The 55,885-nt window shown below is 67.7% G+C and carries 51 protein-coding genes and 2 rRNA genes (2 of these 53 only partly in view); 17 read left to right on the top strand and 36 right to left on the bottom strand.

Going from position 1 to position 55,885, the window contains the following annotated elements; translation table 11 throughout:
• Positions 1–246 carry the end of a dienelactone hydrolase family protein gene (locus tag JTE92_RS00935; RefSeq protein WP_063241043.1) on the top strand. 411 nt of this gene lie to the left of the window's left edge, so only the last 246 of its 657 coding nucleotides appear in the window; the start codon falls outside the window, past its left edge; the stop codon is at positions 244–246.
• Positions 247–296: 50 nt separating this feature from the next.
• On the opposite strand, the gene JTE92_RS00930 is transcribed toward JTE92_RS00935, so the two are convergent.
• The 4 genes from JTE92_RS00930 to JTE92_RS00915 all read right to left on the bottom strand — a co-directional run bounded on the left by JTE92_RS00930 (position 297) and on the right by JTE92_RS00915 (position 4,394).
• Positions 297–1,274, bottom strand: a complete 978-nt coding sequence (locus tag JTE92_RS00930; protein WP_084254765.1) for a LysR family transcriptional regulator — start codon at positions 1,272–1,274, stop codon at positions 297–299.
• Between the two features lie 405 nt (positions 1,275–1,679).
• Positions 1,680–2,933, bottom strand: a complete 1,254-nt coding sequence (locus JTE92_RS00925) for an MFS transporter (RefSeq protein ID WP_063241044.1) — start codon at positions 2,931–2,933, stop codon at positions 1,680–1,682.
• Positions 2,934–2,935: 2 nt separating this feature from the next.
• Positions 2,936–4,192 carry a radical SAM protein gene (locus tag JTE92_RS00920; RefSeq protein ID WP_232353395.1) on the bottom strand — a complete coding sequence of 419 codons (1,257 nt, stop codon included), beginning with the start codon at positions 4,190–4,192 and terminating at the stop codon, positions 2,936–2,938.
• A gap of 61 nt (positions 4,193–4,253) precedes the next feature.
• Complete coding sequence (locus tag JTE92_RS00915) at positions 4,254–4,394, bottom strand: hypothetical protein (RefSeq protein ID WP_169834848.1); 141 nt, start codon at positions 4,392–4,394, stop codon at positions 4,254–4,256.
• Positions 4,395–4,756: 362 nt separating this feature from the next.
• On the opposite strand from JTE92_RS00915, the gene JTE92_RS00910 reads away from it, so the two are divergent.
• Positions 4,757–5,815 (top strand): phytoene/squalene synthase family protein, encoded by a 1,059-nt coding sequence (locus tag JTE92_RS00910; protein ID WP_063241046.1) that lies wholly within the window; start codon positions 4,757–4,759, stop codon positions 5,813–5,815.
• 37 nt (positions 5,816–5,852) lie between these two features.
• Here JTE92_RS00910 and JTE92_RS00905 read toward each other — a convergent pair whose 3' ends face one another.
• The 6 genes from JTE92_RS00905 to JTE92_RS00880 form a co-directional block, all read right to left on the bottom strand.
• On the bottom strand, positions 5,853–7,031 hold the full coding sequence (locus tag JTE92_RS00905) for an FIST signal transduction protein (RefSeq protein ID WP_063241047.1): 1,179 nt from the start codon (positions 7,029–7,031) through the stop codon (positions 5,853–5,855).
• A gap of 151 nt (positions 7,032–7,182) precedes the next feature.
• Positions 7,183–8,190 (bottom strand): Bug family tripartite tricarboxylate transporter substrate binding protein, encoded by a 1,008-nt coding sequence (locus JTE92_RS00900; protein WP_063241048.1) that lies wholly within the window; start codon positions 8,188–8,190, stop codon positions 7,183–7,185.
• Positions 8,191–8,389: 199 nt separating this feature from the next.
• Positions 8,390–9,121 carry an SDR family NAD(P)-dependent oxidoreductase gene (locus JTE92_RS00895; protein WP_063241049.1) on the bottom strand — a complete coding sequence of 244 codons (732 nt, stop codon included), beginning with the start codon at positions 9,119–9,121 and terminating at the stop codon, positions 8,390–8,392.
• 192 nt (positions 9,122–9,313) lie between these two features.
• Entirely contained in the window at positions 9,314–10,516 is a 1,203-nt protein-coding gene (gene pcaF, locus JTE92_RS00890; protein ID WP_063241050.1) for a 3-oxoadipyl-CoA thiolase, read from the bottom strand.
• Positions 10,517–10,556: 40 nt separating this feature from the next.
• Positions 10,557–11,195: a 3-oxoacid CoA-transferase subunit B gene (locus JTE92_RS00885; RefSeq protein ID WP_063241051.1), complete on the bottom strand. Its 639-nt coding sequence runs from the start codon at positions 11,193–11,195 to the stop codon at positions 10,557–10,559.
• Positions 11,196–11,219: 24 nt separating this feature from the next.
• Complete coding sequence (locus JTE92_RS00880) at positions 11,220–11,882, bottom strand: 3-oxoacid CoA-transferase subunit A (RefSeq protein ID WP_174544880.1); 663 nt, start codon at positions 11,880–11,882, stop codon at positions 11,220–11,222.
• A gap of 516 nt (positions 11,883–12,398) precedes the next feature.
• Between JTE92_RS00880 and JTE92_RS00875 the strand changes: the two genes are divergently transcribed.
• A complete protein-coding gene (locus JTE92_RS00875) occupies positions 12,399–12,650 on the top strand; it encodes a hypothetical protein (RefSeq protein WP_063241053.1) in 252 nt (83 codons plus the stop codon).
• 47 nt (positions 12,651–12,697) lie between these two features.
• Here the strand turns inward: JTE92_RS00875 and JTE92_RS00870 are convergent, their stop codons facing one another.
• Both JTE92_RS00870 and JTE92_RS00865 read right to left on the bottom strand, forming a co-directional pair.
• A complete protein-coding gene (locus JTE92_RS00870; protein WP_063241054.1) occupies positions 12,698–15,760 on the bottom strand; it encodes an AAA family ATPase in 3,063 nt (1,020 codons plus the stop codon).
• Positions 15,757–16,905 carry an exonuclease SbcCD subunit D gene (locus JTE92_RS00865; RefSeq protein ID WP_063241055.1) on the bottom strand — a complete coding sequence of 383 codons (1,149 nt, stop codon included), beginning with the start codon at positions 16,903–16,905 and terminating at the stop codon, positions 15,757–15,759. The genes JTE92_RS00870 and JTE92_RS00865 overlap by 4 nt, the downstream gene beginning before the upstream one ends.
• A 163-nt stretch (positions 16,906–17,068) precedes the next feature.
• On the opposite strand from JTE92_RS00865, the gene JTE92_RS00860 reads away from it, so the two are divergent.
• Positions 17,069–17,425 carry a YgiW/YdeI family stress tolerance OB fold protein gene (locus tag JTE92_RS00860; protein WP_063241056.1) on the top strand — a complete coding sequence of 119 codons (357 nt, stop codon included), beginning with the start codon at positions 17,069–17,071 and terminating at the stop codon, positions 17,423–17,425.
• Between the two features lie 28 nt (positions 17,426–17,453).
• On the opposite strand, the gene JTE92_RS00855 is transcribed toward JTE92_RS00860, so the two are convergent.
• The 14 genes from JTE92_RS00855 to JTE92_RS00790 all read right to left on the bottom strand — a co-directional run bounded on the left by JTE92_RS00855 (position 17,454) and on the right by JTE92_RS00790 (position 31,855).
• The gene (locus JTE92_RS00855) at positions 17,454–18,818 is read right to left on the bottom strand and encodes a sigma 54-interacting transcriptional regulator (RefSeq protein ID WP_063241057.1); all 1,365 of its coding nucleotides are present in this window, start codon (positions 18,816–18,818) and stop codon (positions 17,454–17,456) included.
• 41 nt (positions 18,819–18,859) lie between these two features.
• Positions 18,860–20,566: a TadG family pilus assembly protein gene (locus JTE92_RS00850; protein WP_063241058.1), complete on the bottom strand. Its 1,707-nt coding sequence runs from the start codon at positions 20,564–20,566 to the stop codon at positions 18,860–18,862.
• Positions 20,563–20,940 (bottom strand): DUF3613 domain-containing protein, encoded by a 378-nt coding sequence (locus JTE92_RS00845; RefSeq protein ID WP_063241059.1) that lies wholly within the window; start codon positions 20,938–20,940, stop codon positions 20,563–20,565. Before JTE92_RS00845 ends, JTE92_RS00850 begins: the two co-directional genes overlap by 4 nt.
• Positions 20,937–21,806: a tetratricopeptide repeat protein gene (locus tag JTE92_RS00840; RefSeq protein ID WP_063241060.1), complete on the bottom strand. Its 870-nt coding sequence runs from the start codon at positions 21,804–21,806 to the stop codon at positions 20,937–20,939. The genes JTE92_RS00845 and JTE92_RS00840 overlap by 4 nt, the downstream gene beginning before the upstream one ends.
• The gene (locus JTE92_RS00835) at positions 21,803–22,852 is read right to left on the bottom strand and encodes a type II secretion system F family protein (RefSeq protein WP_063241061.1); all 1,050 of its coding nucleotides are present in this window, start codon (positions 22,850–22,852) and stop codon (positions 21,803–21,805) included. Before JTE92_RS00835 ends, JTE92_RS00840 begins: the two co-directional genes overlap by 4 nt.
• A 75-nt stretch (positions 22,853–22,927) precedes the next feature.
• Positions 22,928–23,854, bottom strand: a complete 927-nt coding sequence (locus JTE92_RS00830; protein ID WP_063241062.1) for a type II secretion system F family protein — start codon at positions 23,852–23,854, stop codon at positions 22,928–22,930.
• Entirely contained in the window at positions 23,847–25,163 is a 1,317-nt protein-coding gene (locus JTE92_RS00825; RefSeq protein WP_063241063.1) for a TadA family conjugal transfer-associated ATPase, read from the bottom strand. The genes JTE92_RS00830 and JTE92_RS00825 overlap by 8 nt, the downstream gene beginning before the upstream one ends.
• 20 nt (positions 25,164–25,183) lie before the next feature.
• Entirely contained in the window at positions 25,184–26,425 is a 1,242-nt protein-coding gene (locus tag JTE92_RS00820; RefSeq protein WP_063241064.1) for a CpaE/TadZ family protein, read from the bottom strand.
• A gap of 35 nt (positions 26,426–26,460) precedes the next feature.
• Complete coding sequence (locus JTE92_RS00815; RefSeq protein ID WP_084254766.1) at positions 26,461–27,891, bottom strand: type II and III secretion system protein family protein; 1,431 nt, start codon at positions 27,889–27,891, stop codon at positions 26,461–26,463.
• A 19-nt stretch (positions 27,892–27,910) separates the two neighbouring features.
• Positions 27,911–28,900, bottom strand: coding sequence for a Flp pilus assembly protein CpaB (gene cpaB, locus JTE92_RS00810; protein ID WP_063241065.1), 990 nt, complete (start codon positions 28,898–28,900; stop codon positions 27,911–27,913).
• A 64-nt stretch (positions 28,901–28,964) separates the two neighbouring features.
• Entirely contained in the window at positions 28,965–29,477 is a 513-nt protein-coding gene (locus JTE92_RS00805) for a TadE/TadG family type IV pilus assembly protein (protein WP_084254767.1), read from the bottom strand.
• A 70-nt stretch (positions 29,478–29,547) separates the two neighbouring features.
• Positions 29,548–30,078, bottom strand: coding sequence for an A24 family peptidase (locus tag JTE92_RS00800; RefSeq protein WP_063241066.1), 531 nt, complete (start codon positions 30,076–30,078; stop codon positions 29,548–29,550).
• A gap of 15 nt (positions 30,079–30,093) precedes the next feature.
• The gene (locus JTE92_RS00795; RefSeq protein ID WP_063241067.1) at positions 30,094–30,276 is read right to left on the bottom strand and encodes a Flp family type IVb pilin; all 183 of its coding nucleotides are present in this window, start codon (positions 30,274–30,276) and stop codon (positions 30,094–30,096) included.
• A gap of 373 nt (positions 30,277–30,649) precedes the next feature.
• Positions 30,650–31,855, bottom strand: a complete 1,206-nt coding sequence (locus tag JTE92_RS00790) for a collagen-like triple helix repeat-containing protein (RefSeq protein WP_063241068.1) — start codon at positions 31,853–31,855, stop codon at positions 30,650–30,652.
• Positions 31,856–32,620: 765 nt separating this feature from the next.
• Between JTE92_RS00790 and JTE92_RS00785 the strand changes: the two genes are divergently transcribed.
• Complete coding sequence (locus JTE92_RS00785; protein WP_063241069.1) at positions 32,621–33,988, top strand: collagen-like triple helix repeat-containing protein; 1,368 nt, start codon at positions 32,621–32,623, stop codon at positions 33,986–33,988.
• Between the two features lie 179 nt (positions 33,989–34,167).
• Positions 34,168–35,835: a ShlB/FhaC/HecB family hemolysin secretion/activation protein gene (locus tag JTE92_RS00780; protein WP_063241070.1), complete on the top strand. Its 1,668-nt coding sequence runs from the start codon at positions 34,168–34,170 to the stop codon at positions 35,833–35,835.
• 126 nt (positions 35,836–35,961) lie between these two features.
• On the opposite strand, the gene JTE92_RS00775 is transcribed toward JTE92_RS00780, so the two are convergent.
• Complete coding sequence (locus tag JTE92_RS00775) at positions 35,962–36,168, bottom strand: dodecin (RefSeq protein WP_029048440.1); 207 nt, start codon at positions 36,166–36,168, stop codon at positions 35,962–35,964.
• A gap of 175 nt (positions 36,169–36,343) precedes the next feature.
• Between JTE92_RS00775 and JTE92_RS00770 the strand changes: the two genes are divergently transcribed.
• Positions 36,344–37,039, top strand: coding sequence for a phospholipase D family nuclease (locus tag JTE92_RS00770; protein WP_063241071.1), 696 nt, complete (start codon positions 36,344–36,346; stop codon positions 37,037–37,039).
• A gap of 128 nt (positions 37,040–37,167) precedes the next feature.
• On the top strand, positions 37,168–37,878 hold the full coding sequence (locus tag JTE92_RS00765; RefSeq protein WP_063241072.1) for a dienelactone hydrolase family protein: 711 nt from the start codon (positions 37,168–37,170) through the stop codon (positions 37,876–37,878).
• A 69-nt stretch (positions 37,879–37,947) separates the two neighbouring features.
• On the opposite strand, the gene JTE92_RS00760 is transcribed toward JTE92_RS00765, so the two are convergent.
• Positions 37,948–38,688 carry a glycine zipper 2TM domain-containing protein gene (locus JTE92_RS00760; protein WP_063241073.1) on the bottom strand — a complete coding sequence of 247 codons (741 nt, stop codon included), beginning with the start codon at positions 38,686–38,688 and terminating at the stop codon, positions 37,948–37,950.
• Positions 38,689–38,831: 143 nt separating this feature from the next.
• Positions 38,832–39,290, bottom strand: coding sequence for a MarR family winged helix-turn-helix transcriptional regulator (locus tag JTE92_RS00755; protein WP_063241074.1), 459 nt, complete (start codon positions 39,288–39,290; stop codon positions 38,832–38,834).
• A 219-nt stretch (positions 39,291–39,509) separates the two neighbouring features.
• Between JTE92_RS00755 and JTE92_RS00750 the strand changes: the two genes are divergently transcribed.
• Positions 39,510–40,073, top strand: a complete 564-nt coding sequence (locus JTE92_RS00750; protein ID WP_063241075.1) for a YggT family protein — start codon at positions 39,510–39,512, stop codon at positions 40,071–40,073.
• A gap of 87 nt (positions 40,074–40,160) precedes the next feature.
• Here JTE92_RS00750 and JTE92_RS00745 read toward each other — a convergent pair whose 3' ends face one another.
• Positions 40,161–41,189 (bottom strand): LysR family transcriptional regulator, encoded by a 1,029-nt coding sequence (locus JTE92_RS00745; protein WP_063241076.1) that lies wholly within the window; start codon positions 41,187–41,189, stop codon positions 40,161–40,163.
• A 60-nt stretch (positions 41,190–41,249) separates the two neighbouring features.
• Here JTE92_RS00745 and JTE92_RS00740 point away from each other — a divergent pair, with 60 nt between their 5' ends.
• Positions 41,250–42,872 carry an MFS transporter gene (locus JTE92_RS00740; protein WP_063241077.1) on the top strand — a complete coding sequence of 541 codons (1,623 nt, stop codon included), beginning with the start codon at positions 41,250–41,252 and terminating at the stop codon, positions 42,870–42,872.
• Between the two features lie 106 nt (positions 42,873–42,978).
• Entirely contained in the window at positions 42,979–43,815 is an 837-nt protein-coding gene (locus JTE92_RS00735; protein WP_063241078.1) for an IclR family transcriptional regulator, read from the top strand.
• A gap of 31 nt (positions 43,816–43,846) precedes the next feature.
• Here the strand turns inward: JTE92_RS00735 and JTE92_RS00730 are convergent, their stop codons facing one another.
• The gene (locus tag JTE92_RS00730; protein WP_063241079.1) at positions 43,847–44,695 is read right to left on the bottom strand and encodes a phytanoyl-CoA dioxygenase family protein; all 849 of its coding nucleotides are present in this window, start codon (positions 44,693–44,695) and stop codon (positions 43,847–43,849) included.
• A gap of 265 nt (positions 44,696–44,960) precedes the next feature.
• Between JTE92_RS00730 and JTE92_RS00725 the strand changes: the two genes are divergently transcribed.
• The 4 genes from JTE92_RS00725 to JTE92_RS00710 are packed head-to-tail and all read left to right on the top strand — an operon-like array spanning position 44,961 to position 49,106.
• Positions 44,961–45,887 carry an AAA family ATPase gene (locus JTE92_RS00725; RefSeq protein WP_063241080.1) on the top strand — a complete coding sequence of 309 codons (927 nt, stop codon included), beginning with the start codon at positions 44,961–44,963 and terminating at the stop codon, positions 45,885–45,887.
• Positions 45,888–45,892: 5 nt separating this feature from the next.
• The gene (locus JTE92_RS00720) at positions 45,893–46,960 is read left to right on the top strand and encodes a DUF58 domain-containing protein (RefSeq protein WP_084254768.1); all 1,068 of its coding nucleotides are present in this window, start codon (positions 45,893–45,895) and stop codon (positions 46,958–46,960) included.
• A complete protein-coding gene (locus JTE92_RS00715; RefSeq protein ID WP_063241081.1) occupies positions 46,957–48,945 on the top strand; it encodes a transglutaminase TgpA family protein in 1,989 nt (662 codons plus the stop codon). Before JTE92_RS00720 ends, JTE92_RS00715 begins: the two co-directional genes overlap by 4 nt.
• Before the next feature lie 11 nt (positions 48,946–48,956).
• Entirely contained in the window at positions 48,957–49,106 is a 150-nt protein-coding gene (locus JTE92_RS00710; RefSeq protein ID WP_157096936.1) for a hypothetical protein, read from the top strand.
• A gap of 146 nt (positions 49,107–49,252) precedes the next feature.
• Here JTE92_RS00710 and JTE92_RS00705 read toward each other — a convergent pair whose 3' ends face one another.
• Positions 49,253–49,585: a hypothetical protein gene (locus tag JTE92_RS00705; protein WP_029049823.1), complete on the bottom strand. Its 333-nt coding sequence runs from the start codon at positions 49,583–49,585 to the stop codon at positions 49,253–49,255.
• Between the two features lie 234 nt (positions 49,586–49,819).
• Complete coding sequence (locus JTE92_RS00700; protein ID WP_063241082.1) at positions 49,820–51,289, bottom strand: DegQ family serine endoprotease; 1,470 nt, start codon at positions 51,287–51,289, stop codon at positions 49,820–49,822.
• A gap of 167 nt (positions 51,290–51,456) precedes the next feature.
• Here JTE92_RS00700 and JTE92_RS00695 point away from each other — a divergent pair, with 167 nt between their 5' ends.
• Both JTE92_RS00695 and JTE92_RS00690 read left to right on the top strand, forming a co-directional pair.
• A complete protein-coding gene (locus JTE92_RS00695; protein ID WP_063241083.1) occupies positions 51,457–51,945 on the top strand; it encodes a MarR family winged helix-turn-helix transcriptional regulator in 489 nt (162 codons plus the stop codon).
• A 34-nt stretch (positions 51,946–51,979) separates the two neighbouring features.
• Positions 51,980–52,402 (top strand): organic hydroperoxide resistance protein, encoded by a 423-nt coding sequence (locus JTE92_RS00690; RefSeq protein WP_063241084.1) that lies wholly within the window; start codon positions 51,980–51,982, stop codon positions 52,400–52,402.
• 52 nt (positions 52,403–52,454) lie between these two features.
• On the opposite strand, the gene JTE92_RS00685 is transcribed toward JTE92_RS00690, so the two are convergent.
• From JTE92_RS00685 to JTE92_RS00675, 3 genes are all read right to left on the bottom strand, one after another.
• Positions 52,455–52,724, bottom strand: coding sequence for a GIY-YIG nuclease family protein (locus JTE92_RS00685; protein WP_063241085.1), 270 nt, complete (start codon positions 52,722–52,724; stop codon positions 52,455–52,457).
• Positions 52,725–52,829: 105 nt separating this feature from the next.
• Positions 52,830–52,942: ribosomal RNA gene (rrf, locus tag JTE92_RS00680) — 5S ribosomal RNA — on the bottom strand.
• A 113-nt stretch (positions 52,943–53,055) separates the two neighbouring features.
• A 23S ribosomal RNA gene (locus tag JTE92_RS00675) occupies positions 53,056–55,885 on the bottom strand; it runs 49 nt beyond the window's last position.

Below are 55,885 nucleotides of genomic sequence, written 5' to 3'. Positions count from 1 at the left end.
AGGGTCGACCTGGCCGGCCCCGACGCCCTTGCCAGCCTGCGCACGCCGACCATGCTGATCATCGGCGGGCTGGATATCAGCGTGCTGGAACGGAACGAGGCGGTGTTTGCCGAACTGTCCTGTCCGAAGAAGCTGGTGATCGTGCCCGGGGCTTCCCATCTGTTCGAAGAGCCCGGCGCGCTGGAATCGGTCGCTCGCCTCGCGGCGCAATGGTTCGAGCGCTATCTGTGCAAGGCAGCGTCCTGAGCAGCGCCTGCGGGTTCTTATCGCAGCCCCGAATCGGCTATTTCGGAAATTCACTCGCTGACACGGCATCCATGTGGCCCCTCCTGCATAGCGAGTCCGCAAGCAGACGTTTCCCGCCTGGCAATCGCCAGAAGCCGTTGCACGAGATCGGGAACCTGTTCCGTAACATGCACCGCGCCAAGAGGAGCGAGCCGGGCCGGCAGTTCTACCTGCAATCGGCACACTCGCCCGCCAGCCAACACGCCTGCCGATATGCTCCGCGGTATCAAAGCCACGGAGCCAGGCAACTGCAGGAAGGTCTCCAGCACAGGTAGGGACACCGCTGCAAGCGGCAGCAACTTCGCGTCGGGTAATGCGTTCAGCACGATGCTATCAAACACGTCCCGCAGGTGGACACCAGCCGGGGGCAATACCCAGTTCGCCCCCTGAAGTGCTTGAATGGGAATCGAGGCCCGCTTTCGCAACGGGTGCGTGGACGAAGCGACAATCATGGCGTCATCGTCCAGAATCGACTCGAATTGCAGCGCTTTGGGCAATAGCGGTGGCATCCTGCAAAACACAACATCCAGGCAGCCCGCACCCAGCAGCGGAATCAGACGCACGCCACGATCTTCGTGCAATTCGATTCGCACTTCTGGGTGGGCCTGATGGAAGGTACTCAGTACCGGGGCCGTCAACGCGTAGGAAGCGGCGGGAATGGAGCCGATACGCAGAACCATCGTATTGCCCTGCCGGCTCGCGGCCAGAAATTCCGCGGATTCCTGAAGCCGCGCCATGACTTCGCGCACGTGGGAAATGAAGCCTCGGCCGCCCTCTGTCGGCCGTATCCCACGCGCATGGCGCTCGAATAGCTTAATGCCCAATAACAACTCTAGCTGAGCAAGCGCCTGGGTTGCGGCCGACTGGCTCATGCAAGCTTCCTTTGCGGCGCGGGCAATACAGCCGCAATCGGCGACCATGACCAGCAGCTGCAGTTGGCGCAGACGGCCCTGCCTGATCAGGCGCCCAGCGAGTACTCGTGCGAGCATGGGCACTGTGGCGCCCGCAAGTCCAGACGTTGCTATGGCAACCGGCAAGTTTTTATTTGACCGTTTCACGTGTGAAAGAACTCGCGGTGCCGCGCTTGCCAAGGAAGGGGGCTGGAATCGGCACGGCCATATTCCAACCTTTGTCCAACACAAGCGTTACCAAGAAGATGACCGTCCAATTCCAACAAGTTCGACGCCATCGGAGTGAGCAAGGCGTGCAGGGAACGGCGGGAAGCCGTTACAGTTCCAGCATGCGGTGCCTTCTGCAATGATCCACCTCAATCTTGCGCACCATTCAGACTAGGACAGTGCGCCAGGCCTGCCCGCGCCGCACCGGGCAGAGTCAACGGCCACACGCATGCGTTGGCCACGGACTCACGACACGCCGGTTTGAGTTGTGTCGTTTCAGCTATGGTTGCACCAATCAGGCGAATTAGGCTGGACACCAGATTTCTTCAGTTTCAGATGAAGCAGCAAAGCCACGGCAACGCAAAGGCCCGCGTTGTATGTTGCAATGGCTTGAAAGGCATCGGTGAACTGGAGTAGCACGCCAGCCGCAAATAATCCCGCCGGAAAGGCAGCCCCCACGATCAATGCTTGCACCCCCAATGTGCGGCCATATGCATCCCGCGGCACCTGCCTCATCAGCAGCGCGTCCGCCGCGCTCCCGGAGAACGCGACGCTGGCTCCGATGAAGATCAACGCAACGTTGAAAACCGGATATCGCCAGGCGCTCGCCAACTCCGCTGATACACAGACCAGCATGAACCCGCAACCGGTCATCGTCGCCATTGCTGGAAGATGGCATCGTCTCAGCTTTGCATAACTTAAGGCACCTCCAACTGCCCCCGCACCCAGACAGGACTCCGAAATTCCGAGATAAGTGCTGTTAGAACCATCGATACTCGCAATAAAGAGCGGCATGATGACGACCAACGGTGATAGTACAAAATTAAGGACCGCGGTAAAACCGAGCGTGCACATTAGCGTGTGTTCGCCTTTGTAGAACGCAACCGCAATCGCAATGCGCTCGGCCAAGGGCAACGGCTTTTGAGTCGCAGAACAGGAAGATGCCGATTCTATATCCAAGGACCAGATTACCCATGTACTAACCAGCAGAATGCCGCAGCACGCCAGCGTAGCGTATGCAGCCTCGAACGCTATCAGCAGTAGACCACCAAACAGAGGGACCACCAGCTTACCCAGATAGCCTGCACTGCGAGACAGACCCGCGGCCACACCCTCGCTCTCGCCATGAAGTGCCTCCTTGATCAGAACCTGCCGGGAAATTGAAAAACCGGTGGCCGCCATCCCCAACCCAATCTCAGAGGGGATCAATAGCCAGAGCGGCACCCACCGTACCAACACTGCGATCGTCCCGAGCAAAATTGCAGTACCTGCCAGCAGCGATACCATGCAGGCATTCCGTGCCCCTATTCTTTGAATCAGGCTATTTAATGGGATACCGCTGAAAATTCGCGCTATGGCACCGCCGCCTATGGCCAGCGGCAGCAGCGCGGTGAATTCCGTGAGTTGCGAGAGGAACCACGTGATCGTAAAGGTCTGCAGAATTGTGGCACTCGGTACGAGAAACCCCACGGCGGCCAGCCCTATGAATGATTTCGGCAGACCCTGCCTTTCTGTCCTCTGCAACGTCATATTTACTGTCCCAGGATGGTCCGCGTCAATGCAGCCCCACGCTGGCCCAGTGACATCAAGTAGAAGACATTGTCGCGAATATCGCTACAAACAGAGAATTCCTTTGTGGAATCAAGGCCTCCTGCCACCAGATCAGCATAATCTGCGCGAGGGCAATAGTGAGAGACCGGACATGCTTCGCACACCGCCGGTTCTTCCAGAAGTGCCTGGTATTCGCATAACTTATCGAATCCATAGTCGCCCGTCACGATGTCCCCGAAGTGGTACTCAGGAAACTCAAAGAGATTGTCCTGCGGGCATACACGGCCATCATGATTGATATGGAATTGCACGCGAGGCAGAATTCCTGCATCTCGTGTATAGATTAGCTTGAGATAGCGGGCGATTGGCGACGATTGCAAAAAAATCCCCAGCGTGGCGTCATGTTCGATGGCAGCCACCATCTTCTCCGTGATCATTCTTGTCGTTACCTTGTTCAGCAACTTCATGCGCGCTGCCGATCCCGTCATGCTCAACGGTGAATACAAAAACTGCGTCGCTCCAAGTTCTCGCGCGAAATAGATAGTACCGACAAGAGATGAGAAATTATGTGGCCCAACTACGGCCTTGATAGAGATGAAGGCGCCCTTGCTGGCCATGTACCGCACATTGGACACGACCTGATCAAAACTTCTGGGTCGGAAATGATCATGTACTTCTTGTACGTGAGAATCCAACGAAATGCGCCATTCGACGCCACCATCCTTGTACAACTCCGAAAACGCCTTCGACTGAAATTTTCTTGTATCCACCGCATTGCTCGACACCCGAACCAGCAGACCTCTTTCCCTGGCGTACCCAAGGATCCTTTCGAAATCCTTGTTTATGGTTGGCTCACCACCAAAAAGTTGAAGTGTCCGTGGCGGCTGGTTCATTGTGCTACCGACGTCGATGATGTAATCGATGAAGTTCTTGACCTCGCGATATTCCAGGTCGAACTTTCCTCGACGCATGCTGCTTGGGGCCTCTATATAACAATGAGGACAAGTCAAGTTGCAACGATTGGTGAGCTTGACGACTGGATACAGAGCTAGATGCTCCTTTCTCGCCAGCTTGGATGTTTTCGAAATTCTTTTCAGCGAACGAATGAGAATCGGATCACTAGCCGCCAGAAAGCTCTCGATTTCTATCGCTTTTTCTTTACTCACCTTCATCCATGTCTGTGGATTTTTTGTTACGTATATCACCCCGTCATCAATGTCCGCTTTGAAGAACTGCATGTCACCCCTCCTTCGAGAGCGACGAGGTGGAAGCATTTCCACCTCGCCTTACTCATCGCGCTCAATACTGGATGGCTTCTCCCCACATGGCGCGTTCCGGATCATGACCCGAATCCCACTCGACCTCGAAGGCAAAGCCTTCGAGGTCGAAGCTGGTGTGCGAATCAATTTCCGTGGAGGTGCTGCATGATTTATCGATCATTTCGAACTCCTTTTTGACTGAGAAATTGGGCAATTTCACGCTGCCCAGCTGCAGTTTAGTGATACGAGATTCTGGTACCAGTCGCTTTTACCTGCGAGCTAACGACGCTATCAATATCTCATCAAGGTGAGAAATCAGACTAATGGCAATGCCGAGGCTAGCATCGGAAGGGAGTGACGCAGCGCCGGCTTCACCCTTCTTCGTTGCGGACATTGCCGAAGCACATGCATCCTCGTCCGCAAGCCAGCCGCTCCAGTTGCGGCCCCACGGGCCATACGCCGAAGTACAATGTCCCGGCCCACCCGTCTTCCTGCCAACCGGGCCCATCTCTCCGCCAACCTCTCAAGGACAGGTCACCACCCATGCGCGACACCAGCCGGGCGTTCCTCCTCGGTCCGCTGCTCAAAGGCGTGTCGCGTTCGTTCTACCTGACGCTGCGCGTGCTGCCCGCGCGCATGCGCGATCCGGTTGGCCTGGCCTACCTGCTCGCACGCGCCGCGGACACCATTGCCGATACCGCGCTGATCGCGCCGGAAAGGCGGCTGGCATTGCTGTTGTCGTTGCGCGACCAGGTCAATGGCGTGAGCACAGGCGCGGCGCCCATGCCGGACTTCGCCGCGGAAGTGGCTAGCCAGCAGGCGCAAACCGACGAACGCATCCTGCTAGAGTCGCTTGATCATGCGCTGGCAGTGCTGGCGCAGCTGGAGCCGGCCGACCAGGCCGCGGTGCGGCAGATCGTGTCGACGCTGACCGAAGGCATGGAATTCGACCTGCGCACCTTCCCCGATGAACGCGCGGGCCGCATCGTCGCGCTGCGCGAGGCCGAGGAACTGGACCGCTACACCTACCTTGTCGCCGGCTGCGTGGGCGAATTCTGGACGCGCATGGCCGCGGCCCACATGCCCGGTGCGATCGCGCAGGGGAACGGCGTGGCCGGCACGATGCTGCGCCGCGGGGTCCGCTTCGGCAAGGCCCTGCAGATGACCAATGTGCTGCGCGACTGCGGCAAGGACCTGCGCATCGGCCGCTGCTATCTGCCCGTGGCGATGCTGCAGCCGCATGGCCTGAGCCCGCAGGACCTGCTGCTGCCCGACGCTTCGCTGCGCGCGCGCGCCGTGATGCGCGAACTGGTGCGCAAGACGCTGGACCACTTCCGCGAGGCCATGGCGTACACGCTAGACATCCCGGCGCGCTTCGTGCGGCTGCGGCTGGCTTGCCTGTGGCCCGTGCTGATCGGCATGGAGACGCTGCGGCTGCTGGTGCGCAACGACGGCTGGCTGGACCCGGCGCGCGCGTCCAGGCTGCCGCGCCGCCAGGTCTATCGCATCCTGGCGTATTCGCTGCCGATAGTGCTGTCGAATGGCCTGCTGCGCGCCTGGTTCGGGCGCCAGTTGCGCGATATCGAGGCTGTCATCGGCTGACGCCTGCCCGGCGGCACGCGCGACCGTCCATACCGGATCAGTGGCCGGTAAAGACCGTCAGCACGCCCGTATAGCCATAGAGGTGGTCCCGCGCGATCTCGCCGCCGGCAAAGAACCCGGCCAGCGGCAGGTCGCCCAGCGCGCGGCGCACCGTCTGCAGCTCGGCATGCGGCGCGCCGAAGTGCGGACCGCCCCGGCCGGAGCAGCTGATGTAGAGCGCACCCCGCGCGCGGCCGCCGCCCTGTTCGATCTCCGCGCGGATCTCGGTGGCGATGCGCGCCAGGTCCGCGCGCGCCGCCGCAGCGTTGCGCATGCAGAAGGCGAGCCGCATGCCGGGCGCTACCGTGTCGGCCAGCGCCAGCACGCGATGCTGCACGTCCAGGCCGATCAGGTGCCGCACCAGCGTGTCCGAGCCAAACCTGCCGGGCAGCGCCGGCACATCGTCGCCGGCGGCGTTCAGGCCCGCCAGGGTGCCTGACAGGGCCTCGGCCATGGCCTCGACCGGGGCGCCACGGTCCACCTTCAGGTCGTCCAGGACGCAGTCGAGGGCGGGCTTGCCGTCCAGGGCGAACACCAGGTTCTGCTCGCCGCGCGTCACGGTGCGGACCGGCCCGATCGGCTCGCAACCCTGCGTGACCCGCGACACCAGCTCGACTTCGGGGCCGAACAGCACCCCTGACAGCCCGCCGGAGAATACGCCGTCGGCAATGTGCAGGGTACGGTTGCGTGCCGAGGACAGGCCGCCGAACAGGTAGCCGGTGGCGGTGCGCGCGCTCAGTTCATGCAGCAGGTCCTGCACGTCCGGTGTGCTGCCTTCGGCATGCACCAGCGCGGTATGGGGAACGAAGCCGGCAGACGCGGGCGGCAGCGGCTGGCGTCCGGAGAAGACGCGGAAGGCATCGCGCGGAAGCGGCGCCGCCATCAGCACCATGGCCGGTTCGTCGAAGTACTCCTTGCCGCTGGCGGAAACGCCCAGCCCGGCGGTGCCGACCCAGGACATCCCGGGCCAGTTCTGCTGCAGCGCGGCAAGGATAGCTTCCGCGGCCAGCGCGTAGTAGTCGCTCAGGTAGCACCAGCCGAGCGTCAGCGGCGGCGCGTCGTCTGACCTGGCCTGCCTGAGCAAGTCCTGGGTATCGAGCTGGCGCTGGCAATCGGCCAGCGCGACCTGCCACTCGACATGGGCCGCGTCAGCGTGAACGAAGAAAAGGTCTTGCATGGCGATTCCTCCGGTTCAGGCTGACGACACCCATTGGACTGCGGCCGGGATAGTGTGTTCAAGGCCCGGGCCGCGCCCCGCCAATTAAAAAAAGCCGGCCCCTCAAGGAACCGGCTTTCCACTATCGCGCAGCAACAGAGGCCGATGGCAATCAGTCCACCGTAGCCCCCGAAGCCTTCACCACCTTCGCCCACTTGGCCGTCTCGGCCTTCATGAACGCGGCCAGCTGCGCCGGCTTTTCCGGATTGGGTTCAGCACCCTGGTCAGCCATCTGCTTCTTCACTTCCGGCATGGCCAGGATCTTGACCACTTCCGCGTTCAGGCGATCGACGATGGGCTGCGGCGTGCCGCCCGTGGCGTACAGCGCGAACCACGAGGTCGCTTCATAGCCCGGCACGCCCGACTCGGCCACGGTCGGCACGTTCGGCAGTGCCGGCGAACGCTTGGCCGAGGTCACGGCGAGCGCGCGCAGCTTGCCCGCCTTCACGTGCGGGTACGACGACGGCATATTGTCGAACATCAGGCCGATCTGGTTGCCCAGCAGGTCATTCACCGCCGGCGCGCTGCCCTTGTACGGAATGTGCTGGATATGCAGGCCGGTCATCGAGTTGAACAGCTCACCCGACAGGTGCATCGACGAGCCGCTGCCCGACGAACCGTACGACAGCTTGTCCGGATTGGCCTTGACGTAGGCGATCAGTTCCTTGACGTTGTTGACCGGCACCTTAGGATTCACCACCACCAGGTTCGGCACCATCGCCACGCGCGTGATCGGCGCGAAGTCCTTGACCGGGTCATACGGCAGCTTGGAATACAGCGACTGGTTGATCGCGTGCGTGCCGATGGTGCCCATGAACAGCGTGTAGCCATCGCCAGGCGCCTTGGCCGCCAGCGAAGCGCCGATGTTGCCGCCTGCGCCCGGACGGTTGTCGATCACGACCGGCTGGCCGAGCGCCTTGCCCAGCTGCAGGCCGACGATGCGTGCCAGGATGTCGGTGGTGCCGCCGGCCGAGAACGGCACGATCAGCGTGACCGGCTTGGTCGGGTAGCCGCCTTGCGCGTGCGCGGCGCCGGCGAAGCCGGCAAAGGTAGTGGCCAGCGCCACGCCGGCGGCGAGCAGGCGGCGGCGCGTGGTGGAGGTCTGGGAATCGTGTCTCATCGGTATTACTCCGGTAAAGCTGTCCCGACGGAGATTGGGGCCCGTGCAGGACGTTGTGCTGAAATGGCGTGATTGCCGTTCCCGAACGGATGCTGCGCGCTCGCGCGCATCCTGGTTGACGGCCCGGCTCGGGGCCGCCATGCGTGACGCTTGGTTAACGTCTCTTCTTGTCGAATCTTTGAGTGCCGGCGCGCGCTGCCTATACCGGTGCAACGCCCAGCGTGGTGCCGCCGCACACGTACATCACCTGGCCGGTGACGAAACCGTTGTCCGGCGACAGGAAGAACAGCGCGGCGCGCGCGACGTCTTCCGGGGTGCCCATGCGCTTGACGGTGATGCTGGCAAGGATGCGCTTGGTCTGCTCCGCGCCTTCCGGGTTGCTCTTGCGGAACAGCTCGGTGGCGATCGGGCCCGGGGCCACGGCGTTGACGGTGATGCCGTCGCCGCCCAGTTCCATCGCGAGCGTGCGGGTCATGCCGATCAGGCCGGCCTTGGTGGCCGAGTACACCACGCGCTCGGGCTTGCCCAGCGCGGCGCGCGAGGCCATGTTGACGATGCGGCCGAAGCCTGCGGCGCGCATCGCGGGCAGGCAGGCTTGCAGCAGCAACAGTGGGGCCTGCAGGTGCAGGCCGGTCACGTAGTCCAGGTCGGCAACGGTGGCGCTGTCGGCGGTGCCGGGGCGGGTGGCGCCGGCATTGTTCACCAGGCGCGTGACGGCAAAGCGCGACGCGACCTGCTCCGCCGCGGCGCGGGTCGCCTCGGCGTCGGTCAGGTCGGCCTGGACGAAGGTCATGTTGGGATGCGACCAGGCCGGCGCGGCGTAGTCGACATTGACCACCTGGGTCACGCCATCGGCCAGCAGCATTTCACAGATGGCGCGGCCGATGCCGGAACTGCCGCCGGTGACGAGGGTGGCTACGGGGAGGGACATCTTTGACTCACTTTCAAAACGACTGCGGACTGCGGTCTTGCTCCCCTCTCCCGCATGCGGGAGAGGGGCCGGGGGTGAGGGCAGGACGTTGCATAGCAGCGCGACTGACTTCGTCGATGCGCCCGCCCTCACCCCAACCCTCTCCCGCAAGCGGGAGAGGGAGCAAACAAGCGGTAGAACTGACCGCCGCGCTTAAACGCGCTCGATCACCATCGCAATGCCCTGGCCCACGCCGATGCACATCGTGCACAGCGCGAAGCGGCCGCCGGTGCGGTGCAGCTGGTACATCGCGGTGGTGACCAGGCGCGCGCCGCTCATGCCCAGCGGGTGGCCCAGCGCGATCGCGCCGCCGTTCGGGTTGACGCGCTTGTCGTCGTCGGCCACGCCCAGTTCGCGCAGCACGGCCAGGCCTTGCGCGGCGAACGCTTCGTTCAGCTCGATCACGTCGATCTGGTCCAGCGTCATGCCCAGTTGCCTGAGCAGCTTCTGCGTGGCCGGTGCCGGGCCGATGCCCATCACGCGCGGCGCCACGCCGGCGGTGGCCATGCCGACGATGCGCGCACGCGGGGTCAGGCCGTGTTGCTTGATGCCGGCTTCGCTCGCCAGCAGGATCGCGCAGGCGCCGTCGTTCACGCCCGAGGCGTTGCCGGCGGTCACGGTGCCGTCAGGACGGACCACGCCGCGCAGCTTGGCCAGCGCTTCCATGCTGGTGGCGCGCGGGTGCTCGTCGCGCTCGACCACGATCGCATCACCCTTCTTCTGCGGGATCGTGACAGCGGTGATTTCCTGGGCCAGCGTGCCGTCGGCCTGCGCGCGCGAAGCCTTCTCCTGGCTGCGCAGCGCCATCAGGTCCTGGTCTTCGCGGCTGATCTTGTAGTCGGTGGCGACGTTCTCGGCGGTCTCGGGCATCGAGTCCACGCCGTAGGCCGCGCGCATGGCCGGGTTGATGAAGCGCCAGCCGATGGTGGTGTCGAAGATCTGCGCATCGCGCGAGAACGCGCTGGTGGCCTTGCCCATCACGAACGGGGCGCGGCTCATGCTTTCCACGCCGCCGGCGATCATCAGCTGCGCTTCGCCCGCCTTGATGGCGCGCGCGGCGGTGCCGGTGGCGTCCATGCCGGAGCCGCACAGGCGGTTGATGGTGGCGCCCGGCACGTCCTGCGGCAGGCCCGCCAGCAGCGACGACATGCGCGCCACGTTGCGGTTGTCTTCGCCGGCCTGGTTGGCGTTGCCGTAGATCACGTCGTCGATGGCCTTCCAGTCGACATTGGGATTGCGGGCCATCAGTGCCTTCAGCGGCACCGCGCCGAGGTCGTCCGGGCGCACCGCGGACAGGCTGCCGCCGTAGCGGCCGATGGGCGTGCGGATGGCGTCGCAGATAAAGGCTTCGGTCATGGTGTGTCTCTCTCTTTGTGATGGATATCGATGCCGGCGCTCAGGCCTGCTTCAGGGGCACGCCGGTCAGGCGCTGCAGTTCTTCAAAGCTCAGGCCCTCCACCAGGTCGCGCGCGACCAGCCCGTCGGGGGTCACGTCGAGCGTGGCAAGGTCAGTGTAGATGCGCGTCACGCAACCGATGCCGGTCAGCGGATAGGTGCACTGCGGCACGATCTTGCTTTCGCCCTGCTTGGTCTGGTGCTCCATCATCACGAACACCTGCTTGGCGCCGATCGCCAGGTCCATCGCGCCGCCCACGGCGGGGATGGCGCCGGGGGCGCCGGTGTGCCAGTTGGCCAGGTCGCCTTTTTCGGACACCTGGAACGCGCCCAGCACGCAGAAGTCGAGGTGGCCGCCGCGCATCATGGCGAACGAATCGGCATGGTGGAAGTACGAGCCGCCCGGCTTGATCGTCACCGGCTGCTTGCCGGCGTTGATCAGGTCGCCGTCCTCTTCGCCGGCAGCGGGGGCGGGACCCATGCCGAGCAGGCCGTTCTCGCTGTGCAGCAGGATTTCCTTGTCGGCGGGCAGGTGGTTGCCGACGAGCGTCGGCAGGCCGATGCCGAGGTTGACCACGGCACCTTCGGGAATGTCTTTGGCCACGCGGGCGGCCATCTGATCGCGGGTCAGGCGTTGCATGCTGTTTCTCCTGTTGCCTGTCGCTCAGGCGACCTTGACGACGCGCTTGACGAAGAGGCCCGGCGTCACGATGTGTTCGGGGTTCATCTCGCCCAGCTCCACCACCTTGCTGACCTGCACGATGGCGCACTTGGCGGCCATGGCCATGATCGGGCCGAAATTGCGCGCGGTCTTGCGGTAGGTGAGGTTGCCCCAGCGGTCGGCGGTCTCGGCCTTGATCAGCGCGAAGTCGGCGTGGATCGGCGATTCGAAGACGTAGCCCTGGCCGTCGATGATGCGGGTTTCCTTGCCCTCGGCCAGCGGCGTGCCGTAGGCGGTGCGGGTGAAGAAGCCGCCGATGCCGGCGCCGGCGGCGCGGATGCGCTCGGCCAGGTTGCCCTGCGGCACCAGTTCCAGCTCGATCTCGCCGGCGTGGTACAGCGAGTCGAACACGTACGAGTCCGTCTGGCGCGGGAACGAGCAGATGATCTTGCGCACGCGCCTGGCCTTCAGCAGCGCGGCCAGGCCGGTGTCGCCGTTGCCGGCGTTGTTGTTGACGATGGTCAGGTCGCGCGCGCCTTGCTCGATGAGCGCGTCGATCAGTTCCGCGGGCATGCCTGCGAGGCCAAAGCCGCCAATGAGGATGGTGGCGCCGTCGTGGATGCCGGCCACCGCCGCTTCCACCGTGTCGTATAGCTTGTTGATCACTTGCGTTTCCAGGTCGGAAGATCCGCAGGCTACCGGAGCGGGCCGCAAGGCGCGGCGCATGAAAGACGGTCTCCGATAGTCCTGCCGGAAGGATGTTCGTTCGCGGCCGGCGGCGTTGGCGCCGCCAGTACCGCCCGTTGAACGGTCCAGCAGTCTGCGTGGTGTTGTCTGGGGCCGTGCGGTCGGCACAGCCGCGATCCGAAAGCCGCCAGTGGTTGACCGGCCGTTGTTCGCTATTAGAACTTGAATTCGCAGAATGAACAGGTTACACCTGCGCGCGGGCGACGGTCAACCCGTCGGCCGGCCTGGGACGCAAACGATGGGCGATCACCGCGCGGGGTGACGGCGGCGTCCCGTGTAGGACAGAACCGACAGGGGAATCGGCTCGCCGTCGATGTTGCGCCGGAGTCGCGGCGGCTATCTTGGAAATCAGAAGAGGGCAGCGCCGCACAGCAGCCCCCGGACCACCCGGCTCAGGCGCGCCGCCCGGCATCTGACAAGAAAGAGGAGTCCGCCATGGCCACCGCCAGCGTCCCGAATGCATCCACGCAACATGCCGCAGCCCTTGCGCGCATCCTGCAGGTTACGCAGCAGGCGTGGGGATTGGGCCAGGAACACAGCGAAACCGTCGCCTCCGCGACAACTCGCAGCACTGCCGGACAGCGCGCGCCCAGGCTGTCGCGCCGCGCGCGGCTGGCGCAGGCCGCGGCGCGCGCGTTCGAGGCGCAGGTCATGGCGATCCGCTGCCGGCAGGTGTTCGTCGGCTGACCGGCATGCCGGCCGGTCCGGCCGGCAAATACGCTCTCAGTACTCTCTCAGGCCACCGCCGCCACGCCACTCAGCGTGGCGCGGCTGCCGCCAACCCCCGGCCGCACTTCCAGACGCACGTCGATGCGCTCGCGCAACTCGGCCACGTGCGAAATGATCCCCACCAGTCGGCCGGCTTGCTGCAGGTCGAGCAGCGTACGGATGGCAAAGTCCAGGCTTTCCGGATCCAGCGTGCCGAACCCTTCGTCGACGAACAGCGTATCGAGCTGGATGCCGCCGGCGCGCGACTGCACCACGTCGGCCAGGCCCAGCGCGAGCGACAGCGACGCCAGGAACCCCTCGCCGCCTGACAGCGTATTGGCCGGGCGCGGCGCCCCGGTGTCGTGGTCGAACACTTCGATATCCAGCCCGCCGGCGCTGCGCTGGTCGGCCTGCTCGCGCACGCGCTGCAGCACATAGCGGCCCCGGCTCATTGCCAGCAGCCGCGCCGACGCGGCTTCCAGCACCTCGTCGAGCAGCGTTGCCAGCACGAAGCGCTGGAAGGTCATGCGGCGCGGGTTGTTGCCGTTGGCGACCTCGGCCAGCCGGCCCAGCACCGCGTAGCGGGCTTCGATCTCGCTGCCCTGCGCGTCGAGCTGCTGCAGGCGCAGCTGGCATTGCTGCAGCAGGTCGCGCGAGCGGCCGCGCTCCGCCTGTTGCCGGACCAGGGCTTCCACTGCGTCGGCGGCGGCCTGCCGGGCGGCACGCAGACCGTCCAGGTCCGGCACGTCCAGTCCTTGCGCGGCGGCTTCGGCGCGTTCGCGCAGCCGGGCGGCCGCGACCAGTTCCGCATCGAAGGCGCGCAGCGCCTGGTCGATGCGTGCCATGTCGGCATCGGGCAGGCTGGCCGCGGCATGCGCCGCGGCATCGGCGAGACCTTCCCGCTCCAACGCCTGCGCCAGGGCGTGTTCCGCTTCGGCGAGGCGCGCGGCGGCTTGTGCCTGGGCCTGCCGGGCCGAGCCGAGCCCGGCCTGCGCGGCGGCGGCATCGGCTGCGGCCTGCCGTTCCGCCGCCTGCGCGGTGGCGAGGGCGCGCTCCAGCGCGGCGGCCTCGGCCTGCGCCTGGCGCAGGGCTTCGGCCAGCGCCACCGGATCGCGCGAATCCTCGGGGACTTGCGCGCAGGCAACCTGCCAGTCGACCTGGCACTGCGCCAGCGCCTGCGAAGCCGTTTCCGCCGCGATGACGGCGGCGCGGCTGGCGAGTTCGGCCGCCTCGCGCGCGGTGCGGCTGGCGGTGATGGTGGCCTCGCACTGGCCGACGCTGGCCGCTGCCTGCCGGCCTGCCGCCAGGGCGGCTTCCAGCGCTGCAATGTCTGCCTTCAGCTGACGCGCGGCCTCGTCCGAGACCTCGCCCAGGGCCTGCGCGAGTTCGTCGGCACGCTCGCGCGCCTGCGTGGTCGCGGCCTGCGCGGCCTGTACCGCGCCGGCGCAACGCACCGCCTGCGACTCGGCCTCGAGCATGGCGCTGCGCGCCTGTTCCAGCGCCTCGTCGGACAGCGGCGTGTCGACGTGCTGCGCCGGGGCGGGATGCGCGCTGCTGCCGCAGACCGGGCACGCCTCGCCGGCGGCGAGCGACGCCGCCAGCCGGGCCGCCTGGCCGGCGCGCCACGCGGCTTCGGCTTCGGCCAGCGCGGCACGGCGGCGGTCGCGCATGCGCGTGGCCAGTTGCTGCGCGGCGTCGGCGTCGGCGGCCTGTCCGACGGCGGTGGCAAGCGACTGCAGCGCCTGGGCGTGGCGGCTGAACTGCCGCGACTTGTCCTGCAGCGCCGCGAGCTGCAATTGCGTGCCCTGCAGCTGCGCGGCCGCAAGCCGCGCCTGCCCGAGCGCGGTCTCTGCCGCCGCGGCATCGGCCTGGCTCGCGGCCAGCCTCGCCGCGGCACGCTCGCGCGCCTCGGCGGTGGCGGCCTGCTTTTGCCGTGCCGACTGGAAAGCCTCGCCCAGGGTGCCGAGCTGCCGCGCGCGCGGCAGCATGGCCTCCAGTTCCGTGCAGCGCCGCTGTGCGGCCGCGCGCAGCTCGGCACGGGCAGTCTCGGCTTGCAACGCGGCAGCGGCTTGCACGGCTTGCTGCGCGGTACGCGCTGCGGCCGCTTCAGCTTGCCCGAACGCTGTGCCGGCCGCCGCGTGGTCACGCTGCGCGAGCTGCCACTGCTGCAACGCCGGGTTGACGCGCGCCGCCCGCTGCGCCGCCTGCAGCCGCACACGTTCGGCCTCCAGCGCCGGCTGCTGTGCCAGCAACGCGGCGTGCGCGGCTTCGGCCTGCTGGCGCTCCTGCAGCCGCGCCGCCACCTGTTCGCCCGCACCCAGCGCCGCCTGCGCCGCGGCCAGCGCCTGGCGGGCGCCCTGCTCCTGCCCCTGCAGTGCTTGTATTTCCGCGTGCAGCGCGGCGATGCCGTCGGCGAGCGCCTGCACGCTCTCCATGCCGGCCTGCCGCAGCGCTTCGTCGCGCTGGATGCCGATGCGTTCGGCATCGCGGCGGATGCCGGCCGCCTGGGTCTTCAGCAGTTCTTCCACCCGGCGATAAAGCTCGGTCCGGAACAGCCGCTCCAGGATCGCCTGCCGCGCCTGCGAGCTGGCGGTCAGCAGTTCGCGGAAGCGCCCTTGCGGCAGCACGATGACCTGGCGGAACTGCGCGCTGTCGAAGCCGAGCAGCGCGCGGATGGCATCGCTGACCTTGCCCGGCTGGCCGGCCTTGCTGACCCAGCCGTTGCCGTCATGCTGGTCGAGCTGCGCCCTGGCCGGTTCCGTCAGCCAGCCCTCGCCGCGCTGCTTGGGCCGCTCCTGCGCGGGCGAGCGCACCACGCGCCAGCGCTGCGCGCCCAGGCTGAATTCCAGCGAGACTTCAGTGCGCAGCCCCGGCGCGGCATTGGCGCTGCGCATGGCCTGCGCGCTGCGCTCGCCGCCGGAGGTATCGCCATACAGCGCGAAACAGATCGCATCGAGCAGCGTGGTCTTGCCGGCACCGGTGGGACCGTGGATCAGGAAGAAGGCCTGGCCCCCGAGCCGCGTGAAATCGACCTGCTCGGTCGCGGCAAACGGGCCGAAGGCCTGCAGGGTCAGTTGCAGCGGTCTCATGCCGACTCCCGTTCCGCCGCCGCCATGCCGGCCAGCACCTGGTCCAGCACTTCGCGGTGGCCCGGCTCCAGCTCGGCGTCGGCCACCTCGCGGAAAAAGCTGGCAAACAGCTCGCCGGTGCCAAGCTGGCGCAGCTGGCGGCCCGCTTCCGAGGCCGTGCCGCTGCGCGCCAGCACCGTGCGCTCGATCGCCAGCGCATTGGGATAGACCTGGCGCAGCCTGGCCATCGGGTCGAGCAGCGCGCCGGTATCGGTCAGGCGCGCGTGGATATAGTCGTCGCGCCGCGGGTCATCGGCGCCGGCGGCGAGCAGCGCGGCCAGTTCGCCTTCCACCACGCGCACGTCGCGCAGCGGCTGCAGCGGCGCCGGCGTGATCGACACGGTGCCGCCGGCATCCAGCTCGATGCGCGACACCGACTTGTCGTGCGCGCATTCGGACAGCGAGTACTTGAGCAGCGAGCCGGCGTAGTGGATACGCCCGCCGCCCAGCGTCTGCGGCCGGTGCAGGTGGCCCAGCGCGACCAGGTCGAAACCGGCGAACAGGTCCGCCGCCACGGCGCCGCTACCACCGACCGACAGCGGCCGCTCCGATTCGCTGGCCGCGCCGCCGACCACGAAGGCATGGCCCACCACCACCGCGCGCACGCCCGGCGGATGGACCGCGCGGATCGCGTCGAGCTGCGCGCGCAGCGCGGCTTCGTGCGAGGGCAGCTCCGCGCCCATGGCGTCGCGCACCACCGCGGGTTCGGCATATGGCAGCGCGTAGAGCCGCACTTCGCCGTGCGCGTCGTGCAGCGTCACGCTGGCGGCCTCGGCCAGCGTGCGGCCGGCCACGTGCAGGCCCTGCGCGCGCATCAGGCGCGCGCCGAATTCCAGCCGCTGCGCGCTGTCATGGTTGCCGGCGATCATCACCACCGGCACGCCGGCATCGACGACGATGCGGCCCAGCACGTCGTCGAGCAGCGCCACCGCCTCGGGCGGCGGCACGGCGCGGTCATAGACGTCGCCGGCGATCAGCACGGCGTCGGGTCGCTCGGCTTTGACCAGTTCGACGAACTGGCCGAGGATATGGGCCTGGTCTTCCAGCAGGCTGCGGGCATGGAAGAGCCGGCCGAGATGCCAGTCGGCGGTGTGCAGGAAACGCAATCTGGGATCCGGTGGAAAGGTGGATGCGGCCGGTGGATGCGGCGCGCGCAGCCAGCATGATAAATCGTTGCGGCGCCCGGGCAGCCGTTCAGCGACGGTTCAGCCGTGCCGGCGCATCATCCATGCCATCGCCCCCGGGTCCCAACCTTGATGGAGAACGCATATGAAACACATCCTGACCGCCACCGCCGTGGCTCTCGCCCTTGGCCTTGCCACCGCCGGCGCAAGCGCGCAATACACCGGCCCCTCGTCGATCCCGGCCGTAACCGTCAAAGCCTTGCAGGCCGACGGCAAGGACGACCAGCACGCGGTGCTGCGCGGCAAGATCGTCAGCAGTGTCGGCGACGAGCGCTACCTGTTCTCGGACGGCACCGGCCAGATGAAGGTGAAGATCAAGCAGAAGGTGTGGCCGGCGCAGAAGCCCGTCGATGCCAACACCACGGTGGAGCTGGTCGGCGAGTACGACAAGGAGCTGATCGGCGAATCGCACTTCGACGTGAAGGAGATCCGCCTGCCTTGACCATTGGCCGCGCGGCCATGCGCCGGCATCAGACCGGCTCGGCCTCGCTGTCGGCGATCTGGAACTTGCGCATCTTTTCCCACAGCACCTTGCGGCTGATGCCCAGGCTCGCCGCCGTGTCCTGCCGCCGCCAGCCATTGGCATCGAGCGCGGCCAGGATGCGGCGGCGTTCTTCGGTATCGGCGCGCAGGTCGTTGCGCTCGCCGCCGTCGAACGCGCCCGGATGCAGCGCGCGGAACAGCGGCCGGATGCGTTCCTCGTCCCAGCTGCCGGCCTGCTGCACGGTAATGCCGACGCGCTCGGCCAGGTTGCGCAGCTCGCGCACGTTGCCGGTGAAGTAGGCAGTGCCGACCGCGCCACGGAGCCAGTCGGGCAGCGGCGGCAGGCCGCCGAAACCGGACGGTCCCAGCATATGGCGCAGGAACGATTGCAGCAGCGCGATCTTGTCGGCCGGCCCGCGCTCTTCCAGGCTGGGGATGCGCATCTCGATCACGGCCAGGCGGAAATACAGGTCGGCGCGGAAGCGCCCTTGCCGCACCGCTTCGCGCAGGTCCTTGTTGGTGGCGGCGACCAGGCGGAAGTCGAGCTTGATCGACAGCGTCGAGCCCAGCCGCGTGATGGCGTTTTCTTCCAGCACTCGCAGCAGCTTGACCTGCTGGAACAGCGGCAGATCGCCGATCTCATCGAGGAACAGCGTGCCGCCGTTGGCCTGCTCGAAAAAGCCGCGGTGCGCGAAGGCAGCGCCGGTGAAGGCGCCCTTGGCGTGGCCGAAGAACTGCGATTCGAACAGCCCGTCTGGGATCGCGCCGCAGTTGACCGCGACGAACGGGCCCTTGCCGTAGCGGCGGTTGCGCTCATGGAACAGGCGCGCGATGCGCTCCTTGCCGGCCCCGGTCTCGCCGTACAGCATCACGTTGCTGCCGAAGTCGGCAAAGGTCTCGACGTGCTGCAGCAGCTGCCGCATCGCCGTGGAGCCGGCCACCAGCTCGGCCTCGCGCGCGCCGCCGGCGTCGGCGGCCACCAGTTGCGGCAACAGCTTGCCGATCTGGTTGCGCAGGTCGGCGCCGGTGAAGTCGTCGGTGAGGATATGCGCGTATTCGGGCGGGAAGCGGCCGGGATCGGACTCGCGGCCCGGTGCCGCGACCCAGATCACCGGCATGCCGTGCGCGGCCTCCCAGTCGAGCGTGAAGCGCGCCGCGCCGATCACCGAGACGCTGATCACGGCGATGCAGGGCTTGGTGCGCGGCTCGGCGGGCGGCGCCTCGAGCGCCCCGGCGCGGATCACGTCGACGCCCAGCGGCGACAGGAAGCGGGTCACGCGGTCGGCAATCTCGTACTTGCCTTCCCACACGTAGACTTCGAGGTTTTCGTAGGCCCAGCGGTCGGTCTTCATTGCATCTCTGCCATCAGGCGGTTGTGGGGCAAGGCCATGGCTCAGTACACCAGTTCGGAGTTGTTGCAGTCGATGCTGTGCAGCCAGAGGTCGGCGGTGCCGAGCTGGATGCCGAGGCTGGCAAGCAGCGGCGGCACCAGCGCATCAAGGGCTGTGCCAAGAGGTACGAGCAAGGGGCCGAGGTTGAGGTTCAATGGCAGCGGGGCGCCCAGCAGTTCCGGTTTTACCTCTAATGCAAGCACCTGGGAGAAGATGCCCCCGATCGGGTCGGCGGTGCCGACTTGCTGATGGCCGCCAGGCGCCAGCGTGACTTCCCGGCCAGCCGAGCTGCGCTGCTTCGGATCATCGACGACCACGAGATCGAGCAGCGGAATCATCAGCGCAGAGGCTGTGCCGATCTTCACCTTGCCGCCCGCACATTGGGCGCTCAGGCATGCGCTCACCACGCTGGGCGTCACCTGCAGCGTCGCCCGGCGATCCGCGGGCGATGCGGCGCAGCGCAGGCTCGTCAGGTCGGCCTGCGCCTGTGCGGCGGAGAGATGCAGCGGAACGTTCAGTTGAACGCCAAGCAATGGCCCCAACGGACCGCTTGACACCTGCGCGGCCAGCGCCACCTCGACCTGCGCTGATCTTGCCGAAGTCTGCCATGTTACCGGCGCATCGCTCAGCTTGCGCGCGGGCCCTGCCGCCATGACGGGCGGCTGGATCAGCCGCAGGTTCCCGCTCAGCCCCCCCAGTCCCGCCGGCATGGCCACGTCGAGCGGCAGCGTCGCCGCCGCATCGCCTCGTGCCACCTGCGCTCCCAGCATCAGCAGCTGCGCCACATTCAGCCCCACCTCGGCCGCCGACGAGGCGGCGGGCGCCAGCACGCCCAGCTGCAGCAGCTGGTCCAGCGACACCGCCGCGCCCGCGCCGGCCGCGCCCAGCGCCGTCGGCGGGCTGCCCAGCATGGTCGTCAGCAGCACGTCGCGATTCGCCGCACCGAGCACCAGCGCGTAGTAGTCGCGCAGGCTCAGCGACGTTTTCAGCAGCTCATCGACCGTGCCGGCCTCGGCCTGCAAGCGCAACTGGTCCAGCGTCACCGTGGTATTGACCAGCCCCTGCCAGTCCACCGCGGAGAGCTGCACGGTGCTGCCCAGCAGCCAGCTCAGCATGCTGTTGGCCGTGCTGACGTCGAGCAACCCGGTTCCCAGCGAGAACGCCGCCACCGGCGGGCTGCCGCTGGCGATCGCCTCGGCACGCAGTTGCCGGCCGCTGCCGCCGCTGAGGACGAACAGGATCGGCACCGTCTGCGTGGCCTGCACACGCACGGCGTTGGGCGACACCCTGGTGGCATCGTAGGCCGCGCTGAAATGCCGCGGCCCGCCGCTGGCCGGGTCCCACACGCCCACGCACGCCGTCATGCCGTCGGCATTGCCCGCGGCGGCGTCCGCGCAGCCCAGGGCAATGCCGGACGGATAGCCATTCTGCGCGCCGATATTGCTGACGGTGGCGCGCACCGCCGTGTTCAGCCGGTCGGCGCTGGCGGCCTGCTTGAGCTGCTGCGCCGCCGACATCGCCGCCAGGTCCACCATGTTCTGCAGCTGGCGCTGGCGCATGAACACATGACCGAGGTCGATCGACACCAGCGCGGCGATCGCCACGGTGGCGATCAGCAGCGCCGCCATCACGCTGATGGCGCCGCCGGCGGCAGGCCGCGCGAGCCGCGTCCGGTGCTTGCGCCGCTTCCTCGGCGCGCGCCAGGTCATTTTCCGTTCAGCATTTGTCCGGCCGATCCGGCACGCGCGGTGCTGGCGTTGGCCTGCCCGGTGTAGAACTCCGGCAGCGCGAAGCGGAAGCTGTTCATGTAGCGCTCGTAGCCGAGCGCGGCCTGCTCGCCGTGCATCGGCAGCAGCGGGCCGGCCTGCATGCCTTCGCGCTGCACGGCCAGGATGGCGCGCGTATCGGCGCCGATCTCGCGCATGGCGGGCCGCTCCGCCGGCGTGCCGATGGTGCCGGCAGAAGCTTCAGCTGACGGCGCGGCGGGCTGTGCCTGCGCGGCCGGCGCCAGCAGCACGCACAGCGCCGCGCACAGTGCCGGCATGGCCGGCGTGGGGAAGGCAATGCGGATCATGTCGGTCATGGGCTGGCGCTCTCGGGGGCGGCCGCGGCCGGCGACCGTGCCGCGACGGCCACGGTGGCGGGGGTGCCGGAGGTGGAAGATCTGGGTACGGCGCGTACGGCCGGCGCGCGTTCGCGTGCAGCCGCGGCGCGGACCACGCGGTCCGCTTCCTTGCGCACCGCGCTGCGCGTCGCTTCCGGCATGGCGGCCTTCTGCATCATCGCGTTGGCCTGCGCGCGCTTGCCGTCGGCCATCAGCCAGACCGCGGCGTTGCTGATCACGCGCGGGTTGCGCGCATCCAGCTCCAGCGCCTGCATCACCGGCACGCGCGCGTCCTGCAAGGCGCCGGTGCGCATCAGCGCGTAGCCCAGGTCGCTGGCGATGCGGGCGTTCACCGGGTCGAGCGCGGCCGCGGCGCGCAGTTCGGTCACCGCCTGCGCAAAATCTTCCTGGCGCCCGGCCAGCAGCCCGAGCCCGTGGTGCGCATGCGCCGCCTGCACGCCCCGCGAAGTGGTGGCGAGCTGCTGGTAAGCCTCGGTGGCGGCCTGGTCCTGCCCGGTCTCGCGCAAGGCATCGGCGCGCATCGCGCGGATCCCGTCGTCGGGGTCGAAGCGCTGCACGTAAACGTCGAGATGCGCCAGCGACGCAAAATACAGCCCGTCCTGCTGCATCTTGCGGATCAGTCCCAGGTAGACCGCCTGCTCGTTGTACTCCGCGCGGGCGGTCTTGTCTCGCATCTTCGCCAGCTCCACCTGCGCCTCGGCCTGCTGCTGGATCATGGCGGCGCCGATGTCGCGCGTGGCGCAGCCCGCCAGCGCCACCGCCGCCGCAACCACGGCCATCGATCCGGAAACGCGGCCCAGGGCCAGTCCGGCTGAGCGCATCATTGCGTCCCTCCCATGTGTTCGAGCATGCGGATCACCCCGAGGAAGCCCGGGCCCGCGGTAATGATCAGCAGCACCGGCAGCAGGCTCACCACCATCACCGCGGTCATCTTGACCGTGAGCCGGCCGATCTGTTCCTTCATGCGCGCCTTGCGCGCCTCCTGCAGGCGCAGGCCGAACTGGCGCAGCGGCTCCTGCACCGCGCCGCCGTGGCGGTCCACCTGCGTCAGCAGCATGATCAGGCCTTTCAGGTCCTCGTTGTCGAACAGCCGGCTGATGCGCAACAGCGTCTGCTCGCGCGAGCGGCCCGAGGCGAACTGCTGGTTGGCGCGCGCCAGTTCCGGCCCGAGCACGCGCAGCATGCCGCCGAACTCCGCCACGATCACCTGCAGGCTCTGGTCGATCGACAGGCCCACGCCCTGCAGCAGCCGCAGCATGTCGATCAGCACCGGCAGTTCGTCGTCGACCAGGCGCAGCCGGGCCGCGGCACGCCGGCGCAGCAGTGTCTTGGGCACGAGGTAGGCCACCGCGAACACACCGAAGCCCCACGCCAGCATGACGGCGGCGCCGGCGCCGACATGCCCCAGCATCGCGGCCAGCGACAGCGCCAGCGGCAGCACCAGGCGCAGCGCGCCGAACAGCATGCGCGCCTTCAGCCCGTGCCAGCCGCATTGCTCCAGCAGTTGCTGGTCCTCGGGCGTCACCACCGCGCGCCCCAGGCGCGATTCCAGCCAGTGCGCGTCGATGCGTTCGCTCACGCGCGCGCCCAGTTGTGCGCCAAGTTGCCCCCCGATAGCCGCCGCACCGGTCCGACCCGCCGGCACCGCGGCACGCGCGGCGGCCTGGACGCCTGCGGCAGCGCTTGCATGCGGCTGCGCTGCCGCAGGCGCCTGCGCCGCTTCGGCCGCGCGCGGCCGTGCCAGCGCGGCATCGATGGTGCGCGCCGCCAGGCGCCGCTGGCGCCAGTCGCGCAACAGCGGCAGCGCCAGCACGGCCACGCCGCATGCGGCGGCTAGCAGGCTCAGCGAGATCAGTGTCAGGCGGTCCATGTGTGCGTGGTCTTGTGCGTGGTCTTGTGCGTGGTCTTGTGCGTGGTCTTGTGCGTGGTCTTGTGCTTGCGCCGCTCAGATCGACTTGGCCAGCCGGTACAGCATCAGCACGCCCGCGGCCTCCAGCCCGAGCGCGGTCAGCAGCATGGTCTTGCCGGCCGGGTCCTTCCACATCAGCATGATGTAGCCCGCATTGAGCATGAACAGGCCACCGGCCACCACCAGCGGCAGCAGCCCCAGGATCCATGCCGACAGCCGGGTCTCGGCCGACAGCGCCAGCAGCTCGCGCTGGGCCGCCTCGCGGTCGCGCATGAAGGCCGCGGTACGCTCCATCACCACGTCGGCGCGGCCGCCGTAGCGCACCGACAGGCGCAGCACGGAAGCCACCAGCACCAGTTCGTCGACCTTGTACGCGCGCCCCACCTGCAGCACCGCCTGGTCCAGCTCCTTGCCGGCGCGCTGCAGGTGCACCGCCTGCACCAGGCATTGCCGCAGCGGCGCCTCGGTATTGGCGATCGAGTTCTGGAACGCCGCCGGCACGCTGCTGCCGATGGTCATCAGCCGCACCACGCCATCGAGAAACCCCGGCAGTTGCGACAGCAGCTTCTTGTGCAGCCGGCGCACGCGGTTCCACAGCAGGCAGGCGGCGATTGCGAGCGCGACGATGCACGCCGCCGCAGCGCCCAGCCATTGCCCCGTGAGCGCGCCGATGACGGTGAACAGCGCCACTGGCGCGCCCCACAGCACGGCCGTGCGGCGCGTGGGCGCGAGGTCGGCGCGGCGCAGGAAATCGTCCCAGTGGCGGCGCAGGTCGCGCGCCGGCAACTGCAGCGCCGGGGCCGGCGCCTGGGCGTAGCGCAGCCGCACCTGCTCGGTCTGCGCGCGCAGGAACGCCTGCGACTGCTCGCGGCGCGCGCGCGCCTGCGCGCTGGCCAGCAGCAGCAGTCCCAGGCCGGTGACGACCAGCGCCACCGCGGCGAGCATCAGCATGGCGCTAGACATCGAAGCGGTCGTCCAGCAGGAAGCCCGGCCCGCGCATGCGCGCCAGCTTTGGCGAATGCGGCAGGATGCCGAGCGAGAGCCAGCGGTCGGTCTCGGTGCCGTCCGCGTTGATGGCCGGCTCGTGCCGGTACAGCTCCTGCGTCGAGACGATGTTGTCGCCCAGCCCGGTGACCTCGGTGATCGACACGATGCGGCGCTTGCCGTTGGAGAGCCGCGCGATCTGCACGATAAAGTCGATGGCGTTGGCGATCTGCCGGCGCAGGCTCGCCTCGCTGCCCTGGAAGCCGGCAAACCCGGCCAGCATCTCCAGCCGGTACAGGCATTCGCGCGGGCTGCTGGCGTGGATGGTGCCCATCGAGCCGTCGTGGCCGGTGCTCATCGCCTGCAGCATTTCGAGCACCTCGCCGCCGCGCACCTCACCCACGATGATGCGGTCGGGGCGCATGCGCAGGCTGTTGCGCAGCAGGTCGCGGATCGACACCACGCCGGTGCCCTCGAAGCCGCCGGGTCGGCTTTCCAGCCGCACCACGTGCGGGTGGTTCAGCGCCAGCTCGGCGGTATCCTCGATGGTGATGACGCGCTCGCTGGCCGGCACGAACGTGGCCAGCGCATTGAGCAGCGAGGTCTTGCCCGAGCTGGTGCCGCCGCTGACCAGGATATTGCAGCGGGCCTGCACCGCGGCCTGCAGCAGGTCGGCGATCTCGGGGCTCATGGTGCCCAGCGCCTGCAGGTCGGCCGGCGTCATCGGATCCTTGCGGAACTTGCGGATCGACACCACCGGGCCTTCCAGCGCCAGCGGCGGGATCACCACGTTGATGCGGCCGCCGTCGGGCAGGCGCGCGTCGACCATCGGGTTGGACTCGTCCAGGCGCCGGCCGATCGGCGCCAGGATGCGGCGCACGATGCGCAGCAGGTGGCCGCCGTCGGCAAAGCGCACCGGGATGCGCTCGAGCACGCCGTGGCGCGACACGTAGACGTCGAGATGCCCGTTGACGAGGATGTCTTCGACCGCGGGATCGTTGAGCAGGTCTTCGATCGGGCCGAAGCCGGCCAGCTCCTTGGTCAGCGCCTCGGCGATCTGGCGCAGCTCGGCCTCGTTGATGGGGATGCGGCGTAGCCGGGTAAAGCTTTCGAGCTCCAGGTCGACGAAGCGCTGGATCGCGGTGCGCGACCAGCGGCCGAACTCGGCGCCCAGTTCTTCGATGCGGGTCAGCAGGTGCTCGTGCGCGGCTTCCTTGATGTTGTGGAATTCCTGCGAGCCCGGGAACGGTGCGGGGGCGTGGTCGGAAAATTCGATCGCTTGCGTCATGTCGGCTTCCTGGGCTTCTCTCAGCTTCCGGTCCTGGCCACGCGCTTCGCGCGCAGCGCTTCGGGCAGTTTTTCCTTCATGCGTCCAAGCAGGCTGGTGTCCTTCGCCGCTTCGGGGCGATAGCCCAGCCGCGCCAGCAGTTCGGCCAGCGCGCGCACGTAGGGATCGTGAGGGTCGTCATCGGCCAGGACCGCGCCGCGGTTCATTGCCAGCACCAGCGCCTCGCGGCAGTCTGGCAGCGTCGCCACCGACTGCACGCCGACGCGGCGCGCGATCTGCGCGGCGTCGACGCCCAGGCGCGCATCGAAGCGCGACACCAGCAGGTGCAGGTCGTCGCGCTCCACCTCGCGCGCGCGCAGCTCGTGCACCAGCTCGGCCGCCGAGACGATGGCGCCGACGCTCTGCTCGGCGACCAGCACCACGCTGTCGGCGGCCTTGACGATCTGCGCGGTGAACTCGGCATTGCCGAAGCCACCGAGGTCGATCACCTGCATGTCGAAGAACGCGCGCAGCCGCTCCAGCAGACCGATCGTTTCGGAATACGAGATGTCGCGCAACTCGCCCAGCGCCCCCGGCAGCGGCAGCACGCAGACACCGTTGGCATGGCGCATCAGCGCGGTCTGCACAAAGACCTGGTCGAAGCGGCGCAGGTTGCGCACCGCCTCGACGAAGTGGAAGCCCGGCGCCAGGTTCAGGTACAGCGCGCCGTCGCGCGCGGGCAGGCCCAGGTCGAGCAGCAGCACCTCGGCGCGCGCGTCGGACTTCTCGCGCAGCGGCAGGTGGCGGCGCGCGGCGGCCGCCAGGTTGACCGCCAGGCTGGTCACGCCCACGCCGGGGCGCGCCCCCAGCAGCGCGACGATCTTGCCCTGGCGCACGGCCTCGGCGGGGCGCACCTGCTCGCGCGGCACCGCCAGCCGCTTGACCACGGCCTCGGCATCGGCCGGCGCGTCGCGCAGGTCGATAAAGTCCTTCACGCCCATGCGCAGCGCGGCCAGCATCACGCCGGGATCATCGGCGCGGCCGACCGCGACCAGCGGCAGGCCGGGGAAGAGCCGCAGCAACTGCTCGCCCAGGCGCGCCGAAGCGCCGGCCAGCTCGGGCGAGAAATGCAGGAACACCAGCCCGGGGCGCAACTCGCCGACGCGCTCGATAAAGGCCTCCTGGGCCCCGCCCTCCGCCACCAGCGTGCCCAGCCCGCCCAGGACCTTGCCCAGCCAGTCCCTGGCCTCGCCGTGCGTGGCATGCAACAGGAAATAATCCATCGTTCCGCCTCAACGTGTTGGGCCATGGCCGGCGGCTATTTTGAGAAGCCCGGCAACGTCGGGTCCGCGTATTCGCCCGCCATGTACCAGCCCCAGACATTGGGACTGGCGCTGGTGCGGCCGTCGCCGCCGACGGCCTGTGCCGCCGGCGCCCCCCTGGCCAGCGGCTTCACCAGGCGCGGCGTGACGACGATCATCAGCTCGCGGTCTTCCTGGTGGAAATCCAGGTTCTTGAAGAAGACGCCGATCACGGGCAGGTCGCCCAGCAGCGGCACCTTGCTGACATGGCTGACGGTGTTGCGGCTGACCAGCCCGCCGATCACGAAGCTCTCGCCGTCGCCCAGCTCCACGGTCGTGTCGGCGCGGCGCGTGACGATGGCGGGAACCACCGCACCGTTGATCGAGACGCCGCGCGACGGATCCAGGTCGCTGGCCTCCGGCGCCACCTTCAGCGCGATCCGGCTTGCCGACAGCACCGTGGGCGACACGGTCAGCCCGATGCCGAACGGCTTGAACTGGATCGTGGTAGTGCCCAGCGCCTGCGGCACCGGGATCGGGATCTCGCCGCCGGCGAGAAAGCTGGCGCTCTGGCCGGACAGCGCCACCAGGCTGGGCTCGGCCAGCACGCGTGCCAGGCCATTGGCCTCCAGCAGGCTGATGTTGGCGAAGATGCCGTTGCTCAGCGAGGCGGCCACCAGGTTGAAGGCGCTGCTCATCGGCGAAGACAGGTCGGCGCTGAAGCTGCCGGGATTGCCATTGGTGCCGGGGGTGAAGGTGAACTTGTTCAGCGTCGACGGCGAAAAGGAGCCGAAGGCAAAGCCGGAGTGGTTGCGGAAGAAGTTGATGCCGGCTTCCTTGAGCACGGTCTTGCTGACCTCGACCACCTTGACGTCGACCTGCACCGTGCCGCTGACCGGCACCGTCGAGCGGTCGATCACCAGGCCGGGCCTGCCGTCGGCCTTGCCGGCGGTGGCGGCGCGGGCCGCGGCCTGCGCGCGCGCCGCGGCGTAGGCATCGGGCGACTGCCCGCTGATCGATGCGCCCGCTGCCGAGTAGCCGACCCTGGCACCCTCCGCATCGGGGGCGATGGCATCGACCTGCACGCTGTACGTCACCGGTTCGGCGTTGCGCGTCCACACCATGACGTCGGTCACGCCAGGCTGTCTGGCGACCAGCAGCACGCTGGGCGTGCCGCGCGTGCGCAGCACCAGCGCGTCGGCGACCGCCGGGTTGCCGACCGCCACGCGCTCCACCGGCTGCGCCGTGCGGATTTCCTTCTGCGCGCCGGCCATCAGGCGCAGCTGGCGTGCCGGGGCCGGGTCCTGCAGGGCTCCGTGCGGGGCTGCCTGCGCGGCCTCCTGCGCCAGGGCACACCAGGCGGTGCCTGCCAGCATCGCGGCGAGCACCGCCTGCATCAGCCTGCGGCGCACTGCCGCGGCGGGGGACTGAATCTTGTAGGTATGCATGCGATAAGCGCCCACGTTCTTATTCGATCTCGCGCTTGCCGGCGCGAATCACCTCCACGCCGGCGCTTTCGCGCACCTCGCGCACCTCGCGGGCCTGGCGCGCGGCGGGCGGCGCGGACACCTGCAGCGGACGCGCCACCGGTGCCGCGGACGGCAACGCTGGCGGCGTGCGCGCGGCTTTGCCGCCCGCAGCGCCGGTGGCCGCCATGCCGGACAGCGCCACGCCGGCGACGGCCCTGTCAGGCGCGGTGCGCGGCGCATCGGCCGGCACGCCGGCACGCACGGCCAGTGCCGGCGGCGGCTCCACGAACATGCCTTCGCTCGGCATGGCCTGGTCGTGCGGGTTGCGCAGCGCCAGCAGCAGGCGCCCCGACTGCTGCGCCATGGCAAGCCGGCTGACCTGCTCCAGCGGTACCGACAAGACCGCGGTCCTGGCGCCTTCCTGCCGCGCCATCATCTGTTCGGGCCGGGCCGGTTGCGGCTGGTGCACCGCGGCGGCACCGTAGGACAGCACGCGCAGCCGCGACAACAGCATGCGGGCGTGGCTTTCCGGGATCTCCTGCTGGTCGCGGCGCAGCACCAGGAACACGTCGACGTAATCGCCCGGCTGCACCTGGTTGCCGACGCCGATGACCTCGTCGACCTGCACCGCCACGGCGCGCTCGCCTTCCGGCACCTGCGTCGCCAGGCCGGCCAGCAGCTGGGTCTCGAGCACCGGCACGTTGGCGCCCAGCGGCACCAGCAGCACCTGTCCGCTGACCCGCGCCACGTCGGTGTAGGCGCCGGCCGGATCGATCGGCAGCATCTCGACCTTGAGCGCGTCGGCGCCGATGGGCTTGCCGGCTTCCACGGCGCGCGTGGTGACGACGACCGGGTGCATGGGTGCCGCACCCTTTGACGCCGTCTCTGATGGCACCGGCTGGCGGCCGACCTGCCAGGCCAGCACCGCCAGCAGCAGCGCCAGGCCGAGCAACACCACCGCCACGAGTCGGATCTGCTTGCTGGTCATGCGAAGCTCCTTCGGGCGGACAGGGCTTTGAGTACCTGGGGATGCGTCATGACGTTCACCGCGCTCAGATATCGGGCGAAAGCTGGACCATGGCCGTGCCGGACAACGTCGCCGGCACCGGCACCATCGGCACGGCTGGAAGGATATTGGCGGTCGGCAGCCTGAGCGTGACCTGCACGCACAGGTCGGCGGACCCGCTTGCACACGGCACCGCCTGTGCGACGTTCGTCGGGGTGATGGCGCTGCTGATGGAGGTGGGCAGCGTGCCCAGTGCCATGGCCGAGGCCGCGCTGACGCGTGCCGCCTGCGTCGCGGCCGCACCCGTGCCGGATACCCCGGACGGATAGCGCAAGGCGGCGCGTGCCCCTTCTTCCGCCGCCAGCGTCAGCACCTGCTGCAGTGCCAGCACCATGCCGTAGTAGACGATGCCGATGACGATGGCGAGCAGCAGCGGCACCACGATCGCGAACTCGACGGCGGCGCTGCCGGCAGCTTGCCTGCGCGGGACGCATCCCGGGCGCACCGCCCCGTCGACGCCGTGGCCCCCGTTGACCCTGTTGACCCTGTGCTGCCACATCTGTCCGGTCCTTTTTCTTGTTCTCGCGCCGACCGGCGGCGCAGGCCGCGTTCCTGTCGCTGTTTCCGGGCTATCGGCCCATGGCCAGCCAGCACAGCACACCTGCTGCCAGGTACGCGGCGTACGGAATGCCCCGCGCGCAGGCAAACTGCGCTGTCGGCGCCAGTCCGTTGCCTTGTGCATGCATGCCCTGTCCGGGCGCCGGCTCGCCGTCGCCCACACGCATCCGTGCCGCGGCGCGCTGGCGGCGCGCCGCCAGCCCGCTGCCGTCCAGTGCCAGCGCAAGCAGCGCGTGCACCATGCCGAGCAGGCTGCCGACAACCCATGCCATGACCAGACCCGGAGGACCGGTGAACAGGCCCGCCACCGCCAGGAACTTGACGTCGCCGGCCGCCATGCGCCCGAGGGCGTAGACCGGCAGCGTGACGGCAAGACCCAGGCCCGCGCCGGCCAGGCGCGTGCCGATCGGCAGTTCCGCGCCCTGCCCGGCCAGCAGCGCCAGCCCGAGGGCCAGCACGGCAGCCGCCAGCATGGCGTTAGGAACGCGCCGGTAAGCGAAGTCTGTGTAGAGGGTCGCCGCGCACAGGAGCGCAGCAATCACGGGGATACCGCCGGCTCAGGATGCTGGCAGCCAGGCGAGCACACGTGTGGCAAGGTTGTTGAAACCGGCGTTGAGGTTGGTGCCGAGGGCACCGGCACCGACAGCCACGGCCAGGGCCACCAGGCCCGCGATCAGCCCATACTCGATGGCCGTCGCACCGCGCTCGTCCTTGATGAAGCGTGCAATGAGTCGTTTCATGTTGTCACTCCCGAAGTGATCAAAAAAACCGCGATCACGCTTCCCCGTTCGATTATCGCGGTACTCTGTGGCCCGCTCTTTATCGACATTTCACGCTGTGCTGCACATTTTTATAAGTCACGCAATGTCTCAAACATACCCCTCCTACGGGTGATAGGAATGACCCGAAGGGGTCATGATCCCGTGTTGCAAACGGCCTGTGCCACACTGCCCGTGCCTTGTTGAGGAACGGGCAGAATTGCCCGGAAACCGGCCTGCAGCCTGGCGCCGCGGCCCGTTGGGGCGGCGGCGCCAGGCGCAAGAAAAAGATGCGCTGCGACGGGGTGATGAGCGACAGCGCACCGTGAAAACCCTGGACCGGGGATGAGACAATTCAGCGAAGCAGGCCCCCCAGCAAGGGCAGCTGGAACCCCTTGCCATCGCTGTCGCCGCCTTTGCCGCCTTTGCCGCCATGGCCGCCACCATGGCCGCCACCTTTATCGCCGCCAGCGAGACCGCCCAGCAGACCGGTGACCGGCGCCAGCAGACCGGACGAACCGCCATGGCCATCACCGTGGCTGCCACCGAGCAGCGGCAGGCTACCCAGCAGCCCGCCGACCGGGTTGCCATCCTGTCCACCGCCATGCGCGCCACCGTGCCCGCCCAGCAGCGGCAGGTTGCCCAGCAGGCCGCCAAGCGGATTGCCGCCATGACCGTGACCGCCGTTGACCAGGCCACCGGCCGCTGCCACCGTCATGCCGGCTTCCTTGAACACACCGCCCAGCGGCGCGACCAGCGGCGCATCGCTGTGGCCGAGCAGGCTGCCGCCGCCGGCGACCGTGTAGCCGAGCTTGCGCAGCAGGCCATCGACCGGCTTGCCCAGGCCAGTGACCGCGCCCAGCTTCTGCGTGCCGTCGGTCAACTTGCTGGTAAGCGGCACGATGACCTTGCTGACGGCCCCGGTGACATTCTCGACCGGGCCTTCCGACAGCACGTGGAAAAGCTTGTGGCCGCCTTCCTTGACCACATGGCCCACTTCCTTGACCAGCTTGCCCACCGGCGTCGTCACCGGCGACAGCGGCGCGAGCTGGCCGGTACCCAGGCCATAGACCAGCTTGCCGGCGCTGATCACGGCCTCGCCACCCTCTTCGACCACGTTGCCGGTGCTGGCAACGGTGATGCCGACCGGATTGCGCACGTGGCCCATCTGGCCAAGCCCCTCATGCAGCCCGTCGCCAAGTGCGCTCACGGCGTCGCCGGTGTTGTCGACCACCCCGCCCAGCCCGTAGCGCGCCTTTCCGGGCAGCACCGGAATCGGCGCATGCCTGATGTCCTTGCCGATCTCGCTGATGGCATCGCCTGCCGCCACCACGGTATGGGCCGCACCGTGCGCCACCTCGGCGGTGGGGGTGGGCTCGCTCCCCTGCGGGCTTTTCGGTCCCGGCGTGACCTGCGCCTCGGTACCGCCGCCGCCGTTCGGACGCGGGTTGATGCCGCTGCCGCCGCCGCTCGACGAGCAGCCTGTCAACAGGGCTGCGGCGGCCACGCAAGCCGTGGCCAGGAATGTCATGGAATGCTGCGCCGGATGCTGGGTTCTCATTGCCTTGCTCCTCTGTCAGGTAGGCCGCGGCCCTGCCGTGGCCGTCGTGTCTTGGTCTGTCGCACGGATTGCCGACGAGCCTCCCCAGGGCCCCGCTTTGCCCACCGTCGCTGGGCGCACCCCTTGCAGGGCACGGCCACGCGGTGGAGCGCGGAATCGCCGGCGCGTCGGGAGCTGAATGGCAAGGCGCATGCCAGCGCGGCAAGCAGCGCTGGCGCACATTGGCGGCGAACGTGCCCCGCAAGGTTGCGCGCCTTGCCGGGCGCGGCTTGCGGGGGAGTGCCGCCCGCCTGGTCCGGTGCCTGCAGCGGTGCTGCGGCATGCGCGAACGGCGTTACGTGCTACGTAACGTGTTCCGCCTGCGCCGGAACACCGGCGTTCGCCACCGCACGCAACGGCGGCGGCGCGGCAACGGTCATGGCGGCGTGATGGAGACCCGGCCCGGTGCCCGGGAGGCAACGTCACGACCCCGTCATTTCCGGCATTCCTGTTCCCGCCAGGCGACACACGTTACGTAACGCGTAACGTCCCCAGGCCCACCCCTGCCCGCCTCACCGCGCGCTGCGCCGCTCCCCTGCATCGCCCGCAAAGGCCGGCTACGCGCGGCTTTGCGGGCCACGCACCCCGCTTTGGCGGGGTGCCCGCCGCGTCCGGCTCCGGCGCTGGCATATCCGTTGCGCCATGCAAACGTGCCGCCGCACGCAAGGACGGAAAAGGCGCTGCGCGGCCGAGCGATTGAAACGACGGGAACAGAGGGAACCAACCATGCGCAAACAACAATTCGCCGTTACGGCACTCCTGGCAACCCTGCTGGCACTGGGCGGCTGCGCCAGCGGCAGCGGCTCGACCTCGATGGGCACTTCGGGCACCAAGGGCGGCGGCAACAATGCGGGCACGAACGATACCGGTGGCCTGGGCGGCGGCACCGACCTGGCCGGCGGCAGCGGCAGCGGCAGCGGTACGGGCGGCAGCGGCGGCAACCATGGCGGCGGCCAGACCCCCGCGCTGACGCCGACCGCGGCCATCATCAACAATGCGGGCTCGGTGCTTGGCAGCGCCGGCAGCACGGTCAGCGACCTCGGCACGCAACTCGGCAGCGCCAACCTGCCCCTGGTGCCGGCGCAGACGCAAAGCGGCCTGGGCGGCGTGGTCGGCAACACCGGCGATGCCGTGGGCGCGCTGGCCGCCGGACTGCAGGGGGGCCTGGGCAGCATGCCCAACGTCTCCGACCCGGTCGGCGTCACGGTGGCAAGCACCGGCAATGTCGTCGGCGAACTCGGCGCCGCGGTGTCGAGCGCAGGCACCGCGGTCAGCGGCCTGGGCACCGGCCAGCTCGCGCCGCTGGCGCCCCTGGCCACGCCGCTGGGCGCCGTGGTCGACAAGGTCGGCGACACCGTCACCGCGACCGGTGCCAAGCTGACCACGGTGCTGTCGACCGGGCCGGTCGAGCAGGTCACCGGCCACGCCAGCAAGCTGATCGTGCCGCTCACCTCGCAACTGACCAGCACCACGCAGACACTGGGCGCGGCCACCGGGCTGGGCACCCCGACCTCCAGCCTGCTGGCCACGGTCGGCGGCGCGCTGGCCACGGCCGGCACCAGGCTGCAACAAACCAATACGCCGGTGGTCTCTGGCCTGGGCGGCAGCGTCAATGCCGCGGGCACCACCGTGGCATCGCTGGGCGGCGCGGTGAACGGCCCGGCCACCGGCGGCGGGCTGGGCGCGCTGAGCCCGGCGCTGGCACCGGTGACGGGGCTGGTCAGCGGCGTCACCGGCGCGACCGGGGGCAACGCCGGCTCGCCGCTGGCTCCTGTCACCGGGCTCGTCAGCGGGCTGAGCGGCGGGCTGACCGCCACCGGCGGCGGCACGCCGCTGGCGCCGGTCACCACCGCGGTCGGAGGTGTGGCCAATGGCGTGGTCGGCGGGCTCGGCGGTGTTGCCACGACCGCCGGCTCCGGCACCACCGCCGGACCGCTGGCGCCCGTCACCAATGTCGTCGCCGGCCTCACCGGTGGCACCACGTCCACCTCCGGCGGCGGCACCAGCAAGGGCTCCACCACCGCCACCGGGCCGGTCGGCGGCCTGGTTGGCGGCTTGCTGGGTGGCCTGACCGGCGCGCTCGGCAGCAAGTAATACCGCGCAGGCCAGTTGTCCGCGCCCCGCGCGCGGCAACTGCATGATGCGATTCAGCGTAGCGGTCACGCGCTCATCCGCGACAGCGGGTACGAGCACGCGCCGGGGGTAGCGGCAATCCCCGGCGCCAGTGGCACGCGACGCCATATAGCCGCAAGCATTCTTACAGGGGTATTGCCATGCGTGCACGTCATCGCGTTGCCGCGCTGCTGGTCGGCGTCGGCGCGTTCCATCATGGCCTGGTCCAGGCCGATCCCCGCAGCCCGATCCAGGGCGACCCGACCCTGACCCTCCCGAAGATCGCGCCGGCCCGTCCGGACAGCAGCGTGACCGTGCAGGTCGAGCGCCCGCAGTCAGCGCTGCAGGAACTGCTGGAAGCGCGCCTGACACCGCGGCGCTTCCGCATCGAGGGCGTGAAGACGCTGCCGTTCGCCGAGGTGGCCGCGCAGTTCTCGCCGCTGGCAAACCGCGAGATCACGGTCGCGCAGCTGCTCGAGGCGGCCAACACGGTGACGAAGATGTACAAGGACCAGGGCTACCCGCTGTCGTTCGCCTTCGTGCCGGCGCAGGACTTCGCCAACGGCGACGTGCTGGTCACGGTGGTGGAAGGCTACGTGGCGCGCGTCACGGTGACCGGCAAGGCCGGCCCGGTGGAAGGCCGCCTGCGCGCCATCGGCGAGAAGCTGCAGCAGGACCGCCCGCTGCGCCAGGAGACCTTCGAGCACTACGTCAACGTGCTGGCGCTGCAGCCGGGCATGCAGGTGGCCGCGACGGTGCAGCCGCCGACCACCACCGACGGCGCCAGCGAGATGGTGCTCGATGTCAGGCGCAAGCCGGTCACCGTCGGCACCGGCATCGAATACATGTCGCCCGGCCTGCGCGCGATCGCCACCGCAACCACCAACGGCCTGACGCCGCTGGGCGAGCAGGTGTCGGTGTCGGCGCTGTTCCCCAAGGGCCGCGACAACGAGGAGTACTACGCAGCCAGCTACGCGCAGCCGCTGGGCACCGAAGGCATGATCGCGCGCATCAATGCCTCGCACTACCGCGGCGTGCCGCAGAACGCGACGCTGCCGGGGATCGGCTTCAACCAGCGCTACATCAACGACACCAAGCGCATCGGCGGCTCGCTGAGCTATCCGCTGCTGCTGAGCAACGCCCATTCGCTGACGCTGACCGGCGGCTTCTATGGCGCCGACCAGTTCGAGCGCTACACCCACACCGCGACCGGCACCAGGGTCACGCTCGGCACCAACGTGCGCGTGGGCACCGCCGAGCTGACCTATGCGCAGCGCGGCGAAGGCGTGACCCGCAACGCCACGCTGGGGCTGTACAAGGGTTTCGATGCGCTGGGCGCCAGCCGCGAGAACAACGTCAACGACCTGAACTTCTTCCGCACGCGGCTGCTGCTGTCGCAAGCCCTGGACCTGCCCGCGCGCTTCGGCCTGACGCTGTCCGCGGCCGGCCAGTACAGCGGCAACAAACTGGCTTCGGGCGAGCAGATCAGCTTCGGCGGGCGCTTCTTCGGGCTCGGCTATCCCGCCGGCGAAGTGGCGGGTGACAAGGGGTGGGGCGCGTCGGCCGAGATCAGCCGGCTGTTCCTGCCGGACATGGCCTATCTGCGCACGATCCAGCCCTATGTGCTGGCCGACGTGGCGCGGGTGTTCTCCAACAGCGTTTCGCTGTCGCACCGCAAGCTGTCCTCGGTGGCACTCGGCGCGCGCTTCTCGGACCGGCGCTTCTACACGCTCGACCTGTCGGTGGCGCAGCCGGTCGGCGACATGCCGACCAACGCCAGGCATCGCTCGCCGCGGATCAACGCCACCTATTCCTACCAGCTCGACTAGGACGCACCGGGTCGTCTTCCAGGTTTCCCTGCACCCGGCCGGCGGCGGTATTGCGCCGGCCGTCTTTTTTCAAGCTGGCAGTCCAGGCAGGAACGACACGCGGCGCAAACAGCGGGCGCACCAGGCTCAGGTCACGCGGAAGCCGACCTTCAGCGTGACCTGGAAATGCGCGATCTTGCCGTTCTCGATATGGCCGCGCGTTTCCACCACTTCGAACCAGTCGATGTTCTTGATGGTTTCGCCAGCCTTGGCGATGGCGCTGCGGATGGCCGCATCGCAGCCATCCGGCGAAGACCCGACGATTTCGACCAGCTTGTAGGTATGGTTCGACATGTCCCTCTCCTTGCGGGCGGCCCGCGGGGTTCCATCCATCATAGGCGCCATGCGCCGATAGTCCCAAGGCCGGGGCCGCCGGCTCAGATCGTGTTACACATCGCCCTTTGCCAGTGGCGTATGCGGCTGCTACGCTGCGGTCCCGCGCACCACAGCCCCCGCCCCGGCTTACCGAATGTTCCGCCGTACCTTATTGGGCCTCGCCCTCGCCGCCGCCGTATCCGCCTTCACCTCGTTCAGTCCCTTCGCCCTGATCGCGCATGCGCGTTCCGCGTCCGGCTTCGACCAGGTCACCGAATCCATCGCCAACAGCATCAGCGACACCTTCAACGAAGCGGTGGCCAGGCACCTGCCCTCGCGCGCCGGCAAGCCGGTGCAGCCGCCCGAGGCCAGCCCCGCGCCAGGCAAGGCGTTCGCGCAGGGCAGCGGCTACACGCTGTGCTTCGTGCCCGACGGTGCCAGCTGCCAGGCGCTGCTCATCAATGCGATCCGCAGCACGCGCCGGCAGCTGCTGATCCAGGCTTACTCGTTCACCAGCGCGCCGATCGCCGAGGCCGTGGCGCAGGCGCACCGGCGCGGCGTGGACGTGCGCGTGATCCTGGACAAGAGCCAGCAATCGGAGCGCTATACCAGCGCGACGTACCTCAAGCACGCGGGCGTGCCGGTGGTGATCGACAACAAGCCCGCGATCGCGCACAACAAGGTGATGGTGTTCGACGACCAGGCGGTGTTCACCGGCTCGTTCAACTTCACCAAGTCGGCGCAGGAGCGCAACGCCGAGAACGGCATGCTGATCCGCGGCGATGCGGCGGTGGTGAAGGCCTATACCGACAACTGGCACAAGCGCTACCGGCAATCGCGCGCGTATTGAGGCGCTTGCCGCCCGGCAAGCGACAGCGCCGGCACGATGGCGCGCGCGGTGGCAAACTTGCGGCTGGCGCGCGGCACGCGCCGCGCATTCCACCTACCCGTAGCGAGCCATTCCGGAGAGCCTTTGCCATGACAGCCATTCCCGACAGCCAATGGATCCGCGTCGACAGCGACGCGGGCAGCTTCGACGCCTACCTCAGCCTGCCGCCGGCGGGCGTCCGGCCCGGCGCCCCCGGCATCGTGCTGCTGCAGGAAATCTTCGGCGTGAACGAACACATCCGCGCGGTGGCTGACCAGTACGCCGCGGACGGCTATGCCGTGCTGGCGCCCGACGTGTTCTGGCGCGAGGCGCCGCGCGTCGAGCTGGGCTATGCCGGCGACGACATGAAACGAGCGTTGGCGTTGCTGAATTCCGTCGATATCGAAGCCACGCTCGGCGACATCGCCGCCACCGTGCAGGCGCTGCGCCAACACACCGGGGCCGGCAAGGTCGCCGCGGTGGGCTACTGCTTCGGCGGGCTGCTGACGTACCTGAGCGCGGCGCGCGGGCTGGTCGACGCGGCGGTGCCGTACTACGGCGGCGGTATCCAGAACCGGCTGCAGGAAGCGGCGAACATCCGCGTGCCGGTGCAGTTCCACTACGGCGCCCTTGACGCGCACATCCCGCCCGCAGCGGTGCAAAGCGTGCGCGATGCGGTGGCCGGCAAACCCGGCACCGAGATCCACGTCTACGACAACGCCGACCACGGCTTCAACTGCTGGGCGCGGGCCTCGTACCACCAGCCCAGTGCCGCGCTGGCACACGGGCGCGCGCTTGCCTTCCTGGCACAGGCGCTGTAATCGCCCCGGGCGCGCCGCGCGCCAATACCGCCCGTCTTTCGCGCGGCGGGAATGACGGCAAGGCAGCTGTCAGTACGGCACCGCCACGCCGTTCTCGACCTTGACGCGGTCGCCGATGCGCATCTGGTAGGCGTTGGACTGCGTCAGCGTCAGGTAGCCGTTGTCGCTGGTGCGCACGCGCACGCGGTAGGCCGGCGCGCTGGTGCCAGTGCGCTTCTCGACCTCGTTGCCGGCCACCGCGCCGGCAACGGCGCCACCGATGGTCGCTACCGTATTGCCGCGGCCGCCGCCGACCTGGTGGCCGAGCAAACCACCGACGATGCCGCCGACCACCGCGCCCGCGCCGCTGGTCGAAGGCGGCTGGCCGGCAACCACTTCGATGGCCTCTACCCAGCCGTAGCGCACGCCGTACGCCTGGTTGCCGTAGTTGTTGTTGCCATGGTTATTGTTGTAGTTGTAGTCGTAGCCGCCGTCCGGATATTGCTGCTGCGGATACCCCTGCTGCGGGTACCCCGGTTGCGGATAGCCTTGCTGCGGATATTGTTGTTGGGGGTAGCCCTGCTGCGGGTAGCCCTGCTGCGGGTAGCCCTGCTGCGCGGGGTAGCCGCTGATGGTGGTGCCGCTGGCGCCGTAGTTGCCGCCATGGCTTCCACCATACGCGGTACTGGTGCCGTAGCTGCCATAGCCGCTGCCATAGCCGCTGCCATACCCCGCGCCATAGCCGTTGTCATAGCCATACGGCGTGGCACACCCGGCCAGCGCACCGGCGCCCAGCACCGCAAGCACAACCGAACGAAAGGGGATGGACATGGCTCGACTCCTGCGCACTGCGCGTATTGATGAATGCGCGCGAGTCTAGGGCCGCCCGCGGGCAGCGGGTGTCACCGGAGCTTTTGATTGGTAACCGCCTGTAACCGGATGCGCGGCGGTCGGTTGGCGGCCGGTTGGCGGGCTCAGCCGCGCTCGGCGCCGTCGTCGTTGAACTGCGTGATGCGTGCCACGCGGAAGGTGTTGCGCAGCGATTCCAGCTCGGTCCGGTGCAGCATCGCGAGCCGGTTCAGGCTGCGCTCGCCCTTGGCCAGCAGATGGACCTGCACCACGCGCCGGTCCTCGGGATTGAGGCGGCGCTTGACCAGCCCGGCCGCCTCGCAGCGGTTGACCAGCGCCACCACGCCGTGCTGCTTGGCCTGCAGGCGTTCGGCCAGCTCCCCGATCGAGGCCCATTCCTTGTCGGCGCTGCCGCGGATATGCAGCAGCAGCAGGTATTGCTGCACGGTCAGCCCCTCCTCGCGCGCCGCATCCTCGGAAAACCGCAGGAAGCGCCGCAACTGGTAGCGGAAGTCCGAGAGCGCCTCGAAGTCCGCCTTGGTGAGCGGCGCAGGGTTGTGGGACGAGGCTGGCTTGCTGGGCATAGGACTGACGAAAGACGACGGAAAGGCGACGGAAAGGCGCGCGAAAAACGTACACACGCCCGTCGCCGGCGCAGTGCGGCAGCGGGCGCTCGCAATTATAGGGCGGCGCCGGCATGTTGGACGCGCCACAGGCATGTGCCCCGGATGTGCCGATGTGACGCCGGGCTATGGCAGAATCTGTGCGGTTGCAGACACCCTAACCCACCGGAAACCGCATCGATGTTTACGGAAATCGCCCTCTTCCTGCTGGATACCATCTTTACCCTGTTCGGCATGGCCCTGCTGCTGCGCGTCTGGATGCAGCTGACGCGGCTGCCGACGCGCAACCCGGTCTCGCAGGGCGTGTTCCAGATCACCGACTGGCTGGTGCGGCCGCTGCGCCGGATCATCCCGGGCGTGGGCGGCATCGACTGGGCCACGGTGGTGGCGGCCTGGCTGACGGCGGTCGTGTTCCTGTTGCTGGTCGCGCTGCTCAGCAACGCCGACCTGCTGGCGTTCCTGCCGGCGGTACTGCTGACCGCGTTGCTGTACGTGCTGAAGTGGGCGATCAGCCTGGTGATGTGGGTCACGCTGCTGATGGCGATCCTGTCGTGGGTCAACCCCCATTCGCCGATCACGCCCGCCATCGACCACCTGACCGCGCCGGTGTTGCGCCCGATCCAGCGCGTGGTGCCGCGCCTGGGGGGCTTCGATGTCTCGCCGCTGGTGCTGTTCGTGATCGCGCAGATCCTGCTGATGGTGGTCGCCAGGCTGGGTGCGAGCGTGTTCAACATGCATTTTTGAGGGCCGCCGGCCGCTGCGATGGCGCCGGTGCGGCCCTTGCCACTGCCCTTGCCACGGCCTCGCGCCGTGGTGGCCTCGCCAGCGTCCTCACCCCGGTGGCCGGGCCTCTCCCTGTGCCAGGCCGTTTCCGTCCGCCTGCGCATCGCCCTCGGGCCCGGCGCCCTCCCTTGCCCACTCGCCGGGCTCGATCCCTTCGGCCCCTTCGAGGCCTGACTCGGGCCCCAGCTCCGACACCATCATCGACTCGATCGCTTCCATGAACGCGCGCACCTTGCGCGGCTGCAGGCGCCGGTCCGGCAGCAGCGCGAACACGCGCAGCGGCGGCAGCGGGAAGTCCGGCAGTACCCGCACCAGGCGGCCCTGCGCGATCTCGGCCTCGCAGTAGTTCACCGACAGGCGCGCGATGCCGAGGCCGGCCAGCGCGCCCTGCAGGCGCAACTCGGCGTTGAAGGTCTGCATGCGCGGCCGGATCGGCACGGAGACGGTCTCGCCGTCGCGGGTAAATTCCCAGACGGTGTCGCCCGGCGTGGTCAGCGTCGGCATGTTGGCCAGGTCTTCCGGGCGCAGCTGCGCCGGCAAACTGTCCGCCAGCGACGGCGCGGCAAACAGCCCGCGCTCGACGTGGTAGATGCGGCGGGCCACCGTGCCGGAATCGGGCAGATCGGCATCGACGATGACGAAGGCCACGTCAAACCCGTCGCGGATCGGGTCGACCAGTCCCTGCGTGATCTCCACCGCCACATCGAGTGCCGGATGCGCGGCGAGTGTGCGGCAGATCACCCCGCCCAGTTGCTGGGCGCCGAATTCATAAGGCGTGGCGATGCGCAGCACGCCCTGGACGCGCTCTTCGCGCGCCAGCGTCTCCTGCCGGATCTCGCGCAGCCGCGCGAACAGCGGCGCCACATCGCGATAGACGGCCTTGCCGGCATCGGTGAGGCGCATGCGCCGCGTGGTGCGCTCCAGCAGCTTCGCGCCGATGGCGGTTTCCAGCCGCGCCACCGCGGCCGAGACGCGCGACTTGGGGCAATCGAGCTGCTCCGCCGCGGCCGTGAACGTTCCCTGCTCGACGACGCAGCAGAACGCTTCCCAGTCGTTCCATTGAATTGTTTGATTCACCGGACAATGTTTCCCTGACAGCCTGTAGTTCTCTGCGGCAGGCGACATTATGCTTGAGCGATGCAACAAACGCCTGCACCGGCTGCACCGGACGGCTCAGCGCCAGCGCTGGCAACGACAGTCCCGGCAGCCTCCGCCCCAGCCTCGATCCCCGTCTCCACCCCAGCGCGACCCCGCATGCAACTCGCCAGTCACCCCGAAATGGGTCACTGGCGACTTTCATTGTTCGGCCTGACGCTCGGCCTGGTCACCGGCATCGACTTTTCTTCCACGCTGATGATGGGCGTGGCCAGCCAGCATATCCAGGGCGGCATCGGCGCCGCGCCCGAAGACTACCTGTACGCGGTCTCGGCCTATGCCGCCACCGCGGTGCTGATGAACATGGTGCTCGACCAGGTCGCGCGCCGCATCACGTACAAGCGCTTTACGCTGGCGTCGCTGGTGGTGTTCATGCTGGGTTCGCTGATCTGCGCCGAGTTTGCCAGCCCCGCCGGGCTGATCTCCGGCAAGGCGGTGCAGGGCCTGGGCGCCGGTGGCCTGTTCGCGGCCTCGCGCATCCTGGTGCAACTGGTGTCGACGCCGGCAGAACGCGGCGCGCTGATGCTGCGCTTCGGCGGCGGCGCGTTCTCGATGCTGGCGATCACGCCATGGCTGACCAGCATTTTCCTCGACGATATCGGCTGGCGCGCGGTGTTCCTGTTCCAGGCCGGCATTGCCTTGCCGGTGCTGCTGTCGGTGGCGCTGACCTACCCCACGCGCGCGCCGCGCGACCCGCATCCGCCGGTGTCGACACTGGACTGGCCCGCCGCGATCGCCGCCGCGGCCGGGGCACTGGTGTTGCTGCACACGCTGCAGGAAATGCGCTACACACGCTTCTTCAGCTCGCCGGAAATGCCGCTGACCGCGCTGGGCGGCCTGGCGCTGTTCGCCTTCGCCGGCTGGCGCCTGTACCGCCATCCCGACCCGTGGATCGACCTGTCGCGGCTGGCCGGGCGCCAGTATCTCTACGGGCTGGGCTTCTACACGCTGTATTACCTGATGTCGTCGGCATGGGCCTTCCTGCTGCCGTCGCTGACGCAGACCGGCCTGGGCCTGACCTTCCGCACCACCTGCATGCTGCTGGCGACCAGCGGCACGGTGGCGGCCATCGGCGCCATCGTCATCACGCTGGGCATGGCGCTGGTGTTCCGCAAGCGGCGCGTGATCGCACTTGGCTTTATCGTCTATGCCTGCGCCGCGATGCTGTTTTCGCACCAGCTGATGCCGGGCGCGCCCGACTATGCGCTGGTGCCGGTGGTGCTGCTGGAAGGGCTGACGCCGGTGCTGCTGATGGTGCAGGTGGCATCGATGACCTACCTGGAGGTGCCGGTCGAGGATTTCTCGCATGCCTACCAGTTCAAGAACGTGTGCAAGCAGATTGCCTCGGCCATGGGCACCGGCCTGGCCAGCGTGTTCATGCAGGACGGGCAGGCCGAGCACCGCACCCACCTGGTCGAGCAGGTCACGCGCTTCAACCCGGCACTGCAGTCGCCGGATGTGCTGTCGGCCGCGGGGCTGGCGAAGATCTCGCTGGAAATCGACCGGCAGGCCACGCTGCTGGCCGGCATGGACATGCTGCACGGCTTTGCGGTGATCTGCATGCTCGGCGCAGTGTTCGTGCTGGTGCAGCGCAGCTTCCGCTAGGACACCAAGACGCCGCTGGCCGGCCGGCACTGGCGTTGCGCCGGCATTTCCTCTACCCTTTCGGCCTTTCCGTGCCAATCCGGCGACCCGCGCCGGTGCTACACCGATGGCCAGTTCCACCGACTCCCCCCGCGACACGCAGGCGCCCCCGAGCGCAGGCGCCGCCGCCGCGCCCGAGAAGCCAAGCGACAGCTATGTGCAGTCCTTTGCACGCGGGCTGTCGGTCATCCGTGCCTTCAATGCCCAGCACCCGGCGCAGACGCTGACGGAAATCGCCCAGGCCAGCGGCCTCACGCGCGCGGGTGCGCGCCGCATCCTGCTGACGCTGGTAGGACTGGGCTATGTGCAGGCCGACGGGCGGCTGTTCCGGCTGACGCCCAAGATCCTCGATCTCGGCTTTGCCTACCTGACCTCGATGCCGTTCTGGAACCTGGCCGAGCCGATCATGGAGACGCTGTCGCAGCAGGTGCATGAAAGCTGCTCGATCTCCGTGCTGGACGGGACCGAGATCGTCTACGTGCTGCGCGTGCCGGCGCGCAAGATCATGACCATCAACCTGTCGATCGGCAGCCGGCTGCCGGCGTATTGCTCGTCGATGGGCCGCGTGCTGATGGCGGGGCTGAACGAAGCCGAGCTGGACAGCGTGCTGCGCGCCAGCGAGTTGCGCGCGCGCACCGGCCGCACCGTGACCGACATCGATGCGCTGAAAACCATCATCGCCGACATCGGCAAGCGCGGCTGGGCCCTCAACGACCAGGAGCTGGAAGAGGGACTGGTGTCGCTGGCGGCGCCGATCCGCAACCGCGCCGGCCAGACCATCGCCGCGATCAATATCAGCGGCCAGGCCAACCGCACCAGCGCGCAGGAAATGCTGGAGCGCTTCCTGCCGCCGCTGCTCGAGGCCTCGGAAAAAATTTCGGGGCTGGTCGGGCTGCGTACCTGAACGCCGGCCCCGCCATCGCGCGCCGGCTGCGTCAGCCGGCCACCGGCAGCGCCACGCTGCCGAACTCGGCCGAGCGCGTGCCCTCCAGCGGCCGGTTGCTGGCGCCGAAATACGCAAAGGCCACCGACAGCTTCACCGCGTTTGACGCATTGCGCCCCGCCGCATGGAACAGCCGGCTGTCGAAGAACAGCACATCGCCACGATGCAGCGCGAGCGGGCACGCCCCCTGCAGCAGCGGCTGGCTGGCCGGGTGCGCCTCGATCAGGAATTCCGCGGGATCCAGCTGGCCCGGCTCCAGCGCCGCGCGGTGCGATCCCGGGATGACGCGCAGCACGCCGTTGCTTTCGTCCTCGTCGCCCAGCGCCAGCCATACCGTCACCAGCTCGGGCTTGGCAAACGACCAATAGCGCGTATCGCGGTGCCAGCCGGTCTGGCTGCCGTAGTGCGGGTGCTTGGTCATCACGCAGTTATGGTGCGCCAGCGTCAGGCACGCGGGTTCGCCCAGCAGCGCCTGCACCACCGACACCAGCTTCGGGTCGGTGGCCCAGTTGTGGAACACCTCGTCGCGGCCGTAGGCCTGGCGCAGCCGCCTGACGGTGCCGCCGCCGGCGGCGTCGCGCGTGGACGGGGCCCCGGGATAGCCCAGGTCGGCCTCGAATTCCACCGGCGGCACCACCGCTGCCAGGTGCGTGCGCGCCACCGCTTCCAGCGCGGCGCAGTCTGCCTCGCTGCCGAAACCGCGCAGGATCACGAAGCCGTTGGCATGAAAGGCCTGCGCCAGGCGCAGCAGCGCGTCGGAATCGGCGGCGTCGGGGGTCAGCACGGCAGCTGCGGGTAGGTCGGCACGGAGGTCGGCAGAGGGGTCCAGCGAGGCAGTCATTGCAGCGGGCAGCGGAAGGAGAGAGCAACACGGGTGGGCCGGCAGTGGCCCGACAGGCTCATGATGCCAGAACCGGCGCAATCTGGCGCAGCCGCCGCGCCATTCCGGTGCACCGCCGCCGGCCCCGGGGTGTCTCCGTTCGGAAACAGACGGTGCCGCGTGGCGCGCACGCCGCTACAATGCGCTGGACTGCGTCCCCGTTCTTGCCGCCGATCCGTTGCCGCCGGTCCGGCTCCCTTCCAACTCCTTTGCGCCGAGGTCCAACGTGACTGCTCGCCCACGCATCGTCGCTTCGCTGGCCGAGGCCCAGGCCCAGCTGGGCCGCATCGTTCTCGGCAAGCCGCAGCAAGTGCGGCTGGCGCTGGCCTGCATGCTGGCGGGAGGCCACCTGCTGCTGGAAGACGTGCCCGGCGTGGGCAAGACCACGCTGGCGCATGCGCTGGCGCGTACGCTCGGGCTGCAATACCAGCGCGTCCAGTTCACCAGCGACCTGCTGCCGGCGGACCTGATCGGCGTCTCGGTGTTCGTGCGCGATGCGGGCGAATTCCGCTTCCACCGCGGCCCGGTGTTCGCGCAGGTAGTGCTCGCCGACGAGATCAACCGGGCGCCGCCCAAGACCCAGAGCGCGCTGCTCGAAGCCATGGCCGAGCGGCAGGTGACGCATGACGGCACCACGCATGCGCTGCCCGCACCGTTTTTCGTGATCGCCACGCAGAATCCGCTGGAGCAGCTGGGCACCCATGCGCTGCCCGAGTCGCAACTCGACCGCTTCACCATGCGCGTGTCGCTGGGCTATCCCGATCCCGCCTTCGAGCGCGTGCTGTACCTCGGCGGCGCCAGCGCGGCCGCAGCCACGCCGGTGATGGATGCCGCGCAGGTGCTGGCCCTGCAGCAGGCGGCCGCGCAGGTGTACGCCAGCCCCGCGCTGGTCGACTATGTGCTGGCGCTGGTGCAGGCCACGCGCCAGCACGGCGGCTTTGCCGCGGGCCTGTCGCCGCGCGCGGGGCTGTCGCTGCTGGCCTGCGCCCGCGCCTGGGCCCTGCTGGCGCAGCGTGAGCTGGTGCTGCCTGAAGATGTACAGGCGGTCTTTGCCGCCGTGGCCGCGCACCGGCTGCTGCCGGCGGGCAGAGTCGGGCCCGCGGCGGTGGACGGCGAGCTGGCGGCACTGCTGGCCGGCGTGGCCATCCCCTGACGCCAATGGCGAGCGATCCGCCGGCGGCGTCGCAGAACAACCGGGCCGCCACCGCACACCATCGCTTGTCCAGGCCGGGGCTGTTCGCGTCCGCCAGGCTCTTGCGCCAGCGCCTTGCCGCGCGCCGGCCGTCCGGCGGCACCGTACGGCTGGACCGGCGCCATCTCTATATCCTTCCCGCGCGGGGCGGCATCGGCTTTGCCGTGCTGCTCGGCGCGATGCTGCTGACTTCGCTCAACTACAACATCAGCCTGGGCTTCGCGCTGACCTTCCTGCTGGCCGGCATCGGCATGTCGTGCATGTGGCTGGCGTACCGCAACCTGCTCGAACTGGCGGTAAGCGCGGGCACGGTGGCGCCGGTGCATGCCGGCCAGCTCGCGGTGTTTGCGCTGCGCGTCGACAACGCCGACGCCGGCGCGCGCATCGGCATCGAGGCGCGCGTGCCGGCGCTGCCCGACGTGTTGCCCGCCACGCTGACGCTCGACGGCCACGCCAGCGGCACGCTTGCCCTGCACGTGCCGGCGCAGCGGCGCGGACGGCTGGCGCTGCCGCGCGTGGTGCTCAGCAGCCGCTTCCCGTTCGGGCTGTTCCGCGTCTGGAGCCATGCGGACCTGCCGCTGTCGACGCTGGTCTATCCGGCGCCCGAAGCCGATGCACCGCCCCCGCCCGCCGCGCATCGCCCAGGCGCGGACGACGCCGGGCATGCCGCGGCCGGCGTGCCGGGCGACGACGGCATCGACCAGCTGCGGCGCTACCGCAGCGGCGACCCGCTGCACCGGATCGCATGGAAGCACAGCGCGCGCACCGGCCGCTGGCTCAGCCGCAGCGGCGATCCGCCGCAGCGCCCGGCGCGCTGGCTCGACTGGCAGGCGATGCCCGCGGGCATGGACGCCGAAGCGCGGCTATCGCGGCTGTGCGCCTGGCTGCTGGCCGCGCCGGACGACGCGGAAATCGGCCTGCGCCTGCCCGGTCTTGAACTGCCGCCCGCATGTGGCGCGAGCCATCGGCGCGCCTGCCTGGAAGCGCTGGCGCTGTGGCCGCAGCATCCGGCGCGGCCCGGAGCCCGCCCATGAACGCCGTGGCCCGGCCGCTGCGGCATGAGGACCATGGCATGCTGCTCGGCCAGCTGGCGCTGGTGCTGGCGCCACAGGCGCGCACGCTGCCGGTGTCGGTCAGCCTGTTGCTGTTGCTGCTGCTTGGCTGGCGCTGGCTGTTGTGGCGGCGGCGCGCGCCGCTGCCGTCGCGCTGGATGCTCGGCACGACCGCGCTGCTGGTGTTGCTGGTGGCCAGCGCGCTGGCGTGGCAGGCCGGCGGCGGTGTCGGGCGCGAGCTGGCGGTGGCGCTGCTGGGTGCGTTCGTCATCCTCAAGCTGCTGGAGTGCCGCGCGCTGGCCGATGCCACGCTGGTCACGCAACTGTCCTTTTACCTGCTGCTGACGCTGTACCTGTCGGACCAGCCCTTCTGGCTGGCGCTGTACAGCCTGGCAATCGGCGCCTGGGTGTTGCGCAACTGGCTGCTGCTGCACCACCCGGAGGCGCGCAGCCGGCTGGCGATCTGGCCGATGCTGGGCCGCATGGCGCTGCTCGGCCTGCCATGGGCGGTGGCCATGTTCGTGCTGTTCCCGCGGCTGGAGCATCCGCTGTGGCAGCTGCCGCAATCCGCGCCCACCGGCACCACCGGACTCAGCGATACGATGCGGCCCGGCAGCGTCGGCCAGCTGATCCGCTCGCCGGCGCTGGCGCTGCGCGCCGAGGTCGCCGGCCCGCCGCTGCCTGCCTCGGCCTTGTACTGGCGCGCGCTGGTGCTATGGGAGTACGACGGCACCACCTGGCGTCCCGCACGCCAGCGCCTGCAGGCACTGGCGCCTGCGCCGGCTGTTGTCTCGGACAGGCACGGCATCGATTACAACATCACGCTGGAGCCCAGCTCGCAGCACTGGCTGCTGGTGTTGGACCGCGGACAGGCCTTGTCGCCGTCCGCCGAAGCCGCCGTCACGCCAGATGGCGAGTTCATGTCGCGCCGGCCAGTGGACCAGCGCATCCGCTACCAGGCGCGCTCGACGCTCGCCCCGGCACCGGAGGCGCTGGATGCCGCCACGCACCGGCTGGCGCTGAGCCTGCCCGCCGGCAATCCGCGCGCCCGCGTGCTGGCGTCCACATGGGCTGCACAGCACGCCGATCCCGCCGCACGCGTACAGGCGGCACTGCGCCTGTTCGCCGCCGCCCCGTTTGCCTACACCCTCAGCCCGCCACCGCTCGGCGCGGAGCAGGTCGACAGTTTTGTGTTCGACACCAGGCGCGGCTTCTGCGAACACTACGCCAGCAGCTTCGTCTTCCTCATGCGCGCCGCCGGCGTGCCTGCACGGGTCGTGACCGGCTACCAGGGCGGCGAATACAACCCCATCGGCGGCCACTACATGGTGCGCCAGTCCGACGCCCACGCCTGGGCCGAAGTCTGGCTGGAAGGCCGCGGCTGGGTGCGCGTGGATCCCACCAGCGCAGTTGCGCCCAGCCGGATCGAGCAAGGCCTGGACGCCGCGCTTGGCGCCGAGGCCGCGGCATGGCGCCCGACCCACCAGCCGGGCTGGCTGCAGGACATCCGCTGGACCTACGAAGGCATGGTCTACCGCTGGCAGCGCTGGGTCCTGCAGTATGACCACGCGCAACAGGCGCGCCTGCTGGCCACCCTCGGCACCGGGGCCAGTGCCGGGCAGCTGCTGGCCGGCGCGCTCGGCGTGCTGTGCCTGCTCGCGCTGGTGCCGCTGTGGCGACGCCGCGAGCAGGCCGATCCGCTTGACGCCGCCTACGACCGCTTTTGCGAGCTGCTGGCCCGGCACGGCTGCGTGCGCGCACCCGCCGAAGGCCCGCAAGACTTCGCCGCACGCGCCAGCGCCCGACTCCCGCAGGCTGCCGCGTCCATCACGGCAGTTGCCGCGGCCTACATCGGGCAGCGTTATGGCAAGGGCGATCCGACGCACGCGCGCCAGGCGGCGGAGCGCATGCGAGCGGGCACGCGGGACATCGCCCGCGTACTGCGCGGCAAAGATCCTGCTGTTTGAGAACATCATGTTTGTGCTCGCGTCAAGGCGCGCTGGCGCAACTCGCCGCGATGGTCGAGCAACAGGCCAGGCCGATTGCCTGCGAGGATATCTACCGGTTGATGGCGGTGCTCGCGCCTGGCGCGGCGGCGTTCATGCTGGCGCAGCGGCGTCTGGCCTGAAACGCGCGTATTCGCTCGCCATCAGTGGCGGAACGCTGGATTGACTGCAGTGCGAAGAATCGGGGAGGTGCGGGGGCGCCGCGCAAGCGGATGATGGCGCGGACGGGTCGCAGTGCCGGCAGACGCGGCACCGGCGAAATACCTGCTCAGAACAGCGACAGCTGGCGCATGCCGAAACCGATGGTTTCTTCGACGCGCGCGCGTGCGTGGGCCAGCGACCCTTCTGCGCCAGAGTAATTGCCGGCGGCCCAGTGGTAGACCACGGGAACTTCGCCACGCTCGGACAGGCGCACTTCGCCAAGCTTGTCGCCGCGTTCATTGCGGTAGAAATGCGAGCGGTAGCCGCGCTCCCAATGCGGGGCGACTACTTTTTTGCGCCGCCGGGGCTTCGGCGCGGAGCCGGCCGCCGACGTCGTTGACGTCAGTCGCCGCGCTCTATCGGTACCCGGCGTTGTGGCGCGGGTGAAATCCAACTGCATAGACTTCCTTTTTGTCGATTCAGCAGAACCAGGACCGGCGGGAGGCTACCGCCGCATGCTTCGTGCATCGCAGTCGAGATAATACCTGTTGGCGCGCCTTCTGTAAGTAGTTGGTTGTGCGGAATGCCGCTTCCCATAAGGCTTAGCGGGCCGTATACCGGTCTGGTATACGGCCCGCGTAAACCGCAAAGCCTTGTCTGTTAACGATTGGCGGACAGCGCCGCACGATCGGCATTAACCGATATCGAGCGGAATAAAGATGCGGGCATCGTCGCGTTGCACCAGCAGTGCCACCTGCTTGCCGGACTTTGCCACCAGCGATTTCAGTTGCTCGGCCGAAGTGATCGGCGTGCCGTTGAGCGACAGGATCACGTCGCCCGGCTGGATGCCCACCCGCGCCGCGGGTCCGCTCACGTCTTCGACCACCAGCCCGCCTTCGATGCCGCTGGCGCGCCTTTCCCCCGGCGACAGCGGACGCACCGCCAGCCCGAGCCGGCCGCTGGCCTCGTTGGCGCCGCCCTTCTGCGCCACCGCCTGGTCCCTGGCCGTGCCGATCTTCACCGACAAGCTCATCGGCTCGCCCTTGCGGATGATCTTCAGCGAGCTTTGCGTGCCGGGCTTGAGGTCGGCCACATGCTCGGGCAGGTCGCCCGAATGGTCGATCACGTCGTTATCCAGCTGCACGATCACGTCGCCCGGCTTCAGGCCCGCACGCGCGGCGGGACTGTCCGGCTCGACCGAGTTGACCAGCGCCCCGGTCGGCTTGGGCAATCCGAACGATTGCGCCAGCGCCTGGTTGACTTCCTGCACGCTGATGCCGAGGCGGCCGCGCGTGACCTTGCCGGTCGCCACCAGCTGCTGCTGGACCTTGGTGGCCACGTCGATCGGAATCGCGAACGACAACCCCTGGTAGCCGCCGGTCTGGCTGTAGATCTGCGCGTTGATGCCGATCACCTCGCCACGCTGGTTGAACAGCGGGCCGCCCGAGTTGCCCGGGTTGACGGCCACGTCCGTCTGGATGAACGGCACGTAGGTGTCGTCAGGCAGCGAGCGCGACTTGGCGCTGACGATGCCGGCAGTCACGGTGTTCTCGAAGCCGTACGGCGAACCGATGGCCAGCACGGGCTCGCCGACGCGCACCTGCGAGGGATCGCCCAGGCGAACCGTCGGCAGGTCCCTGGCATCGATGCGGATCACTGCCACATCGGTCTGCGGATCGGTGCCCAGCACCTTGGCCTTGAACTCGCGCCGGTCAGTCAGCTTGACGGTCACCTCCTGCGCCCCGTCGACGACGTGCGCATTGGTCAGGATCAGACCGTCGGGACTGACGATAAAGCCCGAGCCCAGGCCGCGTACCAGTTGTTGTTGGCCACCTTGCGGGCCCTGGAACTGAGGGCCGAAACGCTTGAAGAACTGGAACAGCGGATCGTCCGGATCGATCCCCGGCGGCATCTGCGCCGCGGTGCGTTGGGCGCGCGCGGTCACGCTGATATTGACCACGGCGGGTCCATATTGCGCAACGATGCCGGAGAAGTCCGCCGGCGTGGCCACGGCGGCGGCCGGCTGCGCGGCCGCGACAGGCGCCGGCGTGGAGGCGGCGTATCCGGGCGTGACGACTTCCTTCTGCAGATAGGCATACCCGCCGCCCAGGGCGGCGAGGGCCGCGATCCCAATGGCCGTGCGAGCAATGGTCTGGCGAATCATGTCGGGGTCCTTTCGTAGAATCTGGCGTCGGCACTTTGCGACGCGACGGGATCATGCTAGCCACCGAGACTTAAAACAGAATTAAGGTTACGAGTGCCGCAATCACCTCTTTTGTCGCGGCGTCAAATTTATATTGCGCACAATCTAATTGCGTCTAATATATTGGCATGGAACGCGACAACGACCCCAAACCGAATTGGCTGCTGCTCGATCGGCAACTATGCTTTGCTCTGTATTCGACCTCGCTGGCGATGACCAAGCTGTACAAGCCGATGCTTAGTGAGCTTGGACTTACTTACCCGCAATATCTGGTAATGCTTGTGTTGTGGGAAACCGAAACGCTGACGGTGTCGGAACTAGGGGCGCGCCTGGCGCTGGATTCCGGCACGCTGACACCGTTGTTGAAGCGGCTGGAAGCCACCGGCCTGGTTACCCGCAACCGCGACACCGGCGACGAGCGCCGGGTGCTGGTGCGCGTGACTGACGCCGGGCGGGCGCTGCGCAACGCAGCCGAACGCATTCCTGAACAGATGCTGTGCGCCACGCAGTGCCCGGTCGAAGAAATCCAGGCCCTGACGCAGCGCCTGCATGCATTGCGGTCCGCGCTGGAAGCAGCGCGTACCGATTTCCCACTGCCGCACGGCGGCAAGTCTTGATACGCCCCTGCGGGCAACCAAACCGGAGCCTTAGATGAAACTCGAAAAAGTCGTTTATACCGCCCATGCCAAAGCAACCGGCGGCCGCGATGGCCGGGCCACCACCTCCGATAGCCAACTGGACGTCAAGCTGGCAGTGCCCAAGGAGATGGGTGGTGCCGGCAACGGCCTGAACCCGGAGCAACTGTTCGCCGCGGGCTATTCGGCCTGCTTCCTGGGCGCAATCCGGTACGTGGCCGGCCAGCAAAAGATCAATGTGCCGGCAGAGGCATCGATCGAAGGCGCCGTCGGCATCGGGCCGATTCCGCAAGGTTTCGGCATCCAGGTCGAGCTGAAGATTTCGCTGCCGGGGTTCGAGCGCGAGGCGGCGGAGAAACTGGTGGAGCAGGCTCACCAGGTTTGCCCGTATTCGAATGCCACCCGCGGCAATATCGACGTGACGCTGACGATCGTCTGATTTCCGCGCCCCAAACAAAACGGCCAGGATCGCCTTGCGGTCCTGGCCGTTTTTACTTTGGGTCTTCGTGCTGCGCACAGAACGCGCGTTTCTGCGCCGCACTCATGCGCTTGATCTCGATTTCCGCCTTCAACGCCTCCGATTTGGTTTCAAAGCGCAGCCGCACCATGACTCGGATAGGCTTGCGCGAACGCGTATATTTGGCCCCCTTTCCCGACAGATGCTCCGCAAAGCGCCGGTCGACGTCAGTGGTGATCCCGGTATAGATCGAGTCACCGGTGCATTCGAGCAGGTAGAGATACCAGGCGCAGTCGTCTGACATGAAATGAAAGGTCTAAGCGAGCCGATAAACCGCTGATGTAGTCGAAGCCGCAAAAAGCAAAAACCCCTCGCAGCACACGCTGTCGAGGGGTTTTGCACAATAAGAGCCTGGCGATGACCTACTTTCACACGGGAATCCGCACTATCATCGGCGCGGAGTTGTTTCACGGACCTGTTCGGGATGGGAAGGGGTGGTTCCAACTCGCTATGGTCACCAGGCATGAGGGGTTGCGGCGTTGCGCTTGCGTCAACGTCGCGAATAGGGATGTAGTCTTGGTTGTGTGTATCGTGGCACAAGGCGATCGACTCACCAGGTGAAACACACTGGTTATAGGATCAAGCCTTACGGGCAATTAGTACTGGTTAGCTTAACGCATTACTGCGCTTCCACACCCAGCCTATCAACGTCCTGGTCTCGAACGACCCTTCAAGGAGGTCAAGCCTCCAGGGAATCCTCATCTTCAGGCGAGTTTCCCGCTTAGATGCTTTCAGCGGTTATCTCTTCCGTACATAGCTACCCTGCGATGCCTCTGGCGAGACAACAGGTACACCAGCGGTACGTCCACTCCGGTCCTCTCGTACTAGGAGCAGCCCCCGTCAAGATTCCAACGCCCACGGCAGATAGGGACCAAACTGTCTCACGACGTTTTAAACCCAGCTCACGTACCTCTTTAAATGGCGAACAGCCATACCCTTGGGACCGGCTACAGCCCCAGGATGAGATGAGCCGACATCGAGGTGCCAAACACCGCCGTCGATATGAACTCTTGGGCGGTATCAGCCTGTTATCCCCAGAGTACCTTTTATCCGTTGAGCGATGGCCCTTCCATTCAGAACCACCGGATCACTATGTCCTGCTTTCGCACCTGCTCGACTTGTCGGTCTCGCAGTTAAGCACGCTTTTGCCATTGCACTTTAGGTACGATGTCCGACCGTACCAAGCGTACCTTCGAACTCCTCCGTTACACTTTGGGAGGAGACCGCCCCAGTCAAACTGCCTACCATGCACTGTCCCCGACCCGGATTCACGGGCCAAGGTTAGAACCTCAAACAAACCAGGGTGGTATTTCAAGGACGGCTCCACGTGAACTAGCGTCCACGCTTCTAAGCCTCCCACCTATCCTACACAGATCGGTTCAAAGTCCAATGCAAAGCTACAGTAAAGGTTCATGGGGTCTTTCCGTCTAGCCGCGGGGAGATTGCATCATCACAAACACTTCAACTTCGCTGAGTCTCGGGAGGAGACAGTGTGGCCATCGTTACGCCATTCGTGCAGGTCGGAACTTACCCGACAAGGAATTTCGCTACCTTAGGACCGTTATAGTTACGGCCGCCGTTTACCGGGACTTCAATCAAGAGCTTGCACCCCATCATTTAATCTTCCGGCACCGGGCAGGCGTCACACCCTATACGTCCACTTTCGTGTTTGCAGAGTGCTGTGTTTTTATTAAACAGTCGCAGCCACCATTTTATTGCAACCCCTTCACCCTTCTGGCGCAGGCCAGTCAAGCTACCAGGGCGTACCTTATCCCGAAGTTACGGTACCAATTTGCCGAGTTCCTTCTCCCGAGTTCTCTCAAGCGCCTTAGAATACTCATCTCGCCCACCTGTGTCGGTTTGCGGTACGGTCTCGTATGACTGAAGCTTAGAGGCTTTTCTTGGAACCACTTCCAATTGCTTCGCAGCTCTAGGCCGCTCGCCCCACATCCTTGAATCCCGCGCCCGGATTTGCCTGAGCGCCTTCTCCAATGCAGGGACCGGGACTTCCAACACCCGGACAACCTTCCGCGATCCGTCCCCCCATCGCATCATACGACGGTGCAGGAATATTAACCTGCTTCCCATCAGCTACGCATCTCTGCCTCGCCTTAGGGGCCGACTCACCCTACGCCGATGAACGTTGCGTAGGAAACCTTGGGCTTACGGCGAGGGGGCCTTTCACCCCCTTTATCGCTACTCATGTCAGCATTCGCACTTCTGATACCTCCAGCATCCTTTACAAGACACCTTCACAGGCTTACAGAACGCTCTCCTACCACGCACTTGCGTGCGTCCGCAGCTTCGGTATATAGCTTAGCCCCGTTACATCTTCCGCGCAGGACGACTCGATCAGTGAGCTATTACGCTTTCTTTAAAGGGTGGCTGCTTCTAAGCCAACCTCCTGACTGTTTTAGCCTTCCCACTTCGTTTCCCACTTAGCTATATTTGGGGACCTTAGCTGGCGGTCTGGGTTGTTTCCCTCTTGACACCGGACGTTAGCACCCGATGTCTGTCTCCCGTGATTGCACTCTTCGGTATTCGGAGTTTGCTATGGCGGGGTAATCAGCAATAGACCCCCCAACCATGACAGTGCTCTACCCCCGAAGGTGAGACACGAGGCACTACCTAAATAGTTTTCGGAGAGAACCAGCTATTTCCAGATTTGTTTAGCCTTTCACCCCTATCCACAGCTCATCCCCTAACTTTTCAACGTTAGTGGGTTCGGTCCTCCAGTACGTGTTACCGCACCTTCAACCTGGCCATGGATAGATCATCTGGTTTCGGGTCTACACCCAGCGACTCAACGCCCTGTTCGGACTCGCTTTCGCTACGCCTGCCCTAATCGGTTAAGCTTGCCACTGAATGTAAGTCGCTGACCCATTATACAAAAGGTACGCCGTCACCCCCGAAAGGGCTCCGACTGTTTGTATGCATGCGGTTTCAGGATCTATTTCACTCCCCTCCCGGGGTTCTTTTCGCCTTTCCCTCACGGTACTGGTTCACTATCGGTCGATCACGAGTATTTAGCCTTGGAGGATGGTCCCCCCATCTTCAGACAGGATTTCACGTGTCCCGCCCTACTTGTCGTACACCTAGTTCCACAACGCTGTTTTCGCATACAGGGCTATCACCTGCTACGGCCGGGCTTTCCATCCCGTTCTGCTAACAACACTGCTAAAGAGTACAAGGCTGTTCCCATTTCGTTCGCCACTACTTTGGGAATCTCGGTTGATTTCTGTTCCTGCAGCTACTTAGATGTTTCAGTTCGCCGCGTTCGCTTCCCACACCTATGGATTCAGTGTGGGATGACCCATTCGGGCCGGGTTTCCCCATTCGGACATCTCCGGATCAAAGCTCGTTTGCCAGCTCCCCGAAGCTTTTCGCAGGCTACCGCGTCCTTCA

This window comes from Cupriavidus oxalaticus, assembly GCF_016894385.1.
GTDB lineage: Bacteria > Pseudomonadota > Gammaproteobacteria > Burkholderiales > Burkholderiaceae > Cupriavidus > Cupriavidus oxalaticus.
Note: the sequence above shows the minus strand (reverse complement) of the source record. Positions and strands in the feature narration are given on the sequence as shown.

Bases quoted from the DNA above. Each gene is read 5' to 3' on its own strand.
- JTE92_RS00930 (WP_084254765.1), bottom strand. From the start codon at position 1,274: ATGCTCGCACGAGTACTCGCTGGGCGCCTGATCAGGCAGGGCCGTCTG.
- JTE92_RS00925 (WP_063241044.1), bottom strand. From the start codon at position 2,933: ATGACGTTGCAGAGGACAGAAAGGCAGGGTCTGCCGAAATCATTCATA.
- JTE92_RS00920 (WP_232353395.1), bottom strand. From the start codon at position 4,192: ATGCAGTTCTTCAAAGCGGACATTGATGACGGGGTGATATACGTAACA.
- JTE92_RS00915 (WP_169834848.1), bottom strand. From the start codon at position 4,394: ATGATCGATAAATCATGCAGCACCTCCACGGAAATTGATTCGCACACC.
- JTE92_RS00910 (WP_063241046.1), top strand. From the start codon at position 4,757: ATGCGCGACACCAGCCGGGCGTTCCTCCTCGGTCCGCTGCTCAAAGGC.
- JTE92_RS00905 (WP_063241047.1), bottom strand. From the start codon at position 7,031: ATGCAAGACCTTTTCTTCGTTCACGCTGACGCGGCCCATGTCGAGTGG.
- JTE92_RS00900 (WP_063241048.1), bottom strand. From the start codon at position 8,190: ATGAGACACGATTCCCAGACCTCCACCACGCGCCGCCGCCTGCTCGCC.
- JTE92_RS00895 (WP_063241049.1), bottom strand. From the start codon at position 9,121: ATGTCCCTCCCCGTAGCCACCCTCGTCACCGGCGGCAGTTCCGGCATC.
- pcaF (WP_063241050.1), bottom strand. From the start codon at position 10,516: ATGACCGAAGCCTTTATCTGCGACGCCATCCGCACGCCCATCGGCCGC.
- JTE92_RS00885 (WP_063241051.1), bottom strand. From the start codon at position 11,195: ATGCAACGCCTGACCCGCGATCAGATGGCCGCCCGCGTGGCCAAAGAC.
- JTE92_RS00875 (WP_063241053.1), top strand. From the start codon at position 12,399: ATGGCCACCGCCAGCGTCCCGAATGCATCCACGCAACATGCCGCAGCC.
- JTE92_RS00870 (WP_063241054.1), bottom strand. From the start codon at position 15,760: ATGAGACCGCTGCAACTGACCCTGCAGGCCTTCGGCCCGTTTGCCGCG.
- JTE92_RS00860 (WP_063241056.1), top strand. From the start codon at position 17,069: ATGAAACACATCCTGACCGCCACCGCCGTGGCTCTCGCCCTTGGCCTT.
- JTE92_RS00855 (WP_063241057.1), bottom strand. From the start codon at position 18,818: ATGAAGACCGACCGCTGGGCCTACGAAAACCTCGAAGTCTACGTGTGG.
- JTE92_RS00850 (WP_063241058.1), bottom strand. From the start codon at position 20,566: ATGACCTGGCGCGCGCCGAGGAAGCGGCGCAAGCACCGGACGCGGCTC.
- JTE92_RS00845 (WP_063241059.1), bottom strand. From the start codon at position 20,940: ATGACCGACATGATCCGCATTGCCTTCCCCACGCCGGCCATGCCGGCA.
- JTE92_RS00840 (WP_063241060.1), bottom strand. From the start codon at position 21,806: ATGATGCGCTCAGCCGGACTGGCCCTGGGCCGCGTTTCCGGATCGATG.
- JTE92_RS00835 (WP_063241061.1), bottom strand. From the start codon at position 22,852: ATGGACCGCCTGACACTGATCTCGCTGAGCCTGCTAGCCGCCGCATGC.
- JTE92_RS00830 (WP_063241062.1), bottom strand. From the start codon at position 23,854: ATGTCTAGCGCCATGCTGATGCTCGCCGCGGTGGCGCTGGTCGTCACC.
- JTE92_RS00825 (WP_063241063.1), bottom strand. From the start codon at position 25,163: ATGACGCAAGCGATCGAATTTTCCGACCACGCCCCCGCACCGTTCCCG.
- JTE92_RS00820 (WP_063241064.1), bottom strand. From the start codon at position 26,425: ATGGATTATTTCCTGTTGCATGCCACGCACGGCGAGGCCAGGGACTGG.
- JTE92_RS00815 (WP_084254766.1), bottom strand. From the start codon at position 27,891: ATGCATACCTACAAGATTCAGTCCCCCGCCGCGGCAGTGCGCCGCAGG.
- cpaB (WP_063241065.1), bottom strand. From the start codon at position 28,900: ATGACCAGCAAGCAGATCCGACTCGTGGCGGTGGTGTTGCTCGGCCTG.
- JTE92_RS00805 (WP_084254767.1), bottom strand. From the start codon at position 29,477: ATGTGGCAGCACAGGGTCAACAGGGTCAACGGGGGCCACGGCGTCGAC.
- JTE92_RS00795 (WP_063241067.1), bottom strand. From the start codon at position 30,276: ATGAAACGACTCATTGCACGCTTCATCAAGGACGAGCGCGGTGCGACG.
- JTE92_RS00790 (WP_063241068.1), bottom strand. From the start codon at position 31,855: ATGAGAACCCAGCATCCGGCGCAGCATTCCATGACATTCCTGGCCACG.
- JTE92_RS00785 (WP_063241069.1), top strand. From the start codon at position 32,621: ATGCGCAAACAACAATTCGCCGTTACGGCACTCCTGGCAACCCTGCTG.
- JTE92_RS00780 (WP_063241070.1), top strand. From the start codon at position 34,168: ATGCGTGCACGTCATCGCGTTGCCGCGCTGCTGGTCGGCGTCGGCGCG.
- JTE92_RS00775 (WP_029048440.1), bottom strand. From the start codon at position 36,168: ATGTCGAACCATACCTACAAGCTGGTCGAAATCGTCGGGTCTTCGCCG.
- JTE92_RS00770 (WP_063241071.1), top strand. From the start codon at position 36,344: ATGTTCCGCCGTACCTTATTGGGCCTCGCCCTCGCCGCCGCCGTATCC.
- JTE92_RS00765 (WP_063241072.1), top strand. From the start codon at position 37,168: ATGACAGCCATTCCCGACAGCCAATGGATCCGCGTCGACAGCGACGCG.
- JTE92_RS00760 (WP_063241073.1), bottom strand. From the start codon at position 38,688: ATGTCCATCCCCTTTCGTTCGGTTGTGCTTGCGGTGCTGGGCGCCGGT.
- JTE92_RS00755 (WP_063241074.1), bottom strand. From the start codon at position 39,290: ATGCCCAGCAAGCCAGCCTCGTCCCACAACCCTGCGCCGCTCACCAAG.
- JTE92_RS00750 (WP_063241075.1), top strand. From the start codon at position 39,510: ATGTTTACGGAAATCGCCCTCTTCCTGCTGGATACCATCTTTACCCTG.
- JTE92_RS00740 (WP_063241077.1), top strand. From the start codon at position 41,250: ATGCAACAAACGCCTGCACCGGCTGCACCGGACGGCTCAGCGCCAGCG.
- JTE92_RS00735 (WP_063241078.1), top strand. From the start codon at position 42,979: ATGGCCAGTTCCACCGACTCCCCCCGCGACACGCAGGCGCCCCCGAGC.
- JTE92_RS00730 (WP_063241079.1), bottom strand. From the start codon at position 44,695: ATGACTGCCTCGCTGGACCCCTCTGCCGACCTCCGTGCCGACCTACCC.
- JTE92_RS00720 (WP_084254768.1), top strand. From the start codon at position 45,893: ATGGCGAGCGATCCGCCGGCGGCGTCGCAGAACAACCGGGCCGCCACC.
- JTE92_RS00715 (WP_063241081.1), top strand. From the start codon at position 46,957: ATGAACGCCGTGGCCCGGCCGCTGCGGCATGAGGACCATGGCATGCTG.
- JTE92_RS00705 (WP_029049823.1), bottom strand. From the start codon at position 49,585: ATGCAGTTGGATTTCACCCGCGCCACAACGCCGGGTACCGATAGAGCG.
- JTE92_RS00700 (WP_063241082.1), bottom strand. From the start codon at position 51,289: ATGATTCGCCAGACCATTGCTCGCACGGCCATTGGGATCGCGGCCCTC.
- JTE92_RS00695 (WP_063241083.1), top strand. From the start codon at position 51,457: ATGGAACGCGACAACGACCCCAAACCGAATTGGCTGCTGCTCGATCGG.
- JTE92_RS00690 (WP_063241084.1), top strand. From the start codon at position 51,980: ATGAAACTCGAAAAAGTCGTTTATACCGCCCATGCCAAAGCAACCGGC.
- JTE92_RS00685 (WP_063241085.1), bottom strand. From the start codon at position 52,724: ATGTCAGACGACTGCGCCTGGTATCTCTACCTGCTCGAATGCACCGGT.